This is a genomic window from Paenibacillus sp. D51F, assembly GCF_053345695.1.
The window spans coordinates 285746-341996 of the sequence record NZ_JBKFAO010000005.1 but is presented as its reverse complement, the minus strand read 5'-3'; the positions used below and the strand labels follow the sequence as shown (position 1 = coordinate 341996).

Here is a 56251-nt window from a genome sequence, read left to right as displayed (position 1 = left end):
CGTCAGCGTGACTCCTTGGTGGGTTACATCGATCTTGATTCCACCAAGTATTGGAATGGCAGGACGTATCGATGCAGCTTTGGCCACTTGTTGGATAGCGTCGTTGAGTTCGTTTTTGGAGATGGTGAGTTTCATGCGTTCCTCCTTGGGCGGCATTCGACGTGATTCGTCTTTTTTAGATGATGTTTTTTTAAAGATTAATAGCAGTAGTAGTCGTAGGGGCGGTGGATATGTGGATAAGCCCTGTTTTCGCCGATGGCAGAAGCCTATCCACATGTGTACAGAGTGTGCATAGGCTTGGCTACTCGTATAGGACTTATCCACGGATGGCGATCTCCGATTGGGAGGCGCCTACATGTGGTTTTTGACTTTTTCCGTCAAATTCTGAATGACCTTGAACAGCTCCTGGTCAATCTTGAGCTGCTTGGAGATTTTCTCATGGGCGTGGATGACGGTCGTATGGTCTCGGCCGCCGAAAGCTTCGCCGATCTTGGGCAGCGAGTAGTCCGTCAGCTCACGGGACAGATACATGGCGATCTGCCTTGGATAAGCCACCGCCTTGGTTCGCTTGCGCGCCTTGAATTCATCCATTTTGAGGCCGTAAAACTCTCCTACACGCTGCTGGATGTCCAGGATGGTGATCATTTTCGGCCGCGTTGAGGGAATGATGTCCTTGAGCGCCTCCGCCGCCAGATGCGAGGAAATATCCTCGTTGATGAGGGAAGAATAGGCGACTACGCGGATGAGAGCGCCTTCGAGCTCGCGGATGTTCGTATCGATCTGGTTGGCGATGTAGATCATGGCTTCATTCGGAATGTCCAGGTTCTCGGCTTTGGCCTTCTTGCGGAGAATGGCGATCCTGGTCTCGAGATCCGGAGGCTGGATATCCGTGATTAGCCCCCATTCGAAGCGGGAACGAAGCCTCTCCTCCAAAGTCGGGATTTCCTTCGGTGTCCGGTCGCTGGAGATGACGATCTGCTTGCGCTCTTCGTGCAGGGCGTTGAACGTATGGAAAAATTCCTCCTGGGTCCCGTCCTTGCCGGCCAGGAACTGGATATCGTCAATCAACAGAACGTCGATATTCCGGTATTTGTTGCGGAAGCTCTCGCCTCGGTTGTCCCGGATCGCATTGATGAATTCATTGGTGAATTTCTCGGAAGAAATGTACATCACCTTGGTGCTCGGGTTGTGCTCCATGATGTAATGGCCGATCGCGTGCATCAAGTGGGTTTTCCCCAGGCCGACGCCTCCGTAGAGGAACAACGGATTATAGGCTTTGGCCGGCGCTTCGGCGACCGCGAGAGATGCGGCATGGGCGAATCGGTTGTTGGCGCCGATGACGAAGGTGTCGAACGTGTATTTCGGATTGAGCATATTGGAAAAGGGCTCTTCGGATGATGATGGAGCCGCTTTGGCCACGGGGATGGCCGGCGCAGCCGGTTCGGGCGGCCGGTTTTCCTCAATGACAAAACGGACGTCAACAGAGCGTCCGATGTAATCCGATACAGTGGATCTGACCAGCTTCGTGTAGCGGCTCTCCAGCCATTCGACCGCAAACGTCGTCGGCGCCGTCACGATGAGGAGTCCGTCATCCGAGAAATTGGCTTTCGTCGCCTTGAACCAGGTGTCGAAGCTCGGTTTGCTCAATTTGGTTTGGATGACTGACAGCACTTGCTGCCACAGATCCACAGTATGGCTGTCCACAGACGGTCACTCCTATCCCTGTCGTAACGATTGGTTCGATATAGGTCAAAAAAATGGATCTATCGGGGCGAGTCCTCATCCACAGATGCAAGGACTTGTTGATGAAGGTTATGCATAAGGGGATAATGTTGTTCACAATGTTATCCACAGGTTGTTGATAAGTAACTATCGGCACTGCATCCGTCCACAACAAAAACAAATCTATCATAGCAAAAGAAAGGCGCTATTTCAACGAGTTGGAGAATATTATCCACAATCCCAAGTCCTTGTGTATAAAGGTTATCTACAGCACTAGATATTGTTAACAGCCTGTGCGCAAATTCGACAGTATCCGTCAGCAGTCCTGTTGATTATTCACATGTTACTAAATTTCGCCGACAGCTCGACATTCTTCGTTATCCACAAACGATTATGTCCGGAAGGCCTTTCCACAGCGGAAAAAGTCGAAAAGCGTCGAGAAATGATGCGGAAATCAAAATGCTATATAGATGAAGCGATCTGAAGATAGTTATACACAGGACTCAGAGGAAGGACGATCATGTTCAGGTTGACTTTCGCATGTCTGCATGGTTAAATGGAAAAAGGCGTTTTTAACTCGGGATGACGTAAGGGCAACTTCGGATAGACAGTCGTCCCCGGGTTCTGCCTCGGTCCGCTGCGGCAGATGCCCGAGTGAGGACGAAGATATACCGATCGGGGAGGTGCAATAGATTATGAGACCGACTTTCAGACCGAACGTAAGCAAGCGCAAAAAGGTACACGGATTCCGCAAGCGCATGAGCTCGAAAAACGGCCGCAAAGTGCTGGCAGCCCGTCGCAAGAAGGGCCGCAGCGTTCTGAGCGCATAATACAAAAGGGCATTCCCCTTATTTCCGGGGATTTCGCCTGCCACGCCGACCGCCCTCTGGGGCAATGGCTGGAGAGAGGAGACCACGCAAGTGGTCTTTTTTTCTGCCCGGATGTCCGTTGCTTGATGCGGGGGCCGATCCGGCGGATAGATCCGAATGCTGTTCTTCTTGCGGAGGGTGCGTCCGGCATGCCTGCGCACGCCCTAAGTTGGATATACTGAAACTAACAACGCACGGAGTCGGTGAGAAATGCAGAGAAAACTACGGCTCAGAAAACGCGAGGATTTCTCCCGCACCTATCGGGGAGGCAAGTCGTTCGCCAATGGGCAGCTGGTCGTATACTGGTCCAGGCAGCCGAAGGCGGAACCGTTCCGCCTCGGCATCTCCGCCAGCAAGAAGATCGGCAATGCCGTCGTGCGCAACCGCATGCGCCGGGTGTTGAAAGAAATTGTCCGCGCTCATACGGATGAAATCAAGGAGAAGACCGATCTGATTCTGATCGTCCGGGCGGGAGCCGTCGACAAATCGTCGAAGGAGCTTGAGCGCAGCGTGCTGCATGTTTTGCGCAAGGCGGGTCTGCTGAAACCTCGATGACGGCGAGGGTGCTCGGCAAGTGCCGGACAAGCAGCCGTTGGTCTCGAATTCTGTGAAACGCGAGAATAAAGAACGCCCGCTAACAAGGCTTATCTATTCTTCTTTGCGCAAACGTCCTTCATCGTAATTTGATGATGAAGCCGTTTTGCTTGGCAGAATAGAACGCCCGCTACCACGGCTTATCTATTCTTCTCCACGCAAACGTCCTTCACCATAATTTGATGATGATGCCGTTTTGCTTGGACCCTATTATATGGTATAGTTTAGGTTGAATTGCGACAGGCTCTCAGAGAGGAGATTTACATGTTGTTTTCCCGTTTGGCTTCAAAACGCAAGTGGCTTGTCATGCTCAGCCTGGTGCTGATGGTGGCCGTCCTCTCGGGATGCATGCCGAATAACAGCCACACCACCACGACCGAGGATTTGCTGAAGGGCAACTGGTGGGAAAGATATGTCGTTTATTATTTCTCGTATCTGCTCGACCATTTCGCGACCTGGTTCAACGGTCAATACGGCCTCGCCATTCTCGTGATGGTTATCATCGTCCGTACGCTGATCCTGCCGCTTACCATTAAGCAATACCGCAGCTCCAAGGCGATGCAGGCCTTGCAGCCGGAGCTTGCCAACATCAAAAAGAAACACAAGGATAACCCGCAGAAGCAGCAAGAAGAGACAATGAAGCTCTTCCAAGAAAATAAAGTCAATCCGATGGCGGGCTGTCTGCCGCTGATCGTCCAAATGCCTATTTTCATTGCTCTGTACAATTCCATTTACTATAACGCCGACATCCGAGTCCATGAATTCCTGTGGCTCAAGCTCGGCGAGCCCGACCATCTGCATATCCTGCCGTTCATTGCGGCTCTGACGACTTACGTCCAGACCAAAATGATGCAGAAGACGCAGCCGAACAACCCGCAGATGGCGATGATGAATTCCATCATGATGATCTTCCCGATCCTCATTCTGGTCATGGCTTGGAGCTTCCCTTCGGCGCTTCCGCTGTACTGGATCTACACGAACATCTACACGATCATCCAGAACTACTTCCTTTACGTGCGTAATGCCGACAAGAAGGCAGAAGTCGCAACTGCTGCCGCGCCGCCGGCCAAAACGGTTAAAACTGCCAAAGGAAAAAACAAATAGTACGCTGTTCAGGCATACCACAAATCCATTTTCAGGCAGCAATGGCTTCTATAGTCATTGCTTTTTTGCCATAATTACGGGCACCCTTGCTCAAAAATCAGATCTGGGGGCTCTCGGAAGGAATCGAAAAGCATGATACAGGATACAATTGCCGCGATCTCGACCGCGCTGGGAGAAGGCGGCATTGCCGTCATTCGCGTCAGCGGACCTGCAGCGGTGGATAGCGTTTCGAATATATTGAAGTCACGAACTTCTCTGGCGGATGCCCCGACCCATACGGTGACGTACGGCCATATCGCGGATCCCGCGAGCGGCGAAATCATCGAGGAAGTTCTGGTGACCGTCATGAAGGGACCCCGTTCCTTCACGGCGGAGGATGTCGTCGAGATTGGGGCGCATGGCGGGCTTGTGGCGGTGCGCAAAGTTCTCGAGCTCGTCCTGGAGCAGCCGGGAGTCCGAGTCGCGGAGCCTGGCGAATTCACCAAGCGGGCATTCCTCAACGGCCGGATCGACTTGGCGCAAGCGGAAGCGGTCATCGACCTGATCCGTTCGAAGTCCGATCGTTCTTATACCGTTGCCTTGAAGCAGGCCGAAGGAACCTTGTCTCGGAAGATCAAGGCGCTGCGGCATACGTTGATCGAGCTGCTCGCGCATATCGAGGTCAACATTGATTACCCGGAGCATGACGTAACGGAAATGACTTCTTCTTATATAAAGGACAGCTGCGGTTCCGCCATGGAAGAAATCCGCCGGCTGCTGAAGACGGCTGCCGAAGGGAAGATTCTCCGTGAAGGCATTACGACGGCCATCGTCGGCCGTCCCAATGTGGGCAAGTCCTCTCTTCTGAACGCGCTTGTTCAGGAAAGCAAAGCGATCGTGACGGATATACCCGGCACGACGCGGGATGTTATTGAGGAATACATTACATTATCCGGTATTCCTTTGCGGCTGCTCGATACGGCGGGCATCCGCGAGACGACTGATGTCGTGGAGCGGATCGGCGTGGAGCGGTCCCGCTCTGCTGCTGCGGACGCCGATCTGCTGCTGCTTGTATTGAATCATAATGAGGCGCTTCATGATGATGAGCGGGAGCTGCTCGCAAAGCTGACCGGACGCCAGGTCGTTGTCATCGTGAATAAAAGCGATCTGCCGGCTCAGCTGAAGCTGGACGAGGTGGCGGCCGCGTTGCCGGAGAGCCGGATCGTCATGATGTCGGTGCTTCAGGAAGAAGGACTGGAGGCGCTCGAAGACGCGATCCGAGAGTTGTTCTTTGAAGGCCAGCTTGAGAGCGCGGATCTGACTTATGTGAGCAATGTCCGGCATATCTCGCTGCTCAACAAAGCAAGCCAAGCGCTGAGCGAAGCTGTTGCGGCTACCGAGGACGGCATTCCGATCGACATGGTTCAGCTCGATGTGCGCTCCGCTTGGGAGCTGCTCGGCGAGATCATCGGAGATACGGCGGGAGAGTCGTTGATCGATCAGATCTTCTCCCAGTTCTGTCTGGGGAAATAATACGGGAACAATCCACATGTGGATAACCGACTCGACAATGCGACAGGCGACAGCAGATGACAGCGGAAGAGGTCGGTTTCGGCGAAAAACAGTCGAAACTTGGTAAATGAAAACCACTTTTCATAAAAGAGGGAGAGGCGGACGGTAAATAGCGCCTTTCCGGCTCGGGAGGAAAAAAACATGACTTACCCTGCAGGACAATATGATGTTCTTGTAATCGGAGCTGGGCATGCGGGTTGCGAAGCGGCTTTGGCTGCAGCAAGAATGGGCTGCGAGACGCTGCTGCTCACGATCAATCTGGATATGGTCGCATTCATGCCGTGCAACCCGTCCATCGGCGGACCGGCCAAAGGCCATGTCGTGCGCGAGATCGATGCGCTCGGAGGCGAAATGGGCCGCAATATCGACAAGACCTATATTCAAATGAGGATGCTGAACACGGGGAAAGGTCCGGCCGTGCACGCGCTGCGCGCTCAAGCGGACAAGTTCTCGTACCAGCATATGATGAAGAAGACGATCGAGGAAACGCCGCATCTGACGCTTCGCCAGGGGATGGCGGAGGAGCTGATCGTCGAGGATGGAGCCTGCGTCGGCGTTGTGACGAAGACCGGAGCCGAGTACCGCGCCAAATCGGTCGTCGTTACGACCGGGACGTATTTGCGCGGCAAGGTCATCATGGGCGAGCTGATCTACGAAAGCGGTCCGAACAATCAGCAGCCGTCGATCAAGCTGTCCCAATCGCTCAAGGAGAACGGCTTCGAGCTCGTTCGCTTCAAGACGGGCACGCCCCCGCGCGTCCACAAGGACAGCATCGACTTCTCCAAGATGGAGATCCAGCCGGGGGATGCGATTCCTCAGTTCTTTTCCTTTGAAACCGAATATGCGGACAACGAGCAGCTGCCTTGCTGGCTGACCTACACTTCCGAGGATACCCATAAGATCATCAACGACAACCTGCACAGGGCGCCGATGTTCTCCGGAGTCATCGAGGGCACGGGACCGCGCTACTGTCCTTCCATCGAGGATAAGATCGTTCGCTTCGCAGACAAGCCGAAGCATCAGATTTTCCTCGAGCCTGAAGGCAAGGATACATCCGAGTATTACGTGCAAGGGCTGTCCACGAGCATGCCGGAGGATGTGCAGCTGAGCATTCTGCGTTCGATTCCAGGCCTGGAAAACGTCGAGATGATGCGGACCGGCTATGCCATCGAATACGATGCCGTCGTGCCGACCCAGCTGTGGCCTTCCCTGGAGACGAAAGTGCTGCCAGGTCTGTTTACCGCCGGCCAAATCAACGGCACCTCAGGCTACGAGGAAGCGGCTGGCCAAGGCATCATGGCCGGCATCAATGCGGCCCGCAAGGTGCAGGGCAAGGATCCGGTCGTCATTGACCGTTCCCAAGGCTATATCGGCGTTCTGATCGACGATCTCGTGACGAAGGGAACGAACGAGCCTTACCGCCTGCTTACATCGCGCGCGGAGTACCGCCTGCTGCTTCGGCATGACAATGCCGACCTGCGTCTGACCCCGACCGGTTATGAAATCGGATTGATTACGGAAGAGCGGCATGCCAAGTTCCAGGTGAAGAAAGGACGTGTCGAGGAGGAGCTGGCCCGCTTGAAGACGGTGAAGATCCGTCCCGAAGAAGCCCGGGAGCTGCTGGAGCAGGCTGGATCGGCTCCGCTGCAGGCGACGACCGACGCTCTAACCCTGCTCAGGCGTCCGGAACTGTCCTATGCCATCATCGAACCGCTGGCTGCGGCTCCATACGAGCTGACAGCGGATATGAAGGAACAGGTCGAAATCCAGATCAAATATGCGGGATATATCGATAAGCAGCTGCTTCAGGTCGAACGCCTCGGCAAAATGGAGAAGAAGAAGATTCCGGAAGGAATCGACTACAGCATCGTCCATGGACTTGCCATGGAAGCGAAGCAGAAGCTCTCGTCCATTCGTCCACTCAACATCGGACAAGCGAGCCGCATTTCCGGCGTGACCCCGGCGGATATTTCCATTCTGCTCGTTCATCTGGAGCATTATAATCGAGTGACGGCAGCGGGGAAAGCCTGATGGATGCAGTTCAGAAGTCATTTCACGAGCTTCTCGCCGCCCAAGGAATCGAGCTTGCGCCACATCAGCTGAACCAATTCGAGCGTTACTTCGAGCTGCTGGTGGAATGGAACGAGCGGATGAATCTGACCGGAATCACGGAGAGGGATGCGGTATTCGAAAAGCATTTCTACGACTCCCTCTCGCTTGCCTTCTATATGGATCTGTCCAAGGCGAAGAATCTGGCCGATATAGGATCGGGGGCGGGATTTCCAAGTATTCCCTTGAAAATCGCTTATCCTCATCTACAAATCACGATTGTCGACAGCTTGAACAAGCGGATTTCTTTCCTGCAGCATGTATGCGACGCGTTGGAATTGGAGGACGTGAAGTGCGTGCATGGCAGAGCCGAGGATATCGGCCGCCTTCAAGCGCACCGGGATCAATATGATGTTGTGACGGCGAGAGCGGTAGCGAGGCTCGCGGGCCTAGGCGAGCTGTGTCTGCCGTTCGCCGCCAAGGACGGCGTATTCGCAGCTATGAAGGGTGCCAATCCGCAAGAGGAGCTTGATGAGGCGGCGTACGCCTTGAAAGAACTCCGTGCCAAGGCAGAGCGGGTCGAAACGTTGAAGCTGCCGTTCGAGCAATCCGAGCGCGCCATCGTATTTATCCGCAAGACGGATCGGACGCCGGCGGCTTATCCGCGCAAAGCCGGAATTCCTTTGAAGCAGCCTCTTGTGCGTGGAATTTCACTGCTGAAGAAGCCTCGCTGATTGTTTCACGTGGAACAATGAAGATCGAGAAGAGGTTGCCGATTCCGTCCGTCCCTCAACGAGGGAACGGGAAGGCATGAAAACTTCTTGGAAATCCAAAATCAAGCAGGAAAACCTTCTTCCAAAAGCGAATTGGTGGAGAAAGATAGCACTGCGGATGCCGCTTGCTAAACGGCATCCGCACAAGGATATCCCCGTTGCTGGACAGACCTGCTAAAGCTGTCCGCCTATATCGGCCGTTCTCCGCAAGAGACACACTCCGATCTGCCCGTGCTGCATGATCATGCCGACCGGCCTCCTCAGCTTGGAGCTGAGCGAAGCTGCCTGGTGCCGCAACCATGACTTGGGGGCCAAGCACGACCCGCCGCGGCTGCAACACGGAAGAAACATCGAGGTCATGGGCACATTGAATTTCGGGTGGTTGAAGAATGATGAAGGAACAATTTTCACGGCTGTTCGGGTTGAATGACCAGAAGGCCGCTCTTGATGAAGTCAAGCAGATTCCGATTGGAAGCATCGATACGAGTCCCTATCAGCCCAGAACCGTCTTTGACGATGACAGGATCGAGGAACTCAGCCAGACGATCCGAACCCATGGCGTCATCCAGCCGATCGTCGTCCGGGTTCGCGGCGACCGCTACGAGATCATAGCAGGCGAGCGCCGGTGGCGCGCCGTCAGCAAGCTGGGTCTGGATACGGTGCCGGCCATTATTCGCGACTTCAACGATTCTCAAGCGGCCTCGATTGCCTTGATTGAGAACTTGCAGCGCGAAGGACTTTCCGCCATCGAGGAAGCGGTCGCTTACCAGAAGCTGATCGACCTGCACAGCCTTACCCAGGAAAGCCTCGCGCAGCGGCTCGGCAAGAGCCAATCGACAATTGCCAACAAGATCCGATTAATCGGTCTCAGCGAGCCGGTCAAAAGCGCCCTGATCGAACGGAAAATCACGGAACGCCACGCCCGTTCCTTGCTGGCCCTCGACACCGAGGAGCTGCAGCAGAAAGTGCTGGAAGACGTGCTCTCTAAAGAGCTCAACGTCAAGCAGACCGAGGCAAGAGTCGCCTTCTACAAGGAAGCATCCAAAACAAAAAAAGCGAAGCGGATCAGCTTCACGAAAGATGTCCGGCTTGCCCTCAACACGATCCGGCAATCCATCGAAATGGTTTCAGGTTCGGGCTTGCAGATCAAAACCGATGAAAAAGACCATGACGACCACTATGAGATTGTCATCCGGATTCCAAAACGATAATGTCGTATTCCGGCGCTGATTCCGTTATACTTATTACAGCAATCATTAATGATTAAACATAAGGGCATTCATACCGAATGATCAGCATGAGCGAACAGCATGATATAGCCCGCAGACTTATCCACGGAAAGCGGCAGCAGCCGCTTTTTTTCGTCCTGCCGGAAGGAATGACATTCAACTGGCCTCCTGCGCTTTACGCAGCGTGCATGCAGAGGATGACGGTCTCTAGCCGACAAGGGAATGAATCCTTCTCCAGCCTGAATGAAGGCGTGCTGATAAGGTTTGTGTCTTGGCCGCAGGGAAGTTCACGTTTGACTAGAATGGAACATTGAGGTGACAAGGTTGTCCAAAATCATTGCCATTACGAACCAGAAGGGCGGCGTCGGTAAAACGACGACATCCGTGAATCTGGGCGCTTGCCTGGCTTCCCTCGGCAAAAAGGTGCTGCTTGTCGATATCGATCCGCAGGGCAATACGACCAGCGGCGTAGGAATCAACAAAGCCGACGTGGAAAACAGTATTTATGACGTTCTTATCAATGAGGTCGATCCGCATGAAGCGGTGACGCCGACCGCGGTCCCCAATCTCTCCATTATTCCTGCGACGATTCAGCTTGCCGGGGCGGAGATCGAGCTGGTCCCGACTATATCCCGGGAAGTACGGCTGAAGAAGTCATTGTCGCAGTTGAAAAATGAATACGATTACGTCCTGATCGACTGCCCGCCGTCGCTCGGCATTTTGACCATCAATTCGCTGACGGCAGCCGATTCCGTCATCATTCCTATACAATGTGAATATTACGCGCTTGAAGGCCTAAGCCAGCTGCTCAATACAGTCCGTCTGGTCCAAAAGCATCTCAATACCTCGCTCGCAATCGAAGGCGTGCTGCTGACGATGTTCGATGCCCGCACGAACCTCGGGATCCAAGTCATCGAGGAAGTGAAAAAGTACTTCCAGCAGAAAGTGTACCAGACGATTATTCCGCGCAATGTGCGTCTCAGCGAGGCCCCTTCGCACGGACAAGCCATCATCACCTACGATCCGAAGTCCAAAGGAGCCGAAGTTTATCTTGAATTGGCGAAGGAAGTGATCCAGTATGAGCAAGCGGCTAGGTAGAGGACTGGATGCCCTCATTCCGTCTCTTTCGGTAAACGACGATGACAAGGTCATCGAAATCGATCTGAAGCAGCTGCGAGCCAACCCTTATCAGCCGCGGACGACGTTCCAGGATGAATCGATTCGCGAGCTTGCGGAATCCATCCGCCAGCACGGCGTTATTCAGCCGATCATCGTCAGAACGGTGCTGAAAGGCTATGAGATCATTGCAGGAGAGCGGCGTTGCCGAGCTTCCCAATTATGCGGCAACACGACCATTCCGGCTGTGGTGCGGAATTTCACGGATCAGCAGGTCATGGAGATCGCCTTGATCGAGAATCTGCAGCGGGAAGATCTCAATGCAATCGAACTCGCTGTCGCTTATCAGGCCATCATGGACAAGTTCGACCTGACGCAGGAAGAACTCTCTCTCAAGGTCGGCAAATCCCGCTCCCATATCGCCAATTTCCTGCGTATTCTCAGTCTGCCTGCGGATATCAAGGACAGTGTTTCACGTGGAACAATTTCCATGGGACATGCCAGAGCTCTCGTGGGCGTCAAGGAAGACAAGGTCCGTAAAGAGCTGGCCAAACAGATCATCAGCAATGAATGGAGCGTCCGCGAGCTGGAAAAGGCGATTCAGGATCTGGAGCATAAAAAGCCTGAGAAAGCCGTCGCCAAGCTGAAAAAGCGTGATCCTTACGTTGAATCTCTGGAGGAGACGCTGCGCGAACGGTTCAAAACAACCGTGAAGATCAAGGCGTCGAAGGACAAGGGGAAGATAGAGCTGTCCTACTACAATAAGCAGGATCTGGAAAGATTGCTCGACCTTCTCCAATCCTAACGAGTACGCTCCGAATAATGGGGTCAGGTGAATGAAAAAGGCTGCATGATACGGCATACCCAAGTTGTATTCTCTGGTTCCAGAGATTAAACTTAGGTATGCTGTTGTTTTTTGGACCTCTTTTCCATATTGAAGTCTACCTGAATTCGGAGGATAGCCATGACATCGAATAAGCCGGTTATTTATTTGGATCATGCGGCCACATCCTGGCCGAAGCCGCCGGCTGTGGCCGAGGCGATGATGGAAATCCTGCTGCATGGAACGGCGAATCCCGGCAGGGGCAGCCACCAGATGGCCGTTCAATCCGGGCGGGTTCTATTCGGAGCGCGCAAGAGGCTGGCAAAACTGTTCCGGATCGCGAATCCCAATGATATCTCCTTTGCAGCCAATACGACGGCAGCCTTGAATCTTGCGATCAAAGGCATGCTGAAGCCGGGAGATCATGTCATTGCGACGGCAGTCGAGCATAATTCCATACGCAGGCCGTTGGAGTATTTGAAGGCAAGCATGGGAATCGGGGTTACTTACATAGAGGCTACGCCGGAAGGGGAAGTCAAGCCGGAGCAAGTGGAGCAGGCTCTCACTTCGCGTACCGTCCTCGTGGCCGCTGCCCACAGCTCCAATCTGCTCGGGAGCATTCTGCCGGTCGGAGAGATCGGCTCCATAACCCGCAAAAGAGGGATTCCGCTGCTGGTCGACGCTGCTCAGTCTGCCGGCGTGCTGGACATCGATGTCGAGGCGATGGGAATCGACCTCCTTGCGTTTCCGGGCCATAAAGCGCTGCTCGGTCCGCAGGGAACCGGCGGCCTGTATATCCACCCCAGGCTTGATCCCGTCCCGCTGCTGCACGGGGGGACCGGAAGCCAGTCCGAATCGGCTGAGCAGCCGACGGTGAGGCCGGATCGTTATGAAGCGGGCACTCCGAATACGCCGGGAATCGCCGGACTTGCTGCGGGCGTCCAATATGTCATGGATCAGACGACGGCCGCAATCCATGCAAGAGAAACGGAGCTGGTCTCCTACCTGATGGAGGAGCTTGCATCCGTTCCGGGACTGAGGCTGCTGGGGCCGGCTGCAGGCAAGCCGAGGACAGGCATCGTCTCTCTTACGTTGGCTGGAGTCGAGGCATCGGAGCTGTCGTTCATCCTGGACCAGCATTACGGCATCGCCGTAAGGTCCGGCTATCATTGCACGCCGCTGGCGCATTACAGCGCGGGAACGGCCGAGACGGGAGCCGTCAGGGCAAGCGTCGGTTATTCTACAACCAAAGAGGACGCTGAATCGTTCCTAACAGCGATACGGGAAATCAGGTCACATTACCCCATGCAGGGACAGGGTTAGGAGAGCTAATGGAAAGATGAATGAATGGATGGATGCATGGATGGAGGCGCCTTATTACGGAGTTGCTATCGGACTGCTTGCTGTTGTCGTCGTGCTGCTTTTCATCTGGATCGCGGTTGTGGGCAAAAGGCTGTCGAAGCTGAGACGGCAGTATGTTCAAGTCATGGGCCAAACGGGCGTCACGAGTCTGGAAGATGTCATCGTCGGCCTCCGACTGTCTCTCGACGAGCAGCAGGACCGGCTGCAGGGCTACGGCCAGCAGCTGGCGGAGTTCGGACATCTGCTCAAGGACATGAAGGGGAAAATCGGCGTATTCCGCTACAATGCGTTCTCCAACCAGGGAAGCGACATGAGCTTCTCGGTGGCCATTGTCAACGAGGACAGCAGCGGTGTCGTGCTTACCGGCCTGCATGGCCGGGACGAGACGTATATGTACGCCAAGCCCCTGCAGCAGGGCAGCTCAGCCTATGCGCTTACGGAAGAGGAGCAAAAGGCGATCAGTCTTGCGTTGCAGCGTGAATAGAATAGGCTCTGACGCTGCCGATCGTATGATGAAGGACGTCTGACATCATGTCGGCCATCCTCATGACGAGATTCAGGCGCGTATTCTGCAGGACGAAATATTCCATGAATCCGCCTACGTTGACGATTCCGGTCATATGGATATCGCCTACAGGAGGCAGATCCTTGTTCACGCCGGCGCCGGGGCGGACAGGGCCGGGTCCGAGCTGGATGCACCCTACGCTGGACAGCTGGCCTAGACAGGCATCGATGCCGATGATGAAGGGCTTGGACACCTTGCGGTTGATTTCAAGCATCGTCTCCTCGAGATTCATCGCGTGAACGGGCTCGTCCAACGTGCCGAACAGCTCGAAATGAGGGCTGCTGTTCTTGGCCAGCTGGGTGCCGATGAGCGGTCCGAGGGCATCTCCCGTGGAACGGTCCGTCCCGATGCATACGACGACGATGCGGCGGTCAAGCGGAACAGGCTGGAGATGCAGATGAAGACGGCTGGCAAGCTGCTCGGCAGCATCGGACTCGGTATGGGGCACTTTCAGCAGCAGCTCTTTCATCACAGGTCGTTTCATAGAATCCCCTCCGCAAAAATGAATTGTTACTAGCTAGTATATGGTAGAGAGAACGGATTTATACTTGTACCATCCATCCGATATGCGCAAGCTCCGCGAGCGGGGCCTGCCTCCGGAGAGGATAGGTAAGGAGCCTAGCAAATTCATGCTGATCGCCTTCGATTCCACGCAGCAGGCGCTGCGGACCGAAATGCTGCTGGAGTACGCAGACATCGAGATCGATATTCGCCCGACGCCCAAGCAGATTACCGCCGGCTGCGCGCTGTCCATCGATTTTCCCGATGAGGAGCTGGCGCAGGTGCGGAAGATCATCGCCGAGGAGTCCGTCGACATCCGGGGCATCTTCCGCCAGACGGAGGACGGCTACGACGAGGTGCAGGAATAGGCGGCCTACCGGCGGCTCAGCGATCTCAGCGGACCAAGCAGCTGCTTGGTCCTGGCAGCCTCATCAACGAACCGTCCCGAGCCTTGGAAGGGCGGGCTGCCGTTCGCTGGCGGCTCACTGGCCAGCGCAAGGCGGCCAGGCGTGGATGGATGCGCTGCAATCGATCGACAGAATCATTGCGAGGCGCCCTTCCTGGGGCGCCTTATCCCTTTGCACAGACATGCCCGGCAAAGGCGGTTGCTGCCGCTCTGCCGGGTGGAAGGAGAGGTATAGATGAACCCCTATTTGACGAACGCAGCGGTAGAAAATGCAGCAAGTTCCGACAATGAAGGAACCCTCGCTTCTGCGGCCGATCAAGCGGCAGAAAAGACGAATGAGTTCCTCTCGGCGATGAAGGAGCAGTTCTCCTCAACGTTCTGGGTCGATTCGGGAATTATCCTGATCAAGATCGCCTTGATCCTGCTGATCGGCCGGCTTATCATCCTGATCGTCAACAAGTCGATCGATCGGATTCTGGAGCGGGAATCCAAAGTGCCGCTGCAGACGCGTCGCGTCGTCACGGTTGGCCGGCTGATGAAGAATGTCGCTTCCTATGTGGTGTATTTCATTACGGCGATGCTTGTGCTGCCCTTGGTCGGCATCCAGATCGGCCCGCTGCTGGCCGGCGCAGGCGTGCTTGGCCTGGCCATCGGCTTCGGCGCCCAGAGTCTGGTGAAGGACGTCATCACCGGATTCTTCATCATCCTGGAGGATCAGTTCGCCGTTGGAGACATCATTCAGACGGGAACCTATAAAGGCACCGTGGAGCTGATCGGCCTCCGTACGACGAGACTGAAGAGCTGGACCGGCGAAGTCCATATCATTCCGAATGGAACGATCGCGCAGGTGACGAACTATTCGCGGAACAACTCGCTCGCGGTCATCGATGTAGACATGCCCAATGCAGACAGGCTGGATGAGACGGTCGCATTGGTCAAGGACATGCTTGCCGGCATGGAGAACGCCAACCTCGTCAAGCCTCCGGAGCTGCTCGGCATATCCTCCATGACGACTGCGGAGTACAAGCTGCGCATCGTGGCGGAATGCATGCCGAACACGGAGGCTTCCGTGACCAGGCAGATCAATATGGACTTGCAGCGCTTGCTGCGGGAGCGTGAAGACGAGCAGCAAGATGCGCTGGCTTGATCTCACAGCCCATGGTAAGATGAAGGGAACTTACCGCTGGGGCGGCCGCCCGGCTGTGATCAAGCGCTGAAGGGGGAATGAAGCGATGGAACGCAAGCAATTCGAGCTTGGCGATGTCGTGCTGATGAAGAAGCCGCATCCATGTGGAACGAATGAAATGGAGATCATTCGGATGGGAATGGATATCCGCATCAAGTGCACCGGATGCAAGCACAGCGTCCTGATCCCCCGGGCGAAGTTCGAGAAGAACATGAAAAAGGTGCTTCGTTCCGCTGCGCCGGAGGACAGGCAAGGGGAGAGCGGATCGGCTTCCTGAACGCCTGAACGCTGACGAACGGGAGCGGGGAGCAGAAATGCTCGGTCGTGACGGCATCTTGGGCTCGGCCGTACGAATTGTCAGACTTTTCACATGCTCTTGCGTACGATAGACCTGCTATGGTATGATAATTTTTGCTTGCGGAGAGGTACCCAAGTGGCCCAAGGGGGCTGACTCGAAATCAGTTAGGCGTCGCAAGGCGTGCGTGGGTTCGAATCCCACCCTCTCCGCCATAACATTGCATCTAACGCGGCTCTTTGCAAGAGCCGCTTTTTTGCGTCTATTTTTACTTGCCGGACTTTACCTGCAGATACGGAAAAGAGGACCCTTGCGGGTCCTCTTCCGACGGCGCTTAATGGAGTTCGCAATTCAAGCTGCACTTCCCTCATCGAAATCCGGAATGCCGCCCGGCAATGGATGTCTAGCGACTTCCCTGCCTGCTGCGGCGATGTCCCTGCAGACAAATGTCTTTGGCACAACCCCTCGCTTCTATGCGTTCATGTACGTGCTTTCCCTGCAGTGTCCTTACGCTTTTTACGGCCAACGGAACCACACCCTCATCTTGTCGCGCCGTCAAGGATAGTATGGGCGGAGACCGGCTGCCTTATTCACCCGATCAGAAATAAAATCAGACCTTCGGCATTTTCACCCAGACTCGGTTGTGGTTCGAGGTTTTCGGGAAATGCTGCCCCTTCTTGAGCGAGATCTTCTTGGGGTGAGAGATCCCCATGTGGAAGGAGTCCTCGCCGGCCTCCATGTACCATCCGTCGTTCGGAGCCTTGAAGCCTTGTTCAAACTTGGTGCGTTCGCCCATTACGATTCACCTCGTCCGCGGATTTTCCGACCGCCCATGTCCGTTGCGGACATGACGCGCCGGACTTATAGTTTCGGCTTCCCGGGAGCGAATCATCAGCGGCAATTATTCGCATGGATAGGGGAAGAGAAGGCTTGACCCGGTCGTTTCCTTGACCATGGCAACGGTTTTCGAGCCATAGAAACCGCTTGTCGGAGCGTACAGGCGGAAGATGCTCAAATGCCGTTCAAAATCTGGAAGCAGCCTCCGCTCAGCTTGCATCGTACAAGCTGTTCTGATATAGTAGGTGGGTATGCGAGTTAGAGTTAAGTCTCTCGCTCCTTGCTCTTATGCTTAGGCAGAAAGGGCCGCTTAGTCCAAGAGGAGGTGAATCAAAGTGCGCAAATACGAAGTGATGTACATCATTCGTCCAGAGACGGAGCAAGAAACCGTTCAAGCTCTCGTCGAAAAGTTCAATGGCATCATCAACAATGGCGGAGAAGTTACCAAGTCCGATGTTCTCGGCAAGCGCCGTCTTGCGTATGAGATCAACAAGATTCGTGACGGCATCTACGTTCTCGTCCACTTCAACGGAACCAACGAAGTGATCAACGAGCTGGATCGCGTCATCAAAATCACGGATGATGTTATCCGTTACCTGATCGTCAAAGACGTAGCGTAAGCCAAGATTGTTTGAACTTGGGAGGCGGGTACGATGTTGAACCGTGTCATTCTGATTGGCAGATTGACCAAAGATCCAGAACTTCGCTATACCCCATCCGGCGTGGCGGTAACGCAATTCACGCTGGCGGTAGACCGGCCCTTCAACAGCCAGTCCGGGGAACGCGAGGCCGATTTCATTCCGATTGTCACGTGGAGGCAGCTTGCCGAGACGTGCGCCAACTATCTGCGCAAAGGCCGTCTGACGGCGGTTGAAGGCCGGATGCAGGTGAGGAACTACGAGAACAATGAAGGCAAGCGCGTCTATGTGACGGAGATTATTGCCGACAATGTCCGTTTCCTTGAATCCGGTAACCGCGATGGCGGTTCGCGTGAAGAAGGCTCGTACAATGCAGGAGGAAGCGGCGGCTACAGCGGTGGAAGCGGCAATGGCGGCGGAAGCGGCAGCAGCGGTGGCGGATACGGCGGCGGCCAGTCGAGCGGCGGCAACCAAGGCGGAGGTTCCTACGGGGGCAATCGCGGCGGTGGTGGAGGTTCTCAGGGAAACCGGGATCCATTCTCGGATGACGGACGCCCCATCGACATCTCCGAAGATGATTTGCCATTCTAACTAGAAAGGACGGATAAACCATGGGATTCAAGCAAAGAGAAGACGGCGGCGAGCGTCCAGAACGCAAATTCCGCAAAGGCGGCCGTAACAAGCGCCGTAAAGTCTGCTACTTCACCGTGAACAAAATCAAGCACATTGATTACAAGGACACGGATCTGCTCCGGAAATTCATCAGCGAGCGCGGCAAAATTCTGCCACGCCGTGTTACGGGTACGAGCGCGAAATACCAGCGCGCCCTGACGACCGCTATCAAGCGTTCGCGTCAAGTTGCACTGATGCCATATACGACGGACAACTAAGCCGTTGCGACAACAGCTCTTCCGGGTTTCCGGAGGGGCTGTTTTTAGTTTGCCTGGATAGCCGCTTCGGCATGCAAAAAAAAGCCCCGCGCATAAGAGCGCAGGGCTGCAAGCTGATCAGTTTTCTTGATCATGAAGCTCAGGAGTATCTTCGAACTCATCGGCCGAATCGCGGATGATCATCTCGACCTTGCGGATCCGGTTCTTGCTCGCTTCGCGGATGATGAAGGTCATGTTGTCGAACTCGTATCGGAATCCGGGCTTCGGCGACGGGATGCGGGCGTAGAGCCAGCCTCCGATCGTATCGGTGTCTTCGTCGTTGAAGTCATGTCTGACCATATGTCCAAGCTCATCGAGGGAGACTTTGCCGTCCAGCAGGTAGCAGTTCTCCTCCAGCTTCTCGATCTCGCGGCGCTCGTCTTCATCGAACTCGTCGCGGATCTCGCCGACGATCTCCTCCAGAATGTCCTCGATCGTGATCAGGCCGGACGTGCCGCCGTACTCATCCACAAGAATGGCGATATGCACGCGGTCGCGCTGCATGCGCTGCAGAAGCTGCTTGACCGGGATGCTCTCCGGCACCGACAGGACGGGGTGAATGAGATCTTTCATCTTGAATTCCTTGTCTTCCTGATAAGTCAGGAAGAGCTGCTTCGTATTGATCATGCCGACGATGTTGTCCTTGCTCTCGGTAGCGACAGGGAAGCGGGTATATTGTTCACGCTGGATGACAGCCAGGTTCTCTTCGCGGGTATGGTTCGTGAACAGGCAGACCATATCGGTGCGGGGCACCATGATCTCTCTGGCAACCATTTCATCGAAAGCGAAGATCCGGCTGACATAGCCGTATTCAGTCGTGTTGATCTTGCCGCTCTGGAGGCTTTCGCTCAGAATGATCTGAATTTCCTCTTCCGAGTGGGCGTCCTCATGCTCCTTGGCGGGATGCAGGCCGAACAGGCGGATCAGGCCGTTGGCGGAGCCGTTCAGCACCCAGATGAACGGGTAGAGCACTTTATGGAACAGGATGATCGGCTTGGCAACGAGAAAGCTGATGAATTCGGCTTTTTGGATCGCCCAGGATTTGGGGGCCAGTTCGCCGACGACCACATGAAGATAGGTCACGATGACAAAAGCGATCAAGAAGGACAGTAAGCTACTCAGCCTCTCATTCAATTCGAAGTGAGTGAATAGCGGATGCAGCAGCTTTTCAATGGTCGGTTCGCCGAGCCAGCCAAGACCGAGGGCGGTAATGGTGATACCGAGCTGACAGGCGGACAGGTAACCGTCCAAGTTGCTGGTAACGCGCTGCACGGCTAAGGCGCCTTTGCGGCCTTCAAGCACCAGCTGATTGACGCGGCTGGGGCGGATTCGGATAATGGCGAATTCCGTTGCTACAAAGAAGGCGGTCAAAAAGATAAGCAAAGCCACCAAAGCCAAATTTAAGCCTATACTGTCCATTCGTGTACATCGACATCCTTTTCATCTTAGAATAAGTTCTTATGAACCAGTATAACGAACTTGTGGAGCTCTCTTCAACTGTTTGAAAAGGCCTTGCCGGACGGTATAAGCTCATGAGCGGTCTTTGTCGTGCAGGAATAAGCTCTTTTCATGCCCGCGCTTGCCTTTACAGGCTTATTTGCGGGCTTTATGATAGGTTCATATGATCGGATAACGAATCCGAAGGGAGGAAAGCGGCAGTGGAATCATTTCTGCTTAAGCGCAGCGAAATGGCGGAGCTACTCATGTCCTTGGACGGGAAGGGTGACCACACCCCGATTCAGATCGTCCAGCAGGCTTGGAAAAAAGGCCATCGCAAGCAAGTAAGCTCGGGCAGGGCACTGCCGGCGTTCCTGTCCACGGATTGGCCGGCCGTTCTGGAGAAGCTAATGAAGGGTCAGGGGCTCAAGGGAATGTCCCTCCAGGAAGTTGCGGCTCTCGGTCAGCTGATTCCTTACGCGGGCCTTTCCATCACCGCCATGCAGAACTGGGTCAAGCGGGACTTCAAGCGGTTCTTTGAATCGCCCAAAGCCGGCAAGAAGTACTCGCTTGAACAGGCGGCGCTTCTATTCATTATCGATGATCTGAAGGCCAGTCTGGATTTTGAGTCCATCCGCAAGCTTCTGGGCCGGCTGTTCGGCTGCGGAGGAGAGAAAAGCCTTCTCAGCCCCGTGGACTTTTACCAAGCTTATTCTGCTCTATTTGAAGAATTGGATGCTGACGGAGATCAAATTCTTGACGCGGCTCCCTCGGAGACCGTGTCCGGCAACGGCATGGAGAGCAGCCTGGAGACCAAGGCAAGGGAAGGAGCAAGCCGCTATATAAGCGGCTTGTCCGGCTTGGATGAAGCGGAGGCCGAAGCGCTCGGCAATCTGCTGCTGATCGCCGTATTCTCCGTCCAGGCCGCCTATTTCCATTCCCTGTCGAGAAGGTACTGCAACGCCACGCTGTTCCTGAATTGACCTGGCTAGAACTCGCCGCTGATCATCTCGGCCCAGTCCCCGAGTACGGGAAGCCGGGCCTGCTTGCCCTGCAAGGAAACGATCATGAGGCCGATCCAGACCAGCAAGGCGAGCGGAGCGAGCAATCCTCCCAGCAGCCAGCCGATGACGGGTATGAGGGCGAAAACCATGCTCAGGCATAGGTAAGCCGCGGAGAATAGGATGGATTGCACGGCATGGAAGCGGACATACCGGCTCTTCTTTTCCAATAGAAGGAGCAGGAAGGCTCCGACGAAGCTGCCGAGATAACCGAGGAAAGCGGCCAGCCGCGGATCGAGGCCGATGGAAGACGGATCGGGTCTTCTTGGAGAAGGGTGCATGTCCAGGCTCCTTTTCCATAAAATACAGTCATTAGGCCATGTTTATGTGCATTGGCGCGCGGGTATGCGATGGATACAGGGGTATTTGCGGGCAAGTTTTAAGCAATTTGTAACTATTCTTTAAGGTTACTCGTCTACAGTTAAGCTAAAATGAATAAGCCGTGCACCCTCAGCAGAAAGGAATTCACCCATGAAACCCAAAAAATCTCGCGCCCGCAAGGCGTGGACATGGACGGCTTCCGTCCTGGCCGTCGTTCTCGTTCTGGGAACCGTAGGCTATTTCAACCGGACTACTCTCGCCTTATGGGGCTTTGATATGTTTCTTTCCAAAAAAGTGGAGAGGCAGCTTGCGGACTCGTACCAGCCGACCGTCGACAGCAAGCTTCCTGAAGCCAATCCCGTGAAATATCAAAAAGCCGACCCGTACTCTGTCCTCCTCCTTGGAGTGGATGCGCGCGGCGCCGAGCAAGGACGCTCGGATACGATGATGTTTACGGTCGTGCGTCCTTCCGATGGAGCGATCCTGATGGTCTCCATGCCGCGCGACACCTACACGGAGATCGTCGGCAAGGACAAGAAGGACAAAATCACGCATGCCTATGCATTCGGCGGAGCCAAAATGGCCGTCGACACGGTGGAGAACCTGCTCGGCAACCAGGTCGATTATTATGCCGCAGTCAACTTCGAGGGCTTCCGCAACCTGATCGACGCGATGGGCGGCATTCCGCTGCCGGTCGAGAAGGATCTCGTCAACAAGGAAGCCGATCATGAGAAGTTCGTCGTCAAGGCCGGGCAGAGCAAGTACAACGGCACCGACGCGCTCAACTTCGTCCGCTACCGCGAAGATGCCGGCGGGGACATCAGCCGCACCGAGCGCCAGCAGGCGTTCGTTGAATCGATCATGGACGAGGCTTCAAGCGTATCCTCATGGACGCGCATTCCGGAATTCGTCGGCATCATGGGCAAAAACTTCGCGACCGACATTCCGCCATCCGAGATGATCGACAAAGCCAAGGCGATGCTGCAAAGCGGCAACCGCGCCATTTATACCCACACGCTCAAGGGCGAAGGGCATAAGCTTAACGAGAATGGGGCCTGGTACTACTTTGCCGACGAGAAAGACGTTGAAGCGAGCAAGAAGCTGATCGCCGACTGGATGAACAAATCCTTGACGATGGAGCAGCTGACGGGCGCCGCATCGAAGGACAGCGAAACGCTGGACGCCGCCTCGGGGTCGACCAACGATGCCAAGAGCGGATCCGGCAAAGGACCGGAGGTCACGACGGCTTCTTCCGATGAGAACCAGTGACCTTCTCCAAGATAGGAGAAGCTGAGAAATGAATATTGCTTTTTTTCTTCTGCCCAAGGCAGAGACGATTACACTGACGCTTGAAGCGACGCTTCGGCAGACGCTGGAGAAGATGGAGTACCATCGTTATACGGCGGTGCCGATTTTGGACAAGAACGGCGCGTACGCGGCCACGGTGACGGAGGGCGACCTTCTCTGGTTCATGAAGAACGAGAATCTCAGCTTCGAGCAGACCAGCCGCGCCACCTTGTCGGAGGTTCCGATGCGAGTGAGGAACAAGCCGGTCCGGATCGATGCCAACATGGAGGATCTCATCTCGCTTGCCAAGGTTCAGAACTTCGTGCCGGTCGTCGACGACATGCAGCGCTATATCGGCATCGTTCGGCGCAGCGACATCATCGACTATTGCGCCAAATCCATCTTCCAGGAGAAATCCTGAAGCAAGCTTCCTGCATGCCCTGCCGCGTTTGCGGCAGGGCATTTTTTGCCGCGGATCCAAGCTGCCGCAGCAGCGCGGTCGGGCCGGAATTCGCCGGCAGCCAATTACCGGACGGCGGCTGGAACGGCGGGGCGTCCCGCAGGAGAAGAGAGGCAGGCAATCCCGGCGGTTCGGGCGTAGCTTGCAGCGGGTGGATTTGTGTTATAATGAGAGGTACAGCTTCCTGCGTTTTTTGCCGGGAGGCGCTTAGATAGACCTTTATTAATCCAAGAGGTGAACGGGTTTGAAATTCGGTGGGAAATCCATCCTGTGGAGCGCTATTGCTCTCTTGCTGCTGCTCTCTATGGGAGTGCCGCTGCTGAACTGGTTGACCGTCGCCTTGATCATGGTGCCGTTCGTGGTTCTATACGCCACTTTGTCCAGAGGAATGTTCGCCGCTCATATCGTGCCGGTATTGCTGATCGCCTTTTTCGTGCCGGGAAGCGGACCAGCCTCTGTCATTATCGGACTCTTCTTTCTCGTACCCGCGATCGTCATGGGCCACCATTACCGGCAAGGCAAGCCCGTCCGCAGAACCATGACGGCGGTGCTGCTCACGATACTCGGGCTGGCGCTGGTCGAGCTGCTCGTGTTCGAGTCGGTATTCGGCGTCTCTCTGATCCGCGAAATGCAGGACCGGATCCAGGATATGCTCGGCAACGTGGCGAGCCAAGGCATGATGTCGGATATTTGGACGCCGGAGAATACCGATATGGTCGTGAAGATGACCGTACAGGCGATTCCTCAGGCGCTGCTCTTGATGGCGTTCGCGGCAACGGCTGTCGCGCAGTATTTGTCCCGGAGGGCGCTAGCCGGCTTCGGCATGGCTGTCCCGGGAATGCCGCCCGCCCATGAATGGCGCTTGCCCCGGGTGCTCGTCACGTATTATCTGATTGCGCTGGTCGTGCAGATGTTCATCCCGGCCGGGGACAGCTCGTTCCTGTCGGTAGCTCTGATGAACCTGGTTCCGCTGCTTCGCATGGCCTTTACGGTCCAGGCGATGGGCTTTTTCTTCTTCCTGGCGCATCAGAAGGGCTGGGCGAAGCCCGTTCCGGTCATCATCAGCATCATCCTGCTCATCTTCCCTCCGCTCAGCCTGATCGGAGTGCTGGATGCGGCCTTCCCGATCCGCAAGTCGTTCCAGAAACATTGAACAGGGGCGTGTACTATGCCGAAGTTGCTTCTTAAGCGCTGGCACGGGACCCATATGGTGCTGGCTCTCGTCCTCATGATCGCGTTGTCGGCGACCTTGTTCTGGTTCGAATGGCCGCTTGGCGCGGCCGCGTTCGTCCTCACGATCCTCTGCGGCGTCTATATCTTCCTGGCGGAGAAAGCTTTCCGCAAGGATCTCAAGAAATATTTGGGCACCTTGTCCTACCGTGTCAAAAAAGTCGGCAGCGAGGTCATCAACGAGCTGCCTTTCGGTATCATTCTATTCAATGACGATCGTATCGTAGAGTGGCATAATCCTTTTGTCGCGGACATGATGGACCGGGATTCGGTTGTCGGCATTCCGCTGCTCGACCTGTTCCCCGCGCTCGCCCAGGCGAAGGATAGGCCGGGCAAGATGGAGGTCTCCGTCGGCGCCGATATTTACGAGCTGCTGTTCAAGCCGGGCGAGAAGCTTCTGTACATCCGTGAAATCACGGAGATGTGGCAGCTGTCCAAGGCTTATGAAGAAGAGAAGCTCGCGCTCGGAATCGTGTTCATCGACAACCTCGACGAGGTGTCGCAGTCGATGGACGATCAGCAGCGGACGACGCTGCTGTCCCGTGTCACGACGGAAATCACGGAATGGTCGCAGCAGGAGAACCTCTATATCAAGCGGCTCAACTCCGACCGGTTCCTGCTCATCACCGACCAGAAGGCGCTGCGGCAGCTGGAGCTGTCCAAGTTCATCATCCTGGACGAAGTTCGGGAGATGACCGGAGATCTCAAGATTCCGATGACGCTCAGCATCGGCTTCGCGGCGGGGGCTTCGAGCATATCGGAGCTTGGCCAATGGGCTCAGATCAGCCTGGACATGGCGCTTGGACGCGGAGGCGACCAGGCGGCCGTGAAGGTGGGAGAGCGGCAGAGCTTCTACGGCGGCAAATCCAACGCGGTCGAGAAGCGGACACGCGTGCGCGCAAGGGTCATCGCCCATGCGCTGCGCGATATGATCCGCGAGAGCGAGAAGGTCGTCATCGTCGGCCATAAGATGCCGGATATGGATGCCATCGGCGCTGCAATCGGCGTCGCCAAGGCAGCCCAGCATCTCGGCAAGGAAGCGTTCATCGTCCTGGAGGGCATCAACCCGTCCATCCAGAAGATGATGGAGCTGCTCAAGGAAGACGAGCGTCTGTACCGCCGCTTCATCTCGCCGGAGCAGAGCCTCGGGCTCGTCGATGCCCGCACGCTGGTCGTCGTGGTGGATACGCATAAGGCGTCGATGCTCAAGGAGCCGCGCATCCTCAGCCAGACCGGCCGGATCGTCGTCGTCGACCATCACCGCCGCGGGGAGGAGTTCATCCCGAACGCGGTGCTGATCTACATGGAGCCCTATGCTTCATCGGCCTGCGAGCTGGTGACGGAGCTGCTTCAGTATATTCACGACCGGCTCGTGCTCGACATCCGCGAAGCGACGTCTCTGCTCGCCGGCATCACGGTCGACACGAAAAGCTTCGCGCTGCGCACGGGCGCCCGCACGTTCGAGGCGGCATCGTTCCTGCGCCGCAACGGCGCCGATACGTCGATGGTGCAGCGGATGCTGAAGGAAGATTTGGAAGAATATTTGAAGAAAGCCGATATCATCAAGCATGCCGAAATCGTGCATGAACACATCGCCCTTGCCGTAACGGAGCCGGGCCAGCGCTACTCCCAGCTGCTGATCGCACAGTCGGCCGATACGCTGCTGAACATGACGGGCGTCTATGCGTCCTTCGTCATTGCGGAGCGCCAGGACGGACTCGTCGGCATCAGCGCGAGATCGCTCGGCCAGATGAACGTCCAGGTCGTCATGGAACGGATGGGCGGCGGCGGGCATCTCACGAATGCCGCCTGCCAGATGGACGGTTCCGTGCGCGAGGTGGAAGCCAAGCTCAGGGCTGTGCTGAGCCAAATGAATGAGGAAGAGGAGTTGTTCGAATGAAAGTCATATTCCTGCAGGACGTAAAAGGCCAAGGCAAGCGCGGCGAAATCAAGGAAGTGTCGGAAGGCTACGTACGCAATTTCCTGCTCCCGAAAGGGCTCGTAAAGCCGGCTGAAGCAGGCAACATCAAGAACCTGGAGATGCAGAAGGCGTCGGAGGACAAGCGCAAGGCCCAGGAGAAGGCGGATGCCGAGGCGCTGGCCGCGAAGCTGGAAACGCTGACGATCGTCGTGCGGACCAAAGCCGGAGAAGGCGGCCGTCTGTTCGGAGCCATCACGACGAAGCAGATCGCCGAAGCGCTGGAGAAGCAGGAAGGCATCAAGATCGACAAGCGCAAGATCGAGCTCCAGGAGCCGATCCGCGCGCTCGGGTTCAGCAATCTGGAAGTCAAGCTGCACCCTCAGGTGAAGGGCAAGCTGAAGGTGCAGGCGGCGGAAGAATGAGAACGGAGGGACTACGGGGATGAGCCAGGACGGATTGATGTTTGACCGGGTTCCCCCGCAGAATACGGAAGCTGAGCAGGCGGTGCTTGGCGCCGTCCTGCTGCAGGCGGAAGCTCTGATTACGGCGATGGAGAAGATCCGTCCCGAAGACTTCTACTTGAACCAGCATCAGATCGTGTTCGAAGCGATGATCGAGCTGGGCGAGAACAATCAGCCGATCGACCTTGTCACGCTGACGGCGTATCTCAGCGATCGCCAGCAGCTGGACGAGATCGGGGGCGTCAGCTATTTGGCCAAGCTGGCCACGGTCGTTCCGACCGCAGCCAACGTGGAGTACTACGCCCAGATCGTCGAAGAAAAATCGATGCTGCGGCGTCTGATCCGCACGGCGACGACGATCGTATCCGACGGTTACGGAGCTTCCGACGATATCGGACTCATGCTGAGCGAGGCGGAGTCGCGCATCATGGAGATCGCCAACCGGCGCTCCAGCAGCGGCTTCGTCTCCATCCGCGACGTTCTGATGGAAGTATTTGAACGCGTAGAGTTTCTGTATACGAACAAAGGCGGTTCCACCGGAATTCCATCGGGCTTTGTCGACCTCGACAAGATGACGAGCGGCTTCCAGCGCAACGACCTTATTATCGTAGCGGCGCGTCCTTCGGTCGGCAAGACGGCATTCGCGCTGAACATCGCCCAGAACGTAGGGGTCCGCTCGCGCGAGACGGTCGCCATCTTCAGCCTGGAGATGAGCGCGGCCCAGCTCGTCCAGCGTATGGTATGCGCCGAATCCAACGTCGACGCCGGCCGCATGCGGACAGGCTTCCTCGAAGGCGATGACTGGGAGAAGCTCACGATGGCGATCGGCGCGCTGTCCGAAGCGGAGATTTATATCGACGACACGCCGGGCATCACCGTCAGCGATATCCGGGCCAAATGCCGCCGCCTCAAGAAGGAGCGCAACCTCGGGATGATTCTGATCGACTACCTGCAGCTGATCCAGGGCCGCGGCAAGTCCGGCGAGAACCGCCAGCAGGAAGTTTCCGAGATCTCGCGTACGCTCAAGCAGATCGCGAGGGAGCTTGAGGTTCCCGTCATCGCCCTGTCCCAGCTTAGCCGGGGCGTCGAGCAGCGGCAGGACAAGCGTCCGATGATGAGCGACTTGCGGGAATCCGGATCGATCGAGCAGGATGCCGATATCGTCGCGTTCCTGTACCGGGACGATTACTATGACAAGGAAACCGAGAAGAAGAACATCATCGAGATCATCATCGCCAAGCAGCGTAACGGCCCGGTCGGTACGGTGGAGCTCGCTTTCTTGAAGAATTTCAATAAATTTGTGAGCTTGGATCGAACCCACGAGCCCGCTTCCTAGGCTTTTGGGTTCGATCAGACGAACGCACGAGCCTGCTTCCTAGGCTTTTGGGTTCGATCAGGCGAACCCACGAGCCCGCTTCCTAGGCTTTTGGGTTCGATCAGACGAACGCACGAGAGCCCGCTTCCTAGGCTTTTGGGTTCGATCAGGCGAACCGACGAGCCCGCTTCCTAGGCTTTTGGGTTCGATCAGGCGAACCCACGAGCCCGCTTCCTAGGCTTTTGGGTTCGATCAGACGAACGCACGAGCCCGCTTCCTAGGCTTGCGGGTTCGATCAGACGAACCCACGAGCCCGCTTCCTAGGCTTTTGGGTTCGATCAGGCGAACCCACGAGCCCGCGCCTTAGGCCCTATGTGCGAGCTTTCGAGCTTACGTCATGATAGAAAATACGACTTTCCGGATAACCGGCGTTGCTTGAACAGGACGCATGGTGGTCCGGAATTTTTTCATATCAGGCAGGAAGCAATGGAGATAATATCCCCTATCAAGGATTTTAATGGATCTCCAATACGAAAAATGTCTCTGCCAGCTCTTTGCATTCGCCATGCTCTTCGGAATCGTTCAGGGGTCGATCCGAACCTTGCATCTCTCTGATATACAATGCTTTAAGGAAGAAGTAAAAGCGGAAAAACCCTCTAAATCCGAACATTAAATGAAACATCAATGGCATCGTTCGCCTTATTTGTTGACATCCCATGGCAGGGCTGGTACACTGAGTTTGCTGCTTTTTTCGCCGCCCAGCTGCTTGCACGTAGTAACGTGCGAAAGCACCTGTATGAGAGCACAATCCGCGGCGAAGCATAAGACAGCAAATTCAGGCAGTAAAGCGGAGGTATGATCATGTCTACAGTTGTTGTTGTCGGCACGCAGTGGGGAGACGAAGGGAAAGGCAAAATTACCGATTATCTGGCGGACGGAGCGGAAGTGGTCGCCCGTTACCAAGGCGGAAACAATGCCGGCCACACGATTCTGATCGACAACAAGAAGTATAAGCTGACGATGATTCCATCCGGCATCTTCAATCATAATAAAACCTGCGTCATCGGCAACGGGATGGTCATCAATCCAGCCGCGCTGCTTGACGAAATCGACTATATCCATGAGAACGGGTTTTCGACGGACAACCTGAAAATAAGCGACCGCGCCCATGTCATCATGCCGTACCATCTCGTGCTGGACGGTCTTGAGGAAGAGCGCAAAGGCGACAATAAAATCGGCACGACACGCAAGGGCATCGGCCCCTGCTATATGGACAAGGCGGCCCGCGCCGGCATCCGCATCGCCGATCTGATGGACGCGGAGGAGTTCGAGAGCAAGCTGCGCCGGATGGTAGAGGAGAAGAACCAGGTGATCCAGCAAATGTACGGCGGCGAGCCGCTCGACGCGGACGCCATCCTGCCGGAATACCTCGCTCATGCGGAGCGTCTGCGCCCTTACGTGACGGACACGTCGGTCGTTCTGAACGATGCTATCGATACGGGCAAGCGCGTGCTGTTCGAAGGCGCTCAAGGCGTCATGCTCGATATCGACCAAGGAACCTACCCGTACGTCACGTCGTCCAATCCGACCGCTGGCGGCGTCTGCATCGGCTCCGGCGTCGGCCCTTCCAAAATCCAGCAGGTCATCGGCGTAGCCAAAGCCTACACGACCCGCGTCGGCGACGGTCCGTTCCCGACGGAGCTGCATGACGCCATCGGCGATCAGATCCGCGAGACCGGCCATGAATACGGCACGGTAACGGGCCGCCCTCGCCGTGTCGGCTGGTTCGATACGGTCGTCGTGCGCCATGCCCGCCGCGTCAGCGGCATCACGGGCCTGTCCCTCAACTCGCTTGACGTCATGACGGGCCTGGAAACGGTGAAAATCTGCACGGGGTACAAGTTCCGCGGCGAGATCATCGAGCACTATCCGGCCAGCCTGAAGATGCTGGCGGAATGCGAAGCCGTCTACGAGGAGCTGCCGGGCTGGTCCGAGGACATCAGCGGCGCCAAGACGCTGGCGGACCTGCCGGAGAACACCCGCCGCTACGTGGAGCGGGTGTCCGAGCTGACCGGCATCCCGATCGCGATCTTCTCCGTCGGCCGCAACCGCGAGCAGACGAATCCGGTTCGCCCGATCTACGAATAGGAAGACGAGCACGCAGCTGTCCGGCTATGCCGGGGCTGCGTGTTTTTTTGTTTTCCGCCCGACGAGCCTCCGACATTGCACAACCGGATCGGTTCTCTGGCAGTCTAGTGAATGTCCTCTCCCGATTATGCCCATACTGGTAGAACATAGCCGTTCTGTCGAGGGAGGAATCATAAATGAACTATAAAAAGATTGCGGTCTGGCTGGGCAAGACGGCGGCGACCGCGCTGCTGGCCAGCTTTTTGACGTTGTGGACGACGGGATACATCGTGACGAGCTATGTCGAGACGCTGCTCAAGCAATTCCATGTCCCCATCCAGGTGCAGCCTCTGTCCATGTCGGGCGTCTGGGGCATGCTCTGGGGAGCGGACAAGCCCGCAGGGGCGTCAACTCCTGTGACAGCGCCGCTGGATTCAACGCCTGCGGCCAACTCCGGCGAAGACCAGGGGGCTGTACCGTCCGGAACATCGAATGAAGGCAGCGGAGATATGCCGGACAGCGGACATGCCGACCCGGATTCGTCCGGTATCGGCACTGGAGCGGATGGCGGCGGGAACGGGTCGGCAGCAGGCAGCGGAAGCGCGGAGAATGCCGGCGGTTCCGGCGGCTGGATACCGGCTGCCGGAGCCGATAACGGCAGCATGGGAGGCGCAGACGGAGTCGGATCGGCTCCGGCGGCGGGCGGAAGCGATGCGGCTAACGACGGCTCCGGCCCGTCCTGGGAGGCGGGCAGCGGGTCGCCCGCCGCCAATGGAGAGTCCGGGATGCCTCCTGCGGGCAGCGGAGCGTCCGGCGGAAGCGGAGTGCCGCGAAGCTCCGCGGCGGGAGGAGACGGCGGATCGGGCAGCTTGGGCAGTGGAGGATCCGCACCGGATTTTTCTGCTGAGGCTCCCCCTGCTGCGGCCTCCCCTGCTCCCTCGCCGGACCGTTCTTCCGCAGCACCTCCTCAAGCGCAGCCGTCGGCCGACCCCGGTTCCAATGACGCAGGAGGCGCGTCGGGCCAGCCGCAAAATATATGAATCGAACCCTAGCGGTGGTTCAAAGTGTTACTCGACCCTACTATTTTTGATCCAAATGGCGAAATTGTGTCCGAGGTAGAAAACGGCGTCCTGCCGCCTGTTGTCGAAAGATGCCGACCATTCTGAAAAAATCCTAATCTCGCACCGTCCAGGCATCGGTTGTCCGTCAAAATGAACCTATGGTAAAGTTAAAGGCGAATTCTCCAATCGGAGCATTCGTCTTTTTTTGACTTCATTCGATTCTATCATCGGAGCAAAGAGGTTCGGATTGCTCTGCGTTTCCGCCCTCCAAGGGCGGCGAGCCGTATTGTTGACTGATCAAGCCGATTGCCTTGCTGATTCCTAGCTCGTTCAGCCCAGCGGCATATGGCCTGGGACCTGGCGAGATTCATAGGACCAAGAGAGCAAATGCAATCGAGCATGCGAAGAAGGAGACACGGTAGTGATTGCTTACAACCAACAAGAACCGCTTAAGGATATGAGGCCCGCACCAGGGCCGACGCGAAAAAAATGGGGCTGGATCGCAGCGGCGGCGCTTCTGCTTGCCGTTCTGGCAGGAGGCTCCTATTGGGGTTACTCCCATTACGTCAGTACCCATACGAACGAATATTACCAGGTTCTTCTGGATGGCAAGCCGGTAGGCACGGTAGACAAGCCGTCCACGGTGGCCGCGATGGTCAAGAAGGAGGAGCGGGAAACCGCGGAAGCGTACCCTAACCTGACCATGACGCTGCATACGGGAACGATTACTTACGAGAAGGTCCGGGAGTACAAGGGGAAGCCCGAGAGCGAAGCGACCCTGGACAAGCTGGCGGCGGGCTTCTCGGCGACGGCGACGGGAGCGGCGGTCAAGGTGGACGGCCAAGTCATCGGAATCGTGAAGAACGAGGAGACGGCCAGGACCGTGCTGGATCAGCTGCAAAGCAAATACGCGCCTCCACAGCGGATGAAGAGCGCCCTCAAGGTCATGGCTCTGTCGGCTTCGACGAAGGCGGCCGCGCCTGCCAACGGAATCAGCGGCGTCAAGTTCGCGGAGGACGTAACGGTGGATGAGGCGACCGAGCTTGATCCGTCGGAAATTCTCGGCCAGGACCAGCTGCAGCGAATTCTGACGAGCGGAACATCGACGGTCACGAAGTACACGGTGCTCAAGGGCGACTGCGTCGGCTGCATCGCGTCCAAGTTCGGCATTTCCAAGGAAGTCGTCTATCAGAACAACCCGACGATCGAAGACGATATGATCAAGGCCGGCGACATCCTGGACCTGACGGTCAAGAAGCCGGCGATCAACGTGGTCACGACGGAAAGCCAGTCGGAGATCATCACGACGGAGCCGCAGGTGATCATCCAGAAAAAAGCGACGATGAAAGCCGGCGAGTCGAAGGTCATCCAGCAGGGACAGCCGGGCTCCAAGCGGCTCACCTATTCTGTCGTCAAGCAGAACGGCTACAAGATGAGCGAGGATCTCGTCAGCATCGACGTCATCCGCAAATCCGTTCCGAAAATCGTCGTGCGCGGCACGAAGGTCGTCGTCGGGGAAGGAAGCGGAGACTTCATCTGGCCGGTATCGAACCATCGCATCACGAGCACGTACGGCACCCGTTGGGGCAAGCTGCACAAGGGCATCGACCTCGTCGGCGGCAGCACGATCAAGGCGGCGGACGAGGGGTACGTCGAATTCGCGGGCCAGAAGAGCGGATACGGCAATGTCATCATCATCAATCACCGCAACGGCTACAAGACGCTGTACGGGCATATGAGCAAGCTGTCGGTCCGCTCAGGCCAGGTCGTCGACCGCGGCCAGGCCATCGGAGTCATGGGCAATACGGGCCATTCTTTCGGCACACATCTGCATTTCGAGATTTACAAAAACGGAGCGCTGCAGAACCCGCTCAAATTCTTATAACAAGCTCCAGCATCCGGATGCCCGCAAGGGTTGTCCGGGTGTTTTTCGTTGCGGAGCCAGACGGCTATGCAAGGCGTGTCCATACTCTTTTATGGTAAACTAGACGGTAACGGAATCAACAGTCCAAGAGGCAGGCGGTGACGGGAATGCACGGCAAAATACTGGTGGTGGACGACGAGCGTCCCATCGCGGATATATTGAAATTCAACCTGGAGAAGGAAGGCTACGAGGTCATCTGCGCCTTCGACGGCGGCGAAGCGGTGCGCATGGCATTCGAGGACCAGCCGGATCTGATCCTGCTGGATCTGATGCTGCCGGTGAAGGACGGCATGGATGTATGCCGCGAGGTGCGTACGCGCCTGCAGACGCCGATCATCATGCTGACCGCGAAGGATACGGAGATCGACAAGGTGCTCGGGCTGGAGCTTGGCGCGGACGATTATGTGACCAAGCCGTTCGGGACGCGCGAGCTGCTCGCGCGGGTGAAAGCCCATCTGCGGCGCACGCAGAAAATCCAGGAGGCTTCCTCCGGAAGCAGCGTCGGAAGCAAGGAAGAAGGAGGGGAAGAGCAGCAAGGATTGAAGCTGTTCAACCTGTTCATCGATACGGATATGTATGTCGTCTACAAGGACGGACAGCCGCTCGATCTGACGCACCGGGAGTATGAGCTGGTCTATTATCTTGCGCGCCACAGCGGCAAGGTCATGACCCGCGAGCATCTGCTGCAGGCGGTATGGGGCTTCGAGTACTTCGGCGACGTCCGCACCGTGGATGTGACGATCCGCCGGCTCCGGGAGAAGATCGAGGATGATCCGAGCCGTCCGGAATACATTCTGACCCGCCGCGGACTCGGCTACCTCATGCGCAATCCGAAGCACGGCGGCTTCGGCGGCTGATGAAGGGGCGCCGCTGGTTCAGCACGATCCAGGTCAAGCTGATCGCGATCTACATGCTGCTCATCCTGATCTCCATGCAGGTGATCGCGGTGTATTTCGTCAGCTCGGTGAAGACTTCGCTGACCGAGACGTTCACGAACAGCCTGAACGACCAGGCGCGCGCTCTGGCCGTGCTGGCGGCGGACAAGCTGACGGAGGAGAGCCTGGCCGCGCCCGCCGACAGCGGCAAGGAGGCCTCGTCCCTGTCGGAGTACGTCAACAGCCTGTTCAGCCGCAGCGGCTCGGAGCTGCAGGTGCTCGACGCCAGCGGCCGCGTGCTCGCGGCCTCGGATGCCTACAGCGGCTACATAGGGAAGAAAAACACTTCCCTGATGGTCAGCCAGGCGCTGCAGGGCATTCCCGACAACGAGCAGGACATCCTCGACGAGGACAACGTGCGCAAGAAAATCATCACGCAGCCGATCAAATCATCCGACAACCGGATCGTCGGGGCGGTCTACATCGTGGCTCAGATGACCGAGGTCAACGCTACGGTCGACCGGGTCAACCGGATCTTCGTGTCCGGCACGCTGATCGCGCTCGGCCTTACGGGCGTGCTCGGCGTCGTGCTGGCGCATACGATTACAAGCCCGATCAAGGGACTGACCCGCCAGGCGGAAGCCGTGGCGGAGGGACGCTTCGACCAGCAGGTGCCGGTGCTCGCCGACGACGAGATCGGCCGCCTCAGCGAAGCGTTCAACGAGATGACGCATCGGCTGCGGGAAGCTCTCTCCGTCAACGAAGAGGAGAACGAGAAGCTGCAGTCCGTCCTCTCGAACATGAGCGACGGCGTCATCGCGGCGGACGAGTACGGCACGGTCATGGTTTCCAACCAGCGGGCGATCGAGCTGCTCGGCGTCGATACATGCGAAGGCTGCAGCCTCTCCGAGCTGCTGGAGCTGCCGCAGGAGCGGCTTGAAGCGCTGCGCAGGTCGCGCGGACTGGCCGCGGTGCTCGTGAAGGAGTCGCCGGACGGCGAGGAGCGCTGGGTGCTGCGCGTGACGCTGAGCCCGATCCACCGGCGCGGCCGCGGCATCACGGGGACGATCGCGCTGCTCCAGGATATTACCGAGCAGGAGAAGCTGGACCAGTCGCGACGGGAATTCGTCGCGAACGTATCCCATGAGCTGCGGACGCCGCTGACGACGATCCGCAGCTATGCGGAGGCGCTTGATGACGGCGCCCTTGCGGAGCCGGAGCTTGCCGGCCGCTTTGTCGGCGTCATCCGCAACGAGACCGAGCGGATGATCCGGCTCGTCTCCGATCTGCTCCATCTGTCGCGGCTGGATTCCCAGCAGTCGACGCTGCGGCGCCGGGAGACGGAAATCGCCGACATGCTGGATGAGGTCGCGGACCGATTCTCCGTGCAGATGCGCAAGAAGGGAATACGCGCCGTCGTCCGCGTCGAGCCGGACGTGCACACCGCCGTGCTGGACCGCGACCAGATCGACCAGGTGCTGGACAATCTGATGTCGAATGCGATCAAATACACGCTGGAAGGCGGCCGGATCGAGCTGGCGGCGCGCGAGCATGAGGGCGATATGCTCGCCGTCAGCGTCAAGGATTCCGGAATCGGCATTCCGAAGCGGGATCTGAGCCGGATTTTCGACCGTTTCTACCGGGTCGACAAAGCCCGCTCGAGGGAAATGGGCGGCACGGGACTCGGGCTGTCCATTGCCCGGGAAATTATCAAGGCGCACGGCGGATCGATGACTCTCGAGTCGGAGCTTGATGTCGGCACGACGGTGACGTTCTTCGTGCCGAGACTGCAGGAGAAGGGGGAGCCGGCCTGATGGAAAGAGCCAAAACATGGATGCTCGCCTTGCTTGTCGTGCTCAGCCTCGTCCAGAGCTACATGCTCTCCTACAGCGTGCCGGGAACTGCCGTGCGGACACCGCAGAACTACGTCAATACGGAGCAGATGGGACCGGAAAGCAAAACCGAGGACGTGCTGTTCCCCGAGCAGATGATCCTGCATTTCGGCAACGGCAACCACACGGTGCTCAATCCGGGCGATCTCCCTTTCTACAGCCTGATCATGAGCAAATTGAAGGGCCGCCAGTTCGGCGGCTTCCAGCGGACGAGCGCCGAGATCGTGAATTGGCTGGAAATCCGCGACCGCAACCTCGGCATCGAGCTGAGGCTCGGCAGCGGGCTGCCGGTGCAGCTGCTCTCGCGCATGCTTCAGCTGGAAAGCAGCGACGGCACCTTCCAGTCGGACGCGATCGACCGGATCTGGATCTTCCGCAGCGCCGGCAGCGAGGAAGTAAGGACGTTCTTCTTCAGCACGGACGGCAGCGCAGCGTATGAGGCGACTCAGGCCGACTTGACCGTGCGGGACGTGGAGGATGATGTCGGCCTCGGCGAATATTGGACTCCCTACAAGCCTAATGTCTACGGCGTCTACCTGCCGCAGCAGCCGGTGGAAGCGGCCGAGGCGGAGACGGACTACCAGACGTACTCGCCGGATCTGCTGCAGCGCAATCTGTTCTTCGATCCCGGCATGACGCGCAGCCGCAAAGACCGGACGGGCTCGCAGGTGTATACGGACGGCAAGCGGACGCTGCAGGTCGAGCAGGACGGGCAATGGATCAGCTATACCGATCCGGCCGCGCCGCTCAGCGGAACCGGGACGGGCGCAAGCCGGACGACTCCGGCCGGCAGCATCTCAAGCTCGGTGCTGTTCGTCAACCAGCATGGCGGCTGGGACGGCCTGCATCAGCTCGAAGGAATGACCGAGCCGCGAAGGCCGGACCGCATGCCTCAGCCAGGCGGGGGCGCGGCGGCGAGCGGCGCGAGCAACGGCGCAGATCAGCATTTTCTGCTGTTCCGCCAGTACTTCCGTTTCGGGGAGAACCGGATTCTGCCGATCGTGCCATCGCCGGAATTCCGCTTCGGCTATATTGAACTGACGGTCCAGCAAGGGAATGTCACCGCCTATGAGCGCTCGCTGATTACGCTCAGCGGCTCGCCGACACGCAAGGCGGTGCGCTGGCTGCCCGGAGGAAGCTCGCTGGAGGCCGCGATCTCGGGCTATGAGCGCCGTTCGGAGATCCGTTCCTTGTACCCGGCGGTGAAGGCGTATCGGGCCGATGAAGGCAGCATCCGGTTCACCCCGGTGTGGGCCGTCCGTCTCAAGGACGGCACGGAGCAGACGCTGACCGGGCCGCTGGCCGAGAGCTACGACGGATCGGATCTTTCCAGAACCGATCTCTCGGCTGTTGCGCCGACGCCGACCCCTAGCCCGACGCCGACTCCGGACCACTCCGAAGGGTTTCAGGGTCCGCTGGCAAGCGGCAGCACCGCTGACGGCGGCACGACAGGGAATCCAGCTGCCGGCAGTGGGAAAGGGGGGAGCGGCTGATGGATTGGGGAAGGGCGAAAAGCGTTCTGATCCTGGCATTTCTGCTGCTCAACATGCTGCTCGGCTATCAGCTCTGGATGGATGTGCGCGAGCGGCTGCAGCCGAACAACACGGTGGCTGGATTGTCGTCTGACACGCTCGCCGCGATGAAGGGCAAAGGCATCGAGCTGACAGGCGGCATTCCGAAGGAAACGCCGGAGCTGCAAAACCTGACTTATCGTTATGTAGACGTGGATGCGGACGGGCAGAATGGAGTCGCCTCTGCGGCAGAAGCGCCGGGCGGCAAGATCACGGAGCTTCAGACACCCGTGGACAGCCGCGTCGTGTTCGACCCTAAGGAGCTGAGCAAGGCTTTGGGAGGCGTCATTCCCGAAATCGGCAAATACGACCTGGACACGGCGGTATATGACGACCGCAAGTTCGTGCTGTACCGGATGGCGGAAGGCAGGCCGATGTTCAACGTCCGGCTGGAGCTCTATTACAGCAATCAGCGGATTACCGGCTATCGGCAGCAGCGGATCGAGCTGCTCCCCTCGGAGCAGCAGAGCCCGCCGCAGTCCGTGCTGCCCGCCTCCAAGGTCATCCGCTCGGAAATCATCGAGCGCTACGTTCCGGAGCATGCTGTCATCAAGGAGATCCGGCTCGGCTACAAGGAAGGCCAGCTGTTCGATTCCGAGACGCAGGTATCCACGCCGTCCTGGAGGATTCTGATGGAGGACGGCAGCGTCATCTACCTTCAGGCGTACAGCGGAGAGGTGCTGACGGACGCGGCTCAGCCGCAGCCGCCCTCCTCGCCGGGAACCGGCAAATAGAACGGCGGCCGCCTCTGGAGAAGGCGCTAGGGCTTGCGTCGACGGCGGCCGCGACACAAACCGGCATCCCGCGAAGCATGGGTGAACAAGGCGCCCTCAATGAGAAGCAATTCCTTTCGGCCGGAATTTTCTTTTCCTTGGAAAGGCATGCCGCGATTGGTATGGTACAATAGGTTTTCATAGTGAAATTGTGAGCCGAGAGGCTCTGCAGCGGCATGAAGCCGGATGCTTCATGGCGATAGAGCGTAAGGCCTGCAGGAGCGAACGCCTGGAGCGTAAGGAAGGAACATGCGGAATGGAATTCAGATTCACTGTGCTGGCGAGCGGCTCGACGGGCAATGCGACGCTGGTGCAGAGCGGGGACAAGACGGTGATGGTGGATGCGGGGCTCAGCCTCAAGAAGCTGGAGGAGCTCATGTATCTTCAAGGCGTGACAGGGCATGACGTGGACGCGCTGATGATCACGCACGAGCATTCGGACCATATCAAGGGATTGAACGCGCTGGCGCGCAAATACGAGCTGCCTGTATATGCCAACGAGGCGACCTGGGCGGCTCTGGAGCGGCACGCGGGCAACGTCCCGCAAGAGCGGCGCGTCGTGATGGGCACCGGAGAGGAGATCCAGTTCGGCAGCATGGGAGTGCGCTCCTATCCGATCTCCCATGACGCGGCCGAGCCGGTCGGCTACACGTTCACGGATGACGGCTACAAGCTCAGCCTGGCGACGGACCTCGGTTATGTCAGCGACATCGTCCGCCGCAACATCATCGATTCCGACGTGCTCGTCCTGGAATCGAACCATGATCCGGAGATGCTGCGCATGGGCCGGTACCCATGGAACATCAAGCGCCGGATTCTCAGCGATATCGGCCACTTGTCCAACGAGGCCGCCGGAGAGGCGCTGTGCGAGCTCATGACGGACCGGACGAGGCGGGTATACCTGGCTCATCTCAGCTTGAACCACAACATGCCGGATCTGGCCAGGCTGACGGTGAACCAAGTCATGGAGGACAAGGGGCATTTCTTCCGGCAGGACGAGCATCCGCTGCGCGGAACGTATCCCGACCAGCCTACTCCATGGGATCGAATAAAGCGGAAAGCGCTTTGAGCGGCTCGTTGTCCGCGGCTTCCAGCTGAGCGGCCTTGGCCTCCAGCTCCTGCCGGGTAAGCAGGCCCTTTTCGACGAGCAGCTCCAGCATGGCGCTCAGCGCGAGGAGGGTGCGGTACTGGGTATCGGCCAGATCTCCCATCTTGGCGTGCAGGGTTACCTGGTCCCAGGCGTTAGGGACTCCAGCCGGCGGTTGAACAAGCTTGATATCCATGTCGGAATCACTTCCTTTGACCAAGATTGGAGCGGACCTGCAACATTCGGTGCCTCGGAGTCGTTGAATAAGTAACAGGCAGACCGGCTCTCTATTATTATTCTAGACGAATCTTCCGAAATCATTCCAAGTAGAGAAAAAACATCCTGTAGTTGAAAATCAGTCAGGCACGTATGCTTAACTATATGGCAGTTACTGCGTGCGCATATCACGGGAGGAGCGGGTTACAGTGGGATTGTTCGACGATGAGTTTTATTCGACAGCAGTATCCCGGCGCACAAGCAAAAAAAACCGCAAGCCAATCTCCGGGTTCCCGCTGCGCAGCCGCAGAAGCTGGGGAGCGGGACGCCTCGTGGCCGTATCGGCCGCAAGCGGGGCCGTCATCGTCCTGGTGCTGACGCTTGCCATCGGCAGCGGCGGCACTCAGGCTGCCGCGGTCAGCGAGGCGGCGTCGCCGCCAGCGGCCGGACTGGTCGCTCCCGGCGACGCGATCCAGCAGACCGTCGCCGCATCCGCGAAGGTGCGCCCGGCAGTCGTCAGCATCGTCAACGAGCAAGCGGCTCCCGACGGCGGCCAGAGCGGCAGCGGGTCCGCGGACAACGGAGACGGGGGCAGCGCGATGCAGCCGGATACGCCGGAAGGCCAGGCAGAGGACGCGCCGGAAGGCGAGCTGCAGCCGGCAAGCGTCGGCAGCGGCGTTATTTTCGCCAAGAAGGACGGCAAGGCGTACATCATCACGAACAACCACGTCGTGGAAGGCGCATCGGCATTGAAGGCCGTCCGCATCAACGGCGAATCGCGTCCCGCCAAGCTGGTAGGCAGCGACTACATCACGGATCTGGCTGTGCTGGAGATTGACGGCAAGGGCATCGACATCGTGGCGGAGCTCGGCGATTCCTCCAAGCTCCAGTCCGGAGAGATGGTCATGGCGATCGGCAATCCCCTCGGCCTCGGCGACTCCCTGTCCATGGGCATCGTCAGCAAGACGAAGCAGATCATTCCCGTCTCGCTGAGCCAGGACGGCAATTACGATTGGGAGCAGGAGGTCATCCAGACCGATGCATCCATCAATCAGGGCAACAGCGGCGGTCCGCTCATCGACATGCAGGGCAAGGTGATTGGAATCAACAGCATGAAGATCGCGGATGTCGGGGTTGAAGGAGTCGGTTTCGCGATTCCAGTCAACAACGTCATTCCGATCGTCGATCAGCTGATGGCAAGCGGCAAGGTTCCGCGTCCATATCTCGGGGTCTATACGCTGGATCTGGCTTCCTACTTCGCGCAGCAGAGCCTGCCGGGCTCCGCGCAGGGATCGGACGACGCTGCCGAGAGCTCCGGTCCGAAGCTTCCTGCCGATGTCAAAAAGGGCGTCATCGTTCTGGAGTCGGTCGGTCCCGCTCTGGATGCGGGGCTGCAGTTCAACGACGTCATCGTGCAGCTGGACGATCAGCCGATCAGCAGCACGATGGAGCTGCGCAAGTACCTGTACGGCAAGAAGCGGATCGGCGACAAGATCAAGGTGACGTTCTATCGCGACTCCAAGCAGGAGACCGTCACGTTCAAGCTTCAGGATAAGGCGGACGACGAGTAGTGTGATTGGAGCGATAGAGGGCGATGGATCGATCCGGCTTGCAGCCTGCAGGCCGGATTTTCTTTTATTTCCCGGAAGAAGGGAATTGAGTGCCTCTGCCGGGGATGTGGTACAATGGTAGGGACGAAGGTAAACTTACAAGATACGAAGCGGGGTAGGTCATCGAATGTATTGCGTGTGCAAGGAGCATATTGAGCTGGCTTTGGACAAGTTCGTGGATGAGTACGAGGATGCGCCGGATATGGTGAATCTGAATGAAACGCATTTTGCGAATTGGGACCCGCCGGTGAAATGTGACTTGTGCGAAGAGAAAGCGGAATTCTTGATCGTATAATCCGGATGAGATAGCAAGACCGCACGGACTGCCGGCAGGGCAGGACGTCCTGAAGAGCTTCTTTCCCCAGGCGGGAGAGAAGCTTTTTTGCCGTTGCTGGAGCTGCGGTGAAAATTGGATTCCGGTTGTGGATAAGAGAGGATTTCAAAGTTAAGCAGATATCCACATGTGGATAGGCGAGACATCGAACTTATGAACGAATTTATCCACATATTCACCGATAGCGGCAAGCGGATGAACCTTGGGTCCGATGCGGCGGCCTGGCGGCCGAGAAAGAGCTTGGCGCTGCGCTTGAGATGATTGGACAAGAATGGAAGGGTTTGCGGGGAATCGTGCGGTTTGGCTGGCTTTCATTCCGTTTAAGAAGATAACACTTGGAAAGGCTTGTAGAGTGCAAGCTGAATCCGCTTGTCGGAGCAACATGGATCTAAATGACGCAAGATGAAATCAAACTAAACGAATGAGGTGACGGCATGTCTAACGAACACACCGCAAGCCAGGAGGCAGTCGAGAAGGTCCGGGATCTGATCAAGGGAATCGATATCGCGATGCTTACGACGGTAACGGATGAAGGTCTGGTGTCCCGTCCGATGCAGACTCAGGAGGTCGAGTTCGACGGAGACCTGTGGTTCATCACGAAGAAGGAGACGGACAAGTTCGAGGAGCTCCAGCATAATCCCAGCGTCAATGTCGCCTATGTAGGAAAATCGTATGTATCGGTCCGCGGCGAAGCCGAGCTGGTGAGCGACAGGTCCAAGATCAAGGAGATCTGGAATCCGACCTATGAGAAGCTGCTGGGGATGTCGAGCGACGATCCGGATCTGGTGCTGATCAAGGTGAAGGCCGAGACGGCCGAATATTGGGAAACCGGCAACAAGGTCAAGATGGTGGCCCAGCTGTTCAAGAAGATGACGGGCAAGCAGGAGCATATGGATATGAACAAGACGGTGGAGCTGAACTGACGCAAGGATGAGGAAACGAATGAATCCAACAGTCATAAATCAGACATGCATGAGTCAGGCATGAATTAGTCAGGCATGAATGAGTCAGGCATGAATGAGTCAGGACATGAATGAGACGGAAACACGATTGATGAAACCGAATGTATGGGAATTATAAAAACGCAGGATGCGCTCTTTCGAGACGCTTCCTGCGTTTTTTTGGCCGTGCTGCCTGATTCAGGCGTAGATAACGCCGCGCTCCGTCATTCCTCTTCCTCGTGCACAGCAAGCACGAGCCGGTAAGCGGGAATTGAAGTTTAAAAAACGGAGGGCACCATGAAATAAAAGGCTGTCGAGCTGCCAGGCTCGCTCTTTGCCCAGATCCGGCCCCCATGCTGCTCCACGATCGACCTCGCGATCGCCAGACCCAGCCCGTAGCCGCCGCCGCTTCGGGTGCGGGAGGAGTCGACCCGGTAGAAGCGGTCGAAAATCTTCTCCAGATGCTCGGGAGGGATTCCCTCCCCGGTATTGGATACCTTCAGCTGAATATGGTTATGCTGCTTCATCAACTCGACGTTGATGGAGCCTTTTTTGTTGGTGTATTTCACGGCGTTGTCCAGCAGGATCATGACGACCTGGCGGATCTGCTCGCTGCTGCCGACGGTGGTCAGACCGGGCTGGATCTCATACGAGAACTCCAGATCCTTCTCGTAAATGACCGCCTCCATCGTCAAAATGACGCTTTCCACCGCTTCGCTCAGGTTGAACGGTACCTGCAGCATCCGGTCGCGGGCGTCCTCCATCTCGGTCAGGTACAGCAGGTCGTTGGTGAGCGTCTTCATGCGCTCGGTTTCCGACTTGATGTGATGCAGCCACTTGGCCTGCGCGGCGATCGTGTCGTCGCTGTTCGCGAGCAGCACGTCGGCGTTGGTGTTGATGACGGCAAGAGGCGTCTTCAGCTCATGGGAGGCATCGGCGATGAAGCGCTTCTGCTTGTCGAACGCCTCCCGGACCGGAGCGATGGAGCGCCCCGCGAAGTAGCGGCTCACAAAATAAATGACGGCCAGCATGACGAGAGCGACCAGGGAGAACGTATAGATCATCGTGGTGAGGATCTTCTGCTGGGCAGTCACGTCCAAATAGACGATGGAATACCCTTCCGCGGTACGCTGCGTGCTGTACGCCCAGTCGGTGCCGTCGAGCGTGTAGCGGCCGTTCTCGACCGGGTTGGCGACGGCGCGCTCCTTGGCCAGCTCGTAGAACTCATCGTCCATGTCGAAGCGCGAGTCCTTGGCCAGCAGGTTCCACTCCGCATCCGTCCGCAGAGCGAACGAAACGGAGCGCTCGGGAGGCGGATTCATTCCTCTGCCGCCGCCGCCCGTCTGCGTTTTCATGCCCCCATCGGAGCTTCCCAAGCTGCCGCCGGAGCCGTCGCTAGAGCCATTGCCAGAGCCGCCAGCCGTGCCGTCCATGTGCGGGCTGCCGTCGTCTCCGCTCTGGGCGGTGGATTCAAGGCCTGAAGTATCCGGCTGCTTTTTGCCGCCGGGACCGCCTTGTCCGGGACCGCCTTGATGGAAGAAATCGGAGACGCGCCCGAGCTCCATGTCGATGTCATGACGCGTATTCTGATAGGTGATCGTGTAGATGGACCCGAAAGCGACGAGCATGATGATCGAGATGATCGCCATGTTCATCATCAGGAACCGGTTGCGCAGCCGATTGAAGATCATTCCGTCGCCTCCAGTACATACCCGACGCCCCGGATTGTGTTGATGCGGACCGAAGCGTCCAGGAACGCCAGCTTTTTCCTCAGAAACGAAATATACACTTCCACGTTGTTGTGCTCCGCCTCGGAGTCGAAGCCCCACAGCTTCTCGATCATCTGCTCCTTGGACGTCACGGCCGACTTGCGCGTGATGAGCAGCTCGAGCAGCTCGCTTTCCTTGAGGATCAGCTTGAGCTCCTTGCCCTGGCACGATAGCTTCAGCGTCGAGGTGTTCAGCTCGATATTGCCGAACCTCAGCCCGTCCTCCGGCACGACCTCGCCTTTGCGCCGCAGAGCCGCCCGCATGCGGGCCAGCAGCTCGTCGGTGTTGAACGGCTTGGCGATGTAATCGTCCGCCCCGTAGTCCAGGCCTGAGATTTTATCCGAGACCTCGCCCTTGGCCGTCAACATGATGACCGGCGCCGCGATGCCTTCCGTGCGGATCGTCCGCAGCAGCGTCATCCCGTCGATGCCGGGCAGCATGATATCCAGCAGCAGCAGATCGTAGATGCCGCTGAGCGCGTAATCGAGTCCCGCCTGGCCGTCGTTCACGACGTCCACGGAATAATGGTTTTTTTTCAATAGTTGCGAAAGCGCCTCTGCCAGATGCACTTCGTCTTCGACAATCAATATGCGCATGAGCCAAGTCCCCTCCGTCTCTTCCTCTCCAAGCCGCCTTGCACGCCCATTATAGGAAGCGAACCTTTAATCAACCTTAATCCTAGCATTCAGGCGCGTATGCACCCAAGCCCTAAATATAGGAGCGCGCTGGAGAAGCATATCTGGCGGAAGAGAAAGTCCCTGAACGTCTTCGCGGACATCTATTTTTCTTCCTGGCAATTGTTTAAGTTTCGTTAAAGGTTGACCCTCTAAGCTACAGACATGAAGGGGCGAGGCAATCGCCCGATATGACTTGGAAAGGGGCGCTGCCCAGTGGCGATCGAAGTGTTCAACCGGTACGAGAACAAGTATCTGATGGATACGAAAGCGTTCTACGCCATCTACAACCGCCTGATGGCATACATGGAGCTCGATGAATACAACCGCGACGACAAGTTCTACTCCATCAGCAATCTCTACTATGATACCGAGCATCACTCGCTCATCCGCACCAGCCTCTCGAAGCCGAAGTACAGGGAGAAGCTGCGCATCCGCGCTTACGGGGTGCCGGGGAGCGACGCCAAGGTCTACCTGGAGCTCAAGAAAAAGGTATTCGGCCTCGTCAACAAAAGAAGGTCGGCGATGAGGCTGGGCGAAGCCTACGAGTTCGTCCGGACAGGCTGCCAGCCGGTCTGGCGGCAAGGAATGAACCGGCAGGTGATGAATGAAATCGAGTATTTCCTGAGCCGGTACGAGCTGGAGCCGATGACGTATCTCGCTTACGACCGCATCGCGCTGTTCAGCAAGGAGAGCCGCGATCTGCGGATCACGTTCGACACCAATATCCGCTCCCGGCGGCATGACCTGCTGCTCGAGAAAGGCGATTACGGGGAGCGGCTGATGGAGCGGGGGCAGTGGCTGATGGAAGTGAAGGCCGAGAAGACGATCCCCGTCTGGCTCGCGCAGCTGCTGTCGGAGCTCGGCATGTACCGCACCAGCTTTTCCAAGTACGGCAACGAATACAAACAATCCATCCGCCATGCAAACGCAACGCAGATCGAAAGGGAGAGAATCGTTTTATGATCGAATCCATCTTCGCCTCGACCGCCACAGATACGACGCTGACGCTGCCTCATGCGCTGCTCACCGTCCTGACCGCGATCGCCGTCGGCGCCATCATCAGCCTCACTTACATGAAGACCCAGCCCGCGTATTCGCAGAGCTTCACGCTCACGATGATCGTGCTGCCCGTCATCGTCGCGATCATCATCCTGCTCATCGGCAGCAATATCGCCAGAGCGTTCAGCCTTGCGGGCGCCTTCTCGATCATCCGCTTCCGCAGCGCTCCGGGCGATGCCAAGGACATCTCGTACGTCCTGTTCTCCATGGCGGCAGGCCTCGCCTGCGGCGTCGGCGCTCTCGGCTACGCGGTGCTGTTCACGATCATCCTGTGCGGGCTCATGTTTGTCCTGAAATCCGTGAACTTCGGCTCCCATAAGGAAGCCATGAAAACCTTGAAGGTGACGATTCCCGAAAATCTCGGTTATGAAGAAGCGTTCCACGAAGTGTTCCGCAAGTTCAACGTCGGCTATGAGCTGAAGAAAGTGCGTACGACGGAGCTGGGCAGCCTGTATGAACTGGTGTATTCGGTGAAAATGGGACCGGAAACGAACCAGAAGGAATTTCTCGATGCCGTCCGCACCCGCAACGGCAACCTGGACATTACCCTCACGATGAGTCCTGTCGTGCAGGAATACTAAGCGAAAAGAGGTCGATGACCATGAAACATCCATACCAAACCAAGCTTGCCGCGCTGCTGCTCCTGTCGGCGCTTGTGGCTGCGGGCTGCAGCAATACAAATTCGACGGATTCGGCTGCCAATGCAAGCGGCGGCACGGCCGTGAATGCCTCGACGAATACGGCGAATACGGCGGATGCAGCTGCGGCCACAGCCAAGCTGGCGGGACTCAAGCTGGCGGATGTCGTCTCCTATGACGACGACGACATCTCCGCCGCATGGGACGCGGCGAGTTCGACCGCGATCAAGCTCAGCGGAGCAAGCGCCAGCGTCGACGGCTCCGGCGCAGCTGCCGACGGGGGAACCGTGACGATCACGGCGGCGGGGACGTATGTGCTGAGCGGCAAGCTCGAGGGCGGCGTCATCGTGGACGTCAAGGACGACGGCATCGTTCATCTGGTGCTGAACGGCGCCGAGATCGTCAACTCCAGCGGACCTGCCGTGTATGTGAAGGCGGCCGGCAAAACGGTGCTGACCCTTCAGGAGGGAACGGAAAATGCGGTGACCGACGGCGAGAAGTACGCCGACAGCTATACGACCGCCGACGACACGCCGACGGCGGCGATCTACAGCAAGGATGACCTGACGGTCAACGGCACCGGCAAGCTGAACGTCACGGCGCTGAACAACGACGGCATCACGAGCAAGGACGATCTCAAGATCGTCAACGGCACGATCGCCGTGGAGTCCAAGGACGACGGCATCGTCGGCAAGGATGTGGCGGCGGTCAAGGACGGCAGCATCACGGTGAAAGCCGGTGGCGACGGCATCAAGTCGACGAACGACACGGACGCCGACAAAGGGTATGTGGCCCTAGCGGGAGGAACGTTCTCCATCGTATCGGAGAACGACGGCATTCAGGCGGCTTCCTCGCTGATCATCGAAGGCGGTACATTCGACATCGTCTCCGGCGGAGGCAGCGCCAATGCGGAGCCGCATCAGGAGGAAGGCCCGATGCCGGGTGGTTCGACCGGCTCGACCGGATCGCAGCAGGGTTCGTCCGGCGATGCGGCGGTCCAGACGCCTAGCGGCACGGAGTCGGGAACGACGGAGGCGGCCGGCACGGAATCGACCAGCGCCAAGGGGCTGAAGGCGTCGGCCGGCATCTCGGTGGCGGGCGGCACGTTCAAGCTCGATTCCGCGGATGACGGCGTGCACAGCAACGGTGCCGTCGCCATTGCCGGCGGAGAGTTCACCATCGCCACAGGCGACGACGGCATCCATGCCGGCGCTTCGCTGTCGATAAGCGGCGGGAAAGTCGACATCACCGGCAGCTATGAAGGGCTGGAGAGCGCAAGCATCGCCATCTCGGACGGAGAGATCCATGTCGTAGCCAGCGACGATGGCGTCAACGCCTCGGAGGGCTCCAGCGAGAGCGCGGATGCCGGCCAAGGCGGCGGAGGCACGGGAGCCCCAGGCGGAGCAGCGGGCAATGCCCTGCTGGCCATCAGCGGCGGGTATATGACGGTCGACTCGGCTGGCGATGGACTCGACTCCAACGGCTCGATCACGATGTCCGGAGGCACGGTCATCGTGAACGGACCGACGATGTCCGGCAACGGCTCCCTTGACTATGACGGCACGTTCGAGCAATCCGGAGGCTTGCTGATCGCCGCGGGCAGCTCAGGCATGGCGCAGGCTCCATCCGAGACTTCCTCCCAGCGCGCAGTCTTGATGACCTTCCCGGCTCAAGTCCAGGCCGGCACGCTGATGACGCTGGCGGACAGCGCGGGCAAGGCCGTCGCAACCTTCGCCCCGTCCAAGGCGATCCAGAGCCTCGTCATCTCGGCACCGGAGCTCAAGGCGGGAGAAAGCTACACGATCTCTACCGGCGGCAGTTCGACCGGCACGCAAAAGGGCGGCCTTTATGAAGGCGGAACGTACAGCGGCGGCACCAAGGTCGTCACCTTCACCCTTGGCGACAAGGTCACCTATGTCAACGAGTCCGGCGTCACGACGGCGCCGAGCGGGTTTGGCGGCGGCGGAGGCCGCGGTCCGGGAGGCGGCGGCAAAGGCTTCGGCGGCGGAGGCCGAGGACAGGCGCCCGGCCAGGGCGACGGTACGGGCAGCGTCGCTCCAGGAGACAGCTCAGCGCCGGGCACAGGAGCTTAAAGCGGTTCCGATCCGTCGTTGAATTTGGGAGACAGCGTGTTCAGCTAAGAGACGAAGGCGGAGGATCCGGTCATATCGCTGCGGAGTTCCAGAGACGATGCCAGCTCGTATGGGACCGCATCTCTGCCGGAAGGTGCGGGAATGAACGCAACATATCATTAAGCCAACCCGATTGCCGGGTTGGCTTTTTCCTTGGGATGAGGGGGAAGCAAGAGAGGCTGGGACGCCTGGAATGGAGTCAGCCTCGCCGCCTGCCAGGATGGGAATGAAGAGGATGGAAACATAGGCGAGTCTAAGTAATGCTAAGTGATTCTTGGTAATTTGCCCTTCTCATGCGGAAGAAAAGCCTCTATTGGCCGAGGCCGGCTCAAGCATGGGCATGGAATCGGCTCACAGGACAAGCAAGGAATCCATGCAGAGAGAACTATCCTTCCTCGGGAACGATGACCTGCAGATATCCCGGCAGGACGCTCATCTCGATCGGCAGCGCGGGCCCTTCGTCGCCATCTACATTGGTGCGGAGCGGCTTCGGCGAGGTGATCCGGATCTTCTTGGCCGTAAAATAGATGACATCCTTCTTGTCCTTCAGGCTGCCGAACCAGAGGGACAAGCCGGCCGCAATGGTATCGAAGACGTTCATGTCCCGGATAATAAAGCCGTGGATTAATCCGTCGTCAACGGATGCATTCGGCGAAAGCTTCTCGAAGCCGCCGACCGAGTTGGTGAGAGCGGCGAGAAATAACGGAGAATCGCCTTCCCAGCGCTCGCCGTCATGCTCGACGACGATGGGATGGGCAGGGCCGCCGAGCAGCTCCTTGATGCCTTCCTTCAAGTAGGCGAAAGCACCGAGCCTGGACTTTTCCTCCGAGGTCACCGAGGCTACAGATTCCGCCAGCGAGCCCGCTGCGACGACATTCGAGAAGAGGCGGCCGTTCAGCTGCCCCAGATCGACGGTTCTCACGTTGGAGGAGGACAGAGCTCGAATGGCTTCCTCGGGATCGAGCGGAATCCGGAGCGCGCGGGCAAAATCGTTGACCGTGCCGAGAGGGACGATGCCCAGCTTCGGCCGGTGATCCTGATCCATGATGCCGTTGATCGTTTCGTTCAATGTTCCGTCTCCGCCTACCGAAACGACCAGATCGCAGCCATCCCGGCAAGCTGTCTGGCAGAATCGGGTCGCATCGAGGGCTTGTGCGGTTTCCATTCTGGTCACCTCGTAGCCCTTATGGCGGAGCACCTCTTCAATCTGCTTGCTGTAGTCGAGCGCCTTCTCTTTGCCGGAGGAAGGGTTGAGGATGATCATGGCTTTGTTCATGCCCGTATTTCCTCTCTGATTTGGAATGGTATCAAAGGAGATTACCACTGAAAAGGAGAACCGAAGCCATATTCGGCAGGCATATATCAGGAAATTTGAGGTTGAAGGAAGAAGCCTTCGTCGTGAGAGCTTGAGCTCCTGCTGCCGCCGAAACGGGGGATGCAGCGGGCGCGGATGGAAGAAGCGCCTGCTGAGCCCGGCAATTCCGAAGCGGCCTTCAGCGCCTCAACGCCGAGGCAAGCTCTGGAGCAAGGGGGAAGCGAATCGTCACTTCGGTTCCCTTTCCAACTTGGCTCCTGAAGTCGATGCTGCCGTTCATGATTTCGATGATCCGTATCGTGACCATTGTTCCGAGCCCCGTTCCTTTCGACTTGGTCGAGAAGTAAGGGACCCCGAGATTGGCGAGCTGTTCCTCATCCATCCCTTCTCCGTTGTCCTTGATCCGCAGGACCGCCTCGCTGCCTTCGGCGCAAGCAGTCAGCTCCATGCATTTTGAACTGGGCGAGCGGGCATGAAGAAAAGGGGAGGGGAACGGATATTACAGTAGGATAGAAACGGGTATCATTTTGTTTTTACAGGATGTCGCGACTAGGGTTCGGAGCCGCTTTGCGGTATGATAGCGGCAGAAGAAAGATCCCGATGAGGACAAACACGCTTGGTCATTCGAGCGAGGATATAGGAGGAATTATGCTCGTACAGATCGTTGGCGTCGGCAAGTTGAAGGAGAAATACCTGGTGCAGGGCATCGCGGAGTATGCGAAGCGTCTGGCGCCTTATTTGAAGTTCCAGGTCATCGAGGTTGCGGACGAAAAGGCTCCCGACACGTTCAGCGACGCGGAGGTTGCGATCGTGAAGGCCAAGGAAGGCGAGCGCATCCTGGCCCAAATCAAGCCCGACGCGCATGTGATCGCTCTGGCCATTGACGGAGCGCTCTGGAGCTCCGAGGACCTTGCCCGCGAACTGGACAGGCTGGGTACCTACGGGACAAGCCATGTCGTGTTCGTCATCGGCGGCAGCCACGGGCTGTCCGACGAAGTGCTGCGGCGCTCCCAGCAGCGCATGAGCTTCGGCCGGATGACGCTGCCCCATCAGCTCATGAGGCTGGTGCTGACGGAGCAGGTGTACCGGGCGGTGAAGATTAACCGGGGGGAACCGTATCATAAATGACGGCTAATTTTTTCGTGAGGAAGAGCGTAGAGGCGCGGAAAGAGGCTGGAGCGGGTAGGGTGGAAGATAGAATAGATAAGACTTAGTTAGCTTGTTATATGACAAATAAAGGGCTATTGAGTGCACACTTCTTTCATAAGTATTCATCATACATAAATAGTGAAGTTATTTTTATAAACTGGTTATCATATAGGTGATAAAGGAGAGCTATTGATAAGTTAAGCGATGGCACTTGAAAAAACTTTGTCCAAATCCATATTTTAGGGTATTATTAACGTATAGAATTGCCCGAACATGGAAAGGGATGTTAATACTTTGAATGTACTCGATTTCAGAAGATTGGTTGATAAATCTTATGTTATATCTCGATTAAAAGGTACAGAGCATGAAAAAGAAGTTTCAAAGTTAAATATGGACGATCTTTTTCAATTGCTCAGAGAAAACTATAAAGATTTTTTGTTTGAGCTTGAAGAGATTTATGGATTTGCTGGTAAGACATCGCTCAACATTTTCGAAGCAAAAAACTTTCCTAAAGAAGCAAAAAATAAAGAACACTTTGTAAGGCTATTAAGTGAATACATTGAATTAGTTTCGCCGGGACTGTTAAAAGGTGATCAAATACCCATCGGACGTCAGATGCAACCGCCTTTAGAAGTTCGGACGATTCCTAATCTTGTAATTGATCGAGAAGATGGGTTCCTTATACAACTTGTAAACGGAATACCAAATCAGGTGCCTGATGGTTGGGGGATTAGAACAGTTATTCGACCTCATTATGAGACTGTAATAGTAAGGCTGTCGGAAACAGATCCAGTGTTTGTGGAAGTTCGATCAGGATATAGGATGTGTAATCAATATCTATCAATAATTGAAGATGTTGTTAAGGCAACTCCTGGACAATTAACTTGGGAACCACTAACAAAGTTAAGTGAACAGGAAGCGGAGCGTATCGCAGAACTTTTAGATGCGGGTTTGGTCGAGGCAGATCACTTAGGTACGGGGATATACGGCCGGAAGTCAGTTTCAGCAGCCGAAGGGATAGACCTAAGAAAAGAACAGAAGTATCAGGATGAATATAATGGTCTGCAATATCTTTCCCAAACCATGAATGTCAAGTATACTGATAGCAAAGGCTTTGTAAGCAATATTAGCTTTAAAGTTCAAATGAATGGCGGATTTCAGTTTCTCAGTAAAGTAAATGAACAGATGATAACAAGCGTTATGGAAGCATTCTATCAAGTTCGATACATTGAACGAATTGATAGAGCTACTGGAACTGAGGGCTAGGAACAACTACATAATATTAGGGGGGTGATTATTTGGACTATAATCAATATTTTGCTATTGATCAGGCATTGCATGAAGCAAGATTAAGAAGAGAAATGAGATTTAATGCTTATAGCGTTGCATATTGGGCAGGGCTTAGTAATGAAGTACAAGAAGTTAATAAATATTTACTGCAAAAAGTTGGTACTATACTTACATCGCGAATTGAATTTATATGTCCCAATAATCACCCTACATCATCAATCAAATTTGGCGAGGAGATACCAGTATATGCTACTTGTCATGTTTGTGGCGAGGAATTTCAACCCTCACTATTGGAAAGTAATATAGCGTTTTGGTTTAAGGAATTACCCCAAATTGAAGTTGCTAAAAAAAAAGTCCAACAGCTAGTTTTCAATTAGCTTCATATTTTTCTGCGGAGCAAGCGATTCAAGCTGGGGATATTGTTAGAGAAGGAAATATAGTCTATATAGATCAGAGGGTGTTTTATTTGGATGAAAAGAAGATAGAGACACATTTCGGTGATGTTAAAGGGGCTAGTATAAACATTGCTTCTGATAGCAATCAAACAACTGTAAACTATACAGAATCAGTAAGAACTAACACTGCACTAGATAAAGCTACAGCTGACTTATTATCATTGGTGAAAGCACATCTGAACCCAGAAACAGCAACTGTTGTTTCTGGAATGATAAATGATGCCGCAACCGAAGCTAAGAAAGCAGATAAAAAAGATACTTCAAAAATTAAAGGTCTTATCAGTGTAGTAGGTCCACTGCTTAAGGCAGTTCCAGAAGCTATCGAGACCTTTACCAGTTGGACGTCATTAATAGAAGATATTTTTTAATTTTACTTTATTGGACGAAAGCCGCCGTTGATATTTCTCGGCGGCTAGTTTACTTTTTGTCGCCGATGAAGAAAACGAGTTGATCGAACTATATAATGCTTTCAGAACAAACTGAGGTACTTATCCCAGGTTAGTAATTCTTAAGCTATTCCGCGATTCATCCGCTTGCCCTATAATGAGTTTAGAGTGATCGATCTTATAAAATGTCTGGTTATGAGGCTGAATGTTACATATTACATAAAAAGGATTCATAGGTAAAGGGAATAGACTCATGTTGAATTAATAAAATTTTATCCTTGGGGGAGCTAACATGGAAGACTTTAAACAAGCGTTAAATGATGCTATAACATCTTGGTCTAAGTTAAGTGAGGAGTGGGAAAAAATCGAACTTACCCACTCCGATGTCATATCTGAAAAATATCCTTTTAATAAAGAATTCAGAGAAATTCTGCACAATATGATTGAGTGGAAAGAGAACTTGCAAGACAAAAAATGAATATAGATGTAGAAAAAAATGAAAGTACCGTCCCTAGCGTTACATGACACAAATGACGGTACCTTCATTTTAGAGAATATAAGAATAGGAAATAAGTTTTTATAAAACCGTTTTAGTCCCCATTAGCTTTCTAACGAAACTAAAAAACTTAATCCCCCGCTCTGTACGAAAAAGAACTCCCGGTCATTAATTATAATATGACGGCCATTCTGCGGTCTGCTAATGCCTTTAACAACTGGATATGTACCGGACTCAATTTGACCTGTGACTTGTCCGCGAGAAGCAACGAGATAACCTATACCATCTTTAATTTTTCGATAAACCCCTGCTTCGATAGGTTCAAGTTTCAAACCAGAAATACTTTCGAAAATATCTGACACTGCTTTGAGATCGTCAGATATAATTACGACTTCAGATTGTATCGCATCTGAGTTTCTTAGTTTTTCTCTTATTTGTTCTGCATCGATCTCGTCTAATCTTTTTAATGTACCATATCCATGAGTGGCTTCTCTAACTAAAGTTATGTGTTTTTTGTTCTTATATTTAAGCCACTCAATATTTGGTAAGTTCGCTAAAATTGTTTCAGGTTGGCTCCGGCTAGAGTTTGAACCCCCAAGTACACTGTCAACATGCACGGCAGGATCTTTGCAAAGCTGATCCCAAACTAATTTTAATTCATCAAAAGTACGTGATTTTTCTTTACCCGTGGATGTCACTATCTCGATTCTTTTATTAATACGATCTATATTCTTTATTCGAACACCTTCTGCTTTGGCTATACTATCTAGGTTCAATCCAACAAGCTTCTCAATTTCAATCAGAAGTTCTTCAAAAGTCATATTCTACCTCCTGGCAACTCTGGCGGGAATTTTAATATACTTGTGTCTTCTCCTGCACCTTCAACAGCGGCGACATCTTCAAGCCATTGTCTTAGAAAGGTTTCTGTTTGGAGATCCTCTCCTCCAACCTTTCTAAAGGTAACTTTATGTGGCAAGCTTATTCTCACAGGTTTCCCTGGAGATGGGCCTTCTTCTGAAAGTCCGTCCTTCAAGTCAATCCCTGCTGCAAATCTTCTGATATCTGATACAAAGTCAAGCACAATTACTTTTTCCTTGTCTTTTGACAAACGCAGGCCCCTGCCTAGCTGTTGAATAAAGATTCGTCTGCTATGTGTCACTCGCTGAAAAACTATTATGTTGACATCAGGGACGTCCACACCTTCGTTCAAGATATCAACTGCACAAAGCACGTCAATTGAACCATCTTGGAAATCGCATAGTACCCGATTACGTTCCGCAGGGTTCATTGTCCGGCCTGTTGTTGTTTGCGAATAGATAGCTGAAGCGTTACAAAAACCTAGAGCATTGATTCTATCACGCATTGTTACTGCATGGTCAATTGTACCACAAAACACGATAGCTCTTGGTTTCTTTTGTTCCGTCCAGGCTCTTTTAAGTTCGTAAACGACTGCATCATCCCATTCAGAGATGAAAAGTGAGCGGTTAATTTGACGAGGGGAGAAATTCTTTCCATCTAGCTTGGAAAGTGCTTCCCAATTAATGTTGTCAGTATACATTCTATAATCAACATTCGAAAGAAAACCTTTTTTCAAACCGGTAACGATATCAACACGAACCACGGGCTCTCCGAAATAGTCAGTTATGTCAACTTCATCCGGTCTCCAAGGTGTGGCGGTAAGTCCCAAAAGGAATGGTCCGTTCACTTGTCCTGCCATCGTTTCCTTAATAATAGAATTGTACATTTGTCCACCAACATGATGACATTCATCAATAATTATCAAGTCGAAATAGGGAAGTTCATTTCTGCGGTCGATATAGTCAGCAACAGTATTCAAACATGCAAATACAGCGTTCGCCTTGCTGATCCGCTCGATACCGGGCTGTTCATATCCATTCCAAACGACAGTTTCCTGATATTTATTTAGAAAAGGCCAGAAAGCTTTTTCAATTTGGTAAACAAGCTCATTTGTATGTGCAATAACCAAGATTCGTTTAGGTGAAAGGGCATTGATCCTTCGGACCGCCTCACAGGCGACGAATGTTTTTCCTAGACCTGTTGCCATTACAACTAATGCCTTATTGATATCATTATTGAAGTTCTTGATAATCTCTTTAATCGCGTCTTCCTGATATGGACGCGGTTCTCTATCCGGAACACTTATCGAAGGCAATTTTTCTGCCCTTGTCACAAGAGTGTTAACATCCCAGAGCTGTAAAGGGATGCCTCTACTCATCAGTATCTGTTGCTGTTCTTTCACTTTAGACTCAAAACCATTTAGTGCGACAATTACAGGTACTTGGGCTCTGTATATTCGCAGTGCTTCTAGGGTTTGGTCGACGACCTCCATCCCAACTTTGTTACGCCAATGTTTCATTTGGAATAGCCACCGTTTGCCCGCCCGATGGGCTAAAACATCTGCTCCGCGATCA

Annotated in this window: 56 protein-coding genes and 1 tRNA gene (2 of these 57 cut by a window edge); 44 read left to right on the top strand and 13 right to left on the bottom strand. The window is 55.8% G+C overall.

Going from position 1 to position 56251, the window contains the following annotated elements:
- Together dnaN and dnaA are read right to left on the bottom strand one after the other, a co-directional pair.
- A protein-coding gene (dnaN, locus tag ACLBWT_RS12335) for a DNA polymerase III subunit beta (RefSeq protein WP_447663409.1) crosses the window boundary here: on the bottom strand, positions 1–135 show its 5' portion. Its footprint begins 1008 nt before the window's first position; the window shows 135 of its 1143 coding nt (coding positions 1–135); the start codon lies at positions 133–135; its stop codon lies beyond the left edge, outside the window.
- Between the two features lie 216 nt (positions 136–351).
- Complete coding sequence (gene dnaA / locus ACLBWT_RS12330) at positions 352–1704, bottom strand: chromosomal replication initiator protein DnaA (protein ID WP_447663408.1); 1353 nt, start codon at positions 1702–1704, stop codon at positions 352–354.
- 713 nt (positions 1705–2417) lie between these two features.
- Here dnaA and rpmH point away from each other — a divergent pair.
- The 11 genes from rpmH (at position 2418) to ACLBWT_RS12275 (ending at position 13676) form a co-directional block, all read left to right on the top strand.
- Positions 2418–2552, top strand: a complete 135-nt coding sequence (gene rpmH, locus ACLBWT_RS12325; RefSeq protein ID WP_048744313.1) for a 50S ribosomal protein L34 — start codon at positions 2418–2420, stop codon at positions 2550–2552.
- Between the two features lie 249 nt (positions 2553–2801).
- Positions 2802–3146 (top strand): ribonuclease P protein component, encoded by a 345-nt coding sequence (rnpA, locus tag ACLBWT_RS12320; RefSeq protein ID WP_076357142.1) that lies wholly within the window; start codon positions 2802–2804, stop codon positions 3144–3146.
- Between the two features lie 303 nt (positions 3147–3449).
- The gene (locus tag ACLBWT_RS12315) at positions 3450–4289 is read left to right on the top strand and encodes a YidC/Oxa1 family membrane protein insertase (protein ID WP_447663407.1); all 840 of its coding nucleotides are present in this window, start codon (positions 3450–3452) and stop codon (positions 4287–4289) included.
- A gap of 132 nt (positions 4290–4421) precedes the next feature.
- Positions 4422–5801, top strand: a complete 1380-nt coding sequence (gene mnmE / locus ACLBWT_RS12310; protein WP_447663406.1) for a tRNA uridine-5-carboxymethylaminomethyl(34) synthesis GTPase MnmE — start codon at positions 4422–4424, stop codon at positions 5799–5801.
- A 180-nt stretch (positions 5802–5981) separates the two neighbouring features.
- Positions 5982–7871 (top strand): tRNA uridine-5-carboxymethylaminomethyl(34) synthesis enzyme MnmG, encoded by a 1890-nt coding sequence (gene mnmG / locus ACLBWT_RS12305; protein ID WP_447663405.1) that lies wholly within the window; start codon positions 5982–5984, stop codon positions 7869–7871.
- Positions 7871–8623, top strand: coding sequence for a 16S rRNA (guanine(527)-N(7))-methyltransferase RsmG (gene rsmG, locus ACLBWT_RS12300; RefSeq protein ID WP_447663404.1), 753 nt, complete (start codon positions 7871–7873; stop codon positions 8621–8623). The genes mnmG and rsmG overlap by 1 nt, the downstream gene beginning before the upstream one ends.
- Positions 8624–9054: 431 nt before the next feature.
- On the top strand, positions 9055–9873 hold the full coding sequence (noc, locus tag ACLBWT_RS12295; protein ID WP_447663428.1) for a nucleoid occlusion protein: 819 nt from the start codon (positions 9055–9057) through the stop codon (positions 9871–9873).
- A 342-nt stretch (positions 9874–10215) separates the two neighbouring features.
- A complete protein-coding gene (locus ACLBWT_RS12290) occupies positions 10216–10989 on the top strand; it encodes a ParA family protein (protein WP_048744303.1) in 774 nt (257 codons plus the stop codon).
- On the top strand, positions 10970–11812 hold the full coding sequence (locus ACLBWT_RS12285; protein ID WP_447663403.1) for a ParB/RepB/Spo0J family partition protein: 843 nt from the start codon (positions 10970–10972) through the stop codon (positions 11810–11812). Before ACLBWT_RS12290 ends, ACLBWT_RS12285 begins: the two co-directional genes overlap by 20 nt.
- A gap of 159 nt (positions 11813–11971) precedes the next feature.
- Positions 11972–13153 carry an aminotransferase class V-fold PLP-dependent enzyme gene (locus ACLBWT_RS12280; protein ID WP_447663402.1) on the top strand — a complete coding sequence of 394 codons (1182 nt, stop codon included), beginning with the start codon at positions 11972–11974 and terminating at the stop codon, positions 13151–13153.
- Positions 13154–13169: 16 nt separating this feature from the next.
- The gene (locus ACLBWT_RS12275; protein ID WP_447663401.1) at positions 13170–13676 is read left to right on the top strand and encodes a DUF4446 family protein; all 507 of its coding nucleotides are present in this window, start codon (positions 13170–13172) and stop codon (positions 13674–13676) included.
- Here ACLBWT_RS12275 and yyaC read toward each other — a convergent pair.
- A complete protein-coding gene (yyaC, locus tag ACLBWT_RS12270) occupies positions 13651–14241 on the bottom strand; it encodes a spore protease YyaC (protein ID WP_447663400.1) in 591 nt (196 codons plus the stop codon). The two genes, ACLBWT_RS12275 and yyaC, sit on opposite strands and share 26 nt — an antisense overlap.
- 145 nt (positions 14242–14386) lie before the next feature.
- Between yyaC and ACLBWT_RS12265 the strand changes: the two genes are divergently transcribed.
- The 4 genes from ACLBWT_RS12265 to ACLBWT_RS12250 all read left to right on the top strand — a co-directional run bounded on the left by ACLBWT_RS12265 (position 14387) and on the right by ACLBWT_RS12250 (position 16360).
- A complete protein-coding gene (locus tag ACLBWT_RS12265; protein WP_447663399.1) occupies positions 14387–14626 on the top strand; it encodes a DUF3343 domain-containing protein in 240 nt (79 codons plus the stop codon).
- Positions 14627–14899: 273 nt separating this feature from the next.
- Positions 14900–15811: a mechanosensitive ion channel family protein gene (locus tag ACLBWT_RS12260; protein ID WP_447663398.1), complete on the top strand. Its 912-nt coding sequence runs from the start codon at positions 14900–14902 to the stop codon at positions 15809–15811.
- A gap of 85 nt (positions 15812–15896) precedes the next feature.
- Positions 15897–16127, top strand: a complete 231-nt coding sequence (locus ACLBWT_RS12255; protein WP_021878902.1) for a DUF951 domain-containing protein — start codon at positions 15897–15899, stop codon at positions 16125–16127.
- 142 nt (positions 16128–16269) lie between these two features.
- Positions 16270–16360, top strand: a tRNA-Ser gene (locus ACLBWT_RS12250).
- 395 nt (positions 16361–16755) lie between these two features.
- Here ACLBWT_RS12250 and ACLBWT_RS12245 read toward each other — a convergent pair.
- Complete coding sequence (locus ACLBWT_RS12245; protein WP_021878901.1) at positions 16756–16941, bottom strand: YjzC family protein; 186 nt, start codon at positions 16939–16941, stop codon at positions 16756–16758.
- Positions 16942–17317: 376 nt separating this feature from the next.
- Here ACLBWT_RS12245 and rpsF point away from each other — a divergent pair, with 376 nt between their 5' ends.
- From rpsF to rpsR, 3 genes are read left to right on the top strand one after another with little or no spacing between them, the layout of a single operon-like run.
- The gene (gene rpsF, locus ACLBWT_RS12240) at positions 17318–17602 is read left to right on the top strand and encodes a 30S ribosomal protein S6 (protein WP_048744296.1); all 285 of its coding nucleotides are present in this window, start codon (positions 17318–17320) and stop codon (positions 17600–17602) included.
- Positions 17603–17635: 33 nt separating this feature from the next.
- Positions 17636–18211 carry a single-stranded DNA-binding protein gene (ssb, locus tag ACLBWT_RS12235; RefSeq protein WP_021878898.1) on the top strand — a complete coding sequence of 192 codons (576 nt, stop codon included), beginning with the start codon at positions 17636–17638 and terminating at the stop codon, positions 18209–18211.
- Between the two features lie 20 nt (positions 18212–18231).
- Positions 18232–18510 carry a 30S ribosomal protein S18 gene (gene rpsR / locus ACLBWT_RS12230; protein ID WP_447663397.1) on the top strand — a complete coding sequence of 93 codons (279 nt, stop codon included), beginning with the start codon at positions 18232–18234 and terminating at the stop codon, positions 18508–18510.
- 117 nt (positions 18511–18627) lie between these two features.
- Here the strand turns inward: rpsR and ACLBWT_RS12225 are convergent, their stop codons facing one another.
- Complete coding sequence (locus tag ACLBWT_RS12225) at positions 18628–19968, bottom strand: hemolysin family protein (protein ID WP_447663396.1); 1341 nt, start codon at positions 19966–19968, stop codon at positions 18628–18630.
- Between the two features lie 239 nt (positions 19969–20207).
- Here ACLBWT_RS12225 and ACLBWT_RS12220 point away from each other — a divergent pair, with 239 nt between their 5' ends.
- Positions 20208–20969 carry a DUF1836 domain-containing protein gene (locus ACLBWT_RS12220; RefSeq protein ID WP_447663395.1) on the top strand — a complete coding sequence of 254 codons (762 nt, stop codon included), beginning with the start codon at positions 20208–20210 and terminating at the stop codon, positions 20967–20969.
- A gap of 5 nt (positions 20970–20974) precedes the next feature.
- On the opposite strand, the gene ACLBWT_RS12215 is transcribed toward ACLBWT_RS12220, so the two are convergent.
- A complete protein-coding gene (locus ACLBWT_RS12215; protein ID WP_447663394.1) occupies positions 20975–21328 on the bottom strand; it encodes a DUF4870 domain-containing protein in 354 nt (117 codons plus the stop codon).
- Positions 21329–21518: 190 nt separating this feature from the next.
- Between ACLBWT_RS12215 and ACLBWT_RS12210 the strand changes: the two genes are divergently transcribed.
- From ACLBWT_RS12210 to ACLBWT_RS12145, 14 genes are all read left to right on the top strand, one after another.
- Complete coding sequence (locus ACLBWT_RS12210; RefSeq protein WP_447663393.1) at positions 21519–22637, top strand: LCP family protein; 1119 nt, start codon at positions 21519–21521, stop codon at positions 22635–22637.
- A 28-nt stretch (positions 22638–22665) separates the two neighbouring features.
- On the top strand, positions 22666–23076 hold the full coding sequence (locus tag ACLBWT_RS12205; protein ID WP_447663392.1) for a CBS domain-containing protein: 411 nt from the start codon (positions 22666–22668) through the stop codon (positions 23074–23076).
- Between the two features lie 283 nt (positions 23077–23359).
- Positions 23360–24268, top strand: coding sequence for a DUF2232 domain-containing protein (locus ACLBWT_RS12200; protein ID WP_447663391.1), 909 nt, complete (start codon positions 23360–23362; stop codon positions 24266–24268).
- A gap of 15 nt (positions 24269–24283) precedes the next feature.
- Complete coding sequence (locus ACLBWT_RS12195) at positions 24284–26245, top strand: DHH family phosphoesterase (RefSeq protein ID WP_447663390.1); 1962 nt, start codon at positions 24284–24286, stop codon at positions 26243–26245.
- On the top strand, positions 26242–26688 hold the full coding sequence (gene rplI / locus ACLBWT_RS12190) for a 50S ribosomal protein L9 (protein WP_447663389.1): 447 nt from the start codon (positions 26242–26244) through the stop codon (positions 26686–26688). Before ACLBWT_RS12195 ends, rplI begins: the two co-directional genes overlap by 4 nt.
- Positions 26689–26707: 19 nt before the next feature.
- On the top strand, positions 26708–28063 hold the full coding sequence (gene dnaB / locus ACLBWT_RS12185) for a replicative DNA helicase (protein ID WP_447663388.1): 1356 nt from the start codon (positions 26708–26710) through the stop codon (positions 28061–28063).
- 840 nt (positions 28064–28903) lie between these two features.
- Positions 28904–30190, top strand: coding sequence for an adenylosuccinate synthase (locus tag ACLBWT_RS12180; RefSeq protein WP_447663387.1), 1287 nt, complete (start codon positions 28904–28906; stop codon positions 30188–30190).
- A 176-nt stretch (positions 30191–30366) separates the two neighbouring features.
- Positions 30367–31209, top strand: coding sequence for a hypothetical protein (locus ACLBWT_RS12175; RefSeq protein ID WP_447663386.1), 843 nt, complete (start codon positions 30367–30369; stop codon positions 31207–31209).
- A 442-nt stretch (positions 31210–31651) separates the two neighbouring features.
- Entirely contained in the window at positions 31652–33115 is a 1464-nt protein-coding gene (locus tag ACLBWT_RS12170; RefSeq protein ID WP_447663385.1) for a peptidoglycan DD-metalloendopeptidase family protein, read from the top strand.
- 146 nt (positions 33116–33261) lie between these two features.
- Entirely contained in the window at positions 33262–34011 is a 750-nt protein-coding gene (gene yycF, locus ACLBWT_RS12165) for a response regulator YycF (RefSeq protein WP_447663427.1), read from the top strand.
- Complete coding sequence (walK, locus tag ACLBWT_RS12160; RefSeq protein ID WP_447663384.1) at positions 34011–35843, top strand: cell wall metabolism sensor histidine kinase WalK; 1833 nt, start codon at positions 34011–34013, stop codon at positions 35841–35843. The genes yycF and walK overlap by 1 nt, the downstream gene beginning before the upstream one ends.
- On the top strand, positions 35843–37414 hold the full coding sequence (yycH, locus tag ACLBWT_RS12155) for a two-component system activity regulator YycH (RefSeq protein ID WP_447663383.1): 1572 nt from the start codon (positions 35843–35845) through the stop codon (positions 37412–37414). Before walK ends, yycH begins: the two co-directional genes overlap by 1 nt.
- Positions 37414–38226 carry a two-component system regulatory protein YycI gene (yycI, locus tag ACLBWT_RS12150; RefSeq protein ID WP_447663382.1) on the top strand — a complete coding sequence of 271 codons (813 nt, stop codon included), beginning with the start codon at positions 37414–37416 and terminating at the stop codon, positions 38224–38226. Before yycH ends, yycI begins: the two co-directional genes overlap by 1 nt.
- 295 nt (positions 38227–38521) lie before the next feature.
- Positions 38522–39334, top strand: coding sequence for an MBL fold metallo-hydrolase (locus ACLBWT_RS12145; protein ID WP_447663381.1), 813 nt, complete (start codon positions 38522–38524; stop codon positions 39332–39334).
- Here the strand turns inward: ACLBWT_RS12145 and ACLBWT_RS12140 are convergent.
- On the bottom strand, positions 39297–39548 hold the full coding sequence (locus ACLBWT_RS12140) for a hypothetical protein (RefSeq protein WP_447663380.1): 252 nt from the start codon (positions 39546–39548) through the stop codon (positions 39297–39299). The two genes, ACLBWT_RS12145 and ACLBWT_RS12140, sit on opposite strands and share 38 nt — an antisense overlap.
- A 229-nt stretch (positions 39549–39777) precedes the next feature.
- Here ACLBWT_RS12140 and ACLBWT_RS12135 point away from each other — a divergent pair, with 229 nt between their 5' ends.
- From ACLBWT_RS12135 to ACLBWT_RS12125, 3 genes are all read left to right on the top strand, one after another.
- Positions 39778–41139: a S1C family serine protease gene (locus tag ACLBWT_RS12135; protein WP_447663379.1), complete on the top strand. Its 1362-nt coding sequence runs from the start codon at positions 39778–39780 to the stop codon at positions 41137–41139.
- Between the two features lie 166 nt (positions 41140–41305).
- Entirely contained in the window at positions 41306–41473 is a 168-nt protein-coding gene (locus ACLBWT_RS12130) for a CxxH/CxxC protein (protein ID WP_021880303.1), read from the top strand.
- Between the two features lie 473 nt (positions 41474–41946).
- Complete coding sequence (locus ACLBWT_RS12125; protein ID WP_447663378.1) at positions 41947–42435, top strand: pyridoxamine 5'-phosphate oxidase family protein; 489 nt, start codon at positions 41947–41949, stop codon at positions 42433–42435.
- Between the two features lie 296 nt (positions 42436–42731).
- On the opposite strand, the gene ACLBWT_RS12120 is transcribed toward ACLBWT_RS12125, so the two are convergent.
- Complete coding sequence (locus ACLBWT_RS12120) at positions 42732–44144, bottom strand: sensor histidine kinase (protein WP_447663377.1); 1413 nt, start codon at positions 44142–44144, stop codon at positions 42732–42734.
- Positions 44141–44818, bottom strand: a complete 678-nt coding sequence (locus ACLBWT_RS12115; protein WP_447663376.1) for a response regulator transcription factor — start codon at positions 44816–44818, stop codon at positions 44141–44143. The genes ACLBWT_RS12120 and ACLBWT_RS12115 overlap by 4 nt, the downstream gene beginning before the upstream one ends.
- Positions 44819–45112: 294 nt before the next feature.
- Here ACLBWT_RS12115 and ACLBWT_RS12110 point away from each other — a divergent pair, with 294 nt between their 5' ends.
- Genes ACLBWT_RS12110 through ACLBWT_RS12100 form a run of 3 tightly spaced genes read left to right on the top strand, consistent with a single transcriptional unit; the run spans position 45113 to position 48689 of the window.
- Positions 45113–45862 (top strand): VTC domain-containing protein, encoded by a 750-nt coding sequence (locus ACLBWT_RS12110; RefSeq protein WP_447663375.1) that lies wholly within the window; start codon positions 45113–45115, stop codon positions 45860–45862.
- The gene (locus tag ACLBWT_RS12105) at positions 45859–46539 is read left to right on the top strand and encodes a DUF4956 domain-containing protein (RefSeq protein ID WP_447663374.1); all 681 of its coding nucleotides are present in this window, start codon (positions 45859–45861) and stop codon (positions 46537–46539) included. The genes ACLBWT_RS12110 and ACLBWT_RS12105 overlap by 4 nt, the downstream gene beginning before the upstream one ends.
- Before the next feature lie 20 nt (positions 46540–46559).
- A complete protein-coding gene (locus tag ACLBWT_RS12100; RefSeq protein WP_447663373.1) occupies positions 46560–48689 on the top strand; it encodes a carbohydrate-binding domain-containing protein in 2130 nt (709 codons plus the stop codon).
- Positions 48690–49113: 424 nt separating this feature from the next.
- Here the strand turns inward: ACLBWT_RS12100 and ACLBWT_RS12095 are convergent, their stop codons facing one another.
- Both ACLBWT_RS12095 and ACLBWT_RS12090 read right to left on the bottom strand, forming a co-directional pair.
- Complete coding sequence (locus ACLBWT_RS12095; protein ID WP_447663372.1) at positions 49114–50004, bottom strand: diacylglycerol/lipid kinase family protein; 891 nt, start codon at positions 50002–50004, stop codon at positions 49114–49116.
- A 217-nt stretch (positions 50005–50221) separates the two neighbouring features.
- Positions 50222–50491, bottom strand: coding sequence for an ATP-binding protein (locus ACLBWT_RS12090; RefSeq protein WP_447663371.1), 270 nt, complete (start codon positions 50489–50491; stop codon positions 50222–50224).
- A 200-nt stretch (positions 50492–50691) separates the two neighbouring features.
- Between ACLBWT_RS12090 and rlmH the strand changes: the two genes are divergently transcribed.
- The 5 genes from rlmH to ACLBWT_RS12065 all read left to right on the top strand — a co-directional run bounded on the left by rlmH (position 50692) and on the right by ACLBWT_RS12065 (position 53801).
- Entirely contained in the window at positions 50692–51171 is a 480-nt protein-coding gene (rlmH, locus tag ACLBWT_RS12085; protein ID WP_447663370.1) for a 23S rRNA (pseudouridine(1915)-N(3))-methyltransferase RlmH, read from the top strand.
- A gap of 315 nt (positions 51172–51486) precedes the next feature.
- The gene (locus tag ACLBWT_RS12080) at positions 51487–52458 is read left to right on the top strand and encodes a hypothetical protein (RefSeq protein WP_447663369.1); all 972 of its coding nucleotides are present in this window, start codon (positions 51487–51489) and stop codon (positions 52456–52458) included.
- 32 nt (positions 52459–52490) lie between these two features.
- The gene (locus tag ACLBWT_RS12075; protein WP_447663368.1) at positions 52491–52859 is read left to right on the top strand and encodes a hypothetical protein; all 369 of its coding nucleotides are present in this window, start codon (positions 52491–52493) and stop codon (positions 52857–52859) included.
- Between the two features lie 89 nt (positions 52860–52948).
- A complete protein-coding gene (locus ACLBWT_RS12070; protein WP_447663367.1) occupies positions 52949–53305 on the top strand; it encodes a hypothetical protein in 357 nt (118 codons plus the stop codon).
- Between the two features lie 310 nt (positions 53306–53615).
- Entirely contained in the window at positions 53616–53801 is a 186-nt protein-coding gene (locus tag ACLBWT_RS12065) for a hypothetical protein (RefSeq protein WP_447663366.1), read from the top strand.
- A 122-nt stretch (positions 53802–53923) separates the two neighbouring features.
- Here ACLBWT_RS12065 and ACLBWT_RS12060 read toward each other — a convergent pair whose 3' ends face one another.
- Positions 53924–54640: a hypothetical protein gene (locus ACLBWT_RS12060; protein WP_447663365.1), complete on the bottom strand. Its 717-nt coding sequence runs from the start codon at positions 54638–54640 to the stop codon at positions 53924–53926.
- A protein-coding gene (locus ACLBWT_RS12055; protein ID WP_447663364.1) for a DEAD/DEAH box helicase family protein crosses the window boundary here: on the bottom strand, positions 54637–56251 show its 3' portion. 116 nt of this gene lie beyond the right edge of the window; 1615 of the gene's 1731 nt are visible here — the last part of the coding sequence; its start codon lies beyond the right edge, outside the window; it ends in the stop codon at positions 54637–54639. The genes ACLBWT_RS12060 and ACLBWT_RS12055 overlap by 4 nt, the downstream gene beginning before the upstream one ends.

What these genes read in the sequence shown, in the direction of transcription:
- noc (WP_447663428.1), top strand. Translation starts at nt 9,055, where the DNA reads ATGAAGGAACAATTTTCACGGCTGTTCGGGTTGAATGACCAGAAGGCC.
- ACLBWT_RS12315 (WP_447663407.1), top strand. Translation starts at nt 3,450, where the DNA reads ATGTTGTTTTCCCGTTTGGCTTCAAAACGCAAGTGGCTTGTCATGCTC.
- walK (WP_447663384.1), top strand. Translation starts at nt 34,011, where the DNA reads ATGAAGGGGCGCCGCTGGTTCAGCACGATCCAGGTCAAGCTGATCGCG.
- mnmE (WP_447663406.1), top strand. Translation starts at nt 4,422, where the DNA reads ATGATACAGGATACAATTGCCGCGATCTCGACCGCGCTGGGAGAAGGC.
- ACLBWT_RS12140 (WP_447663380.1), bottom strand. Translation starts at nt 39,548, where the DNA reads ATGGATATCAAGCTTGTTCAACCGCCGGCTGGAGTCCCTAACGCCTGG.
- ACLBWT_RS12215 (WP_447663394.1), bottom strand. Translation starts at nt 21,328, where the DNA reads ATGCACCCTTCTCCAAGAAGACCCGATCCGTCTTCCATCGGCCTCGAT.
- ACLBWT_RS12275 (WP_447663401.1), top strand. Translation starts at nt 13,170, where the DNA reads ATGAATGAATGGATGGATGCATGGATGGAGGCGCCTTATTACGGAGTT.
- yyaC (WP_447663400.1), bottom strand. Translation starts at nt 14,241, where the DNA reads ATGAAACGACCTGTGATGAAAGAGCTGCTGCTGAAAGTGCCCCATACC.
- ACLBWT_RS12175 (WP_447663386.1), top strand. Translation starts at nt 30,367, where the DNA reads ATGAACTATAAAAAGATTGCGGTCTGGCTGGGCAAGACGGCGGCGACC.
- rnpA (WP_076357142.1), top strand. Translation starts at nt 2,802, where the DNA reads ATGCAGAGAAAACTACGGCTCAGAAAACGCGAGGATTTCTCCCGCACC.
- ACLBWT_RS12210 (WP_447663393.1), top strand. Translation starts at nt 21,519, where the DNA reads ATGAAACCCAAAAAATCTCGCGCCCGCAAGGCGTGGACATGGACGGCT.
- ACLBWT_RS12120 (WP_447663377.1), bottom strand. Translation starts at nt 44,144, where the DNA reads ATGATCTTCAATCGGCTGCGCAACCGGTTCCTGATGATGAACATGGCG.
- rplI (WP_447663389.1), top strand. Translation starts at nt 26,242, where the DNA reads ATGAAAGTCATATTCCTGCAGGACGTAAAAGGCCAAGGCAAGCGCGGC.
- ACLBWT_RS12095 (WP_447663372.1), bottom strand. Translation starts at nt 50,004, where the DNA reads ATGAACAAAGCCATGATCATCCTCAACCCTTCCTCCGGCAAAGAGAAG.
- rlmH (WP_447663370.1), top strand. Translation starts at nt 50,692, where the DNA reads ATGCTCGTACAGATCGTTGGCGTCGGCAAGTTGAAGGAGAAATACCTG.
- ACLBWT_RS12245 (WP_021878901.1), bottom strand. Translation starts at nt 16,941, where the DNA reads ATGGGCGAACGCACCAAGTTTGAACAAGGCTTCAAGGCTCCGAACGAC.
- mnmG (WP_447663405.1), top strand. Translation starts at nt 5,982, where the DNA reads ATGACTTACCCTGCAGGACAATATGATGTTCTTGTAATCGGAGCTGGG.
- rsmG (WP_447663404.1), top strand. Translation starts at nt 7,871, where the DNA reads ATGGATGCAGTTCAGAAGTCATTTCACGAGCTTCTCGCCGCCCAAGGA.
- ACLBWT_RS12205 (WP_447663392.1), top strand. Translation starts at nt 22,666, where the DNA reads ATGAATATTGCTTTTTTTCTTCTGCCCAAGGCAGAGACGATTACACTG.
- rpmH (WP_048744313.1), top strand. Translation starts at nt 2,418, where the DNA reads ATGAGACCGACTTTCAGACCGAACGTAAGCAAGCGCAAAAAGGTACAC.
- ACLBWT_RS12180 (WP_447663387.1), top strand. Translation starts at nt 28,904, where the DNA reads ATGTCTACAGTTGTTGTTGTCGGCACGCAGTGGGGAGACGAAGGGAAA.
- ACLBWT_RS12065 (WP_447663366.1), top strand. Translation starts at nt 53,616, where the DNA reads ATGGAAGACTTTAAACAAGCGTTAAATGATGCTATAACATCTTGGTCT.
- ACLBWT_RS12145 (WP_447663381.1), top strand. Translation starts at nt 38,522, where the DNA reads ATGGAATTCAGATTCACTGTGCTGGCGAGCGGCTCGACGGGCAATGCG.
- yycH (WP_447663383.1), top strand. Translation starts at nt 35,843, where the DNA reads ATGGAAAGAGCCAAAACATGGATGCTCGCCTTGCTTGTCGTGCTCAGC.
- ACLBWT_RS12125 (WP_447663378.1), top strand. Translation starts at nt 41,947, where the DNA reads ATGTCTAACGAACACACCGCAAGCCAGGAGGCAGTCGAGAAGGTCCGG.
- ACLBWT_RS12265 (WP_447663399.1), top strand. Translation starts at nt 14,387, where the DNA reads ATGCTGATCGCCTTCGATTCCACGCAGCAGGCGCTGCGGACCGAAATG.
- ACLBWT_RS12260 (WP_447663398.1), top strand. Translation starts at nt 14,900, where the DNA reads ATGAACCCCTATTTGACGAACGCAGCGGTAGAAAATGCAGCAAGTTCC.
- ACLBWT_RS12195 (WP_447663390.1), top strand. Translation starts at nt 24,284, where the DNA reads ATGCCGAAGTTGCTTCTTAAGCGCTGGCACGGGACCCATATGGTGCTG.
- dnaB (WP_447663388.1), top strand. Translation starts at nt 26,708, where the DNA reads ATGAGCCAGGACGGATTGATGTTTGACCGGGTTCCCCCGCAGAATACG.
- ACLBWT_RS12100 (WP_447663373.1), top strand. Translation starts at nt 46,560, where the DNA reads ATGAAACATCCATACCAAACCAAGCTTGCCGCGCTGCTGCTCCTGTCG.
- yycF (WP_447663427.1), top strand. Translation starts at nt 33,262, where the DNA reads ATGCACGGCAAAATACTGGTGGTGGACGACGAGCGTCCCATCGCGGAT.
- yycI (WP_447663382.1), top strand. Translation starts at nt 37,414, where the DNA reads ATGGATTGGGGAAGGGCGAAAAGCGTTCTGATCCTGGCATTTCTGCTG.
- ACLBWT_RS12115 (WP_447663376.1), bottom strand. Translation starts at nt 44,818, where the DNA reads ATGCGCATATTGATTGTCGAAGACGAAGTGCATCTGGCAGAGGCGCTT.
- ACLBWT_RS12090 (WP_447663371.1), bottom strand. Translation starts at nt 50,491, where the DNA reads ATGGAGCTGACTGCTTGCGCCGAAGGCAGCGAGGCGGTCCTGCGGATC.
- rpsR (WP_447663397.1), top strand. Translation starts at nt 18,232, where the DNA reads ATGGGATTCAAGCAAAGAGAAGACGGCGGCGAGCGTCCAGAACGCAAA.
- ACLBWT_RS12255 (WP_021878902.1), top strand. Translation starts at nt 15,897, where the DNA reads ATGGAACGCAAGCAATTCGAGCTTGGCGATGTCGTGCTGATGAAGAAG.
- ACLBWT_RS12130 (WP_021880303.1), top strand. Translation starts at nt 41,306, where the DNA reads ATGTATTGCGTGTGCAAGGAGCATATTGAGCTGGCTTTGGACAAGTTC.
- ACLBWT_RS12285 (WP_447663403.1), top strand. Translation starts at nt 10,970, where the DNA reads ATGAGCAAGCGGCTAGGTAGAGGACTGGATGCCCTCATTCCGTCTCTT.
- ACLBWT_RS12280 (WP_447663402.1), top strand. Translation starts at nt 11,972, where the DNA reads ATGACATCGAATAAGCCGGTTATTTATTTGGATCATGCGGCCACATCC.
- ACLBWT_RS12105 (WP_447663374.1), top strand. Translation starts at nt 45,859, where the DNA reads ATGATCGAATCCATCTTCGCCTCGACCGCCACAGATACGACGCTGACG.
- ssb (WP_021878898.1), top strand. Translation starts at nt 17,636, where the DNA reads ATGTTGAACCGTGTCATTCTGATTGGCAGATTGACCAAAGATCCAGAA.
- ACLBWT_RS12225 (WP_447663396.1), bottom strand. Translation starts at nt 19,968, where the DNA reads ATGGACAGTATAGGCTTAAATTTGGCTTTGGTGGCTTTGCTTATCTTT.
- ACLBWT_RS12060 (WP_447663365.1), bottom strand. Translation starts at nt 54,640, where the DNA reads ATGACTTTTGAAGAACTTCTGATTGAAATTGAGAAGCTTGTTGGATTG.